The following is a 44,924-nucleotide window of genomic DNA, read 5'->3' as shown; positions in this document are numbered from 1 at the left end:
GCAATTATAACGACTTAAGGTGGTTATTGCGGCGGGGCTCACCTCTTCCCATCCCGAACAGAGTAGTTAAGCCCGCCTGCGCAGATGGTACTGCAGTTATGTGGGAGAGTATGTCGCTGCCTTTTTTTATAAAGCCCTTCATCTAACGATGAGGGGTTTTTTATACCAAAATCTAATTAAAGATTGGGTACCTTAGCTCAGATGGTAGAGCAATGGACTGAAAATCCATGTGTCCCTGGTTCGATCCCTGGAGGTACCACTTTAATGCTCGGATGGTGAAATTGGTAGACACGCTGGACTTAAAATCCAGTGAACAGCAATGTTCGTGCGGGTTCAAGTCCCGCTCTGAGTACAAAAAAACTTCATTTGCTTACGCAAATGAAGTTTTTTTATTTTAGCCTGTATCACAAGGAAAACGGGATCGGGTGCAAAAGTTGGGAATTAAGCAAAAAGATTGCGTATTCTGAATAAGAAGAACTATGCGTAATTGTCTCAATTGTATGTATAATTGTCTCAATTGTATGTATAATTATCTCAAAATGAAACACATCGTTTTCGTAATGTTAAAATAGCATCTGCATCGGAAAATGCAGTTGTGCTTTGAACAAAATTATGATACTACTTTAGCAATAGAAATTATTACTAATTTAAAAGGACAGTATTATGAAAACGATTTTAAAACTTGGACTGGTGGTATTGGTGGCGATGACCACAATGAGTACCTATGCAATTGGCGGTGATTTTTTACTTAACGTAAAAAAAGGAACCGGGAAAGAAATTAGTTTTTCAGTAAATGAAATCCAAAAAGCCAATGTAACGATCTACGATAAATCCCATAATGTAATCTATTCTGAGACTGCCACCGGCAAAGGGGGTATTTTGAAAACCTACAGCCTTGAGGAGTTTCCTGACGGGGTTTATTTCCTGGAGGTGGAAACCGATCTGAAAAAAGTGACGCACGAGATTGTGATCAGCAATGAGGTTTCTACGCTATCGAGAAAATCAGTGGCCGAAGTGTACAAAGGGGATCTGAAAATGAAAAACCAAAATGTGGCCGCGGTGAATTAATTAGGTTATTTTATAAAAAAAACAGTGCTTACTTCGAAACAAAAAAACAGCTCCTCTTTGGGGCTGTTTTTTGTTTATGGGATAATAGATACTGTTTTGAAAAAGTGAATGCATAAGGGATGGGAATGGCATCTCCAGATTTAGAAAAACAAGGCTTTTGCCATAGTTTTTGTTAATCGGGAATACAATGGATAGCCCGATACGTAGGGACATGCCATAAAATAAATCGAGATTTTAACTAGAGTTTTTGTGGGATTAAAAGTTTACCATCATTATATTTTAGCTTCTAGTTTTCTATGTAAGTAATCAGAATAGTATCCGGACAAGATTAAGGCTATTACTGTGGTTAATCCAAAAAAGGGATTAATATTAATCAGAGAATCTTCAGAACTGACTACTACAAATGAACCATATCCGAGATATCCGTATATTGATGATAAAAGGGCGAACATGGAGGCCAAGATAGATACACCTCTAATTCTAAAACGAAACGTGGCCCATAATAATATTATGATGAACAGATATTGATCATTTTGATGATCATAGGCAATTAGCAAACAAACCAATACTGTTGCTAATCCTAATAAAATAGCTTCTAAAAGGGATGTTGAAATAATTTTTATGTGATGACGGTAGAACCAGGATATTAGAAAAGGAGTTATAAGTATAGTGCCAATTAAATCACCTTTCCACAGAGTTGTCCAATTGGAAATAAAGTGGTTTGGTACACTTAGTCCCCAAAACGAAATAGCTGAAACGCATAACAGAGAACATATGCCACAATATAGAACGCTGATGGCTAAAAATAATATAACTGAAGAACCTGATTTTAAGGGATATTCACTTTTGTTTATTAAATTTATTAAGTAAGTACTAATTATTACTGCGATTGCTACGCCTGTAGCTACCGATGTTGAAGCGAGTATGGTTTCGAGCAATGCTTTGTCCAGCATTTTGCAAACATCCCAAAACGAAAACATGTTTGCGATAAATGATCCAATCCAAACTCCAACTATTGCTTTTCGTCCTATAATTAACATAGCTGCAAGTGCAAATCCTACGTCGGGGAAAATTGGAGATAGATTGTCTGGGGAAATGGTTATTCTAAAGCTCAAAAATGCAAGTACATTGAAGACAAATGCAACTAAAATAATTTTAAATAAAGGGGGTTTTAAAAAGAAAGGCGTGTAATAATCGTTTGAATTTAACTTATACATAATGAATGTTTTATTTTATTGAAATTCAGAAAACTAATAGAACAAATTTAATGTTTAATTTTTAATTGTATTTTCATTACGTACCTAAATAATTGATTTTTATATCTTAATTTTTATAAAATGCACTATCCGTTTTTTGTAATAAGTATCCCTAAATTTGTCTAGGTGCACATATATGAATTAACCCAAAAAAAATAGAGACTGTATAAAACAGTCTCTATCATATTTTTATATAGAAAATGGATTTACATTGTAATAGGAAATTCAATTCCGTTTTGGATATAAGTGCCTTTATTGTCACAATCTCCATTGCCATAATTAATTGTTCCGTTTAAAATAGTACTTTCTACTTTCAGTTTTCCTTTGGATACATAGTCACACGAGAAATTTTTAACTAAAGGCTCTAAAACAGTTAAAGTTATTTTGGTACCATTCTGTTTAATAACAGTATGAGCTCCTTCTGTCATTTCGTATGTATTGTCAGTTAAGGTAAGGGTGTCAACGCCAGCAGTTTGTTTTATTGTGTAAGAGCCGGAGTTTAGATATACATCGCCTTTAGCGTCTGTGAAAACTCCATCAGTAACTGTTCTTGTCCATTGTGGTAGAGTTGTAGTCGTGTTTTTGTATACAATTTTTCCCTCTACTTTATTACCATTTACATAATAGTTTACTCTTTCAACGGTCATGGTGCTGCCTGTTTCAGTAATGTAGTTAGAAAAAGTGATTTTCAATTTTCCTTTTCTGGTGATGTTGTTTGTAGTACATCCGGTTCCAAAATCCACATAGAATGTTTTAGGAAAAGTCGTCGCTATCGGGTCCATTGTCACAGTTGCGCAAGAACTGGTTAGAGATTTTCCTGTTTTTTTAGCAGTTAATTTGTCAAATGATACTTGAGTTCCGGTTTGAATATCCAATTCGTTTACTGCATCAATAGAAGCTGATGCTACTACTGGACTATTGTCTGTAGCAGTCAAAGAGTCTTCTTTGGTACATGAAATAAATAGAAAACAAGTAAGGGTAAATGCTACTGATAAATAAAAGTTTTTCTTCATAAAAAATAATAATTTTTAGGTTAGGTTTATTTAATTTGGGTAAGCAAATTTATTATTTTATGCGAAGTATCAATCGTTGTGACTGTTAAATATTAAAATAAATGTTAATATTTTGTTTTTTTGTAGTAAAAACAATCAGTTAATGGGATTTAAAATGACTGGAAACATTTGGTAGTTCAGCCAAATCAAGTTCCAGTTCAGTGGTGCCATCATCTACAAATGCGCCTACAGTAAAGGAACTATATGTATAAAAATTAAGTTCGGCCAATTGTTTGTCTACTTTTACTAACTTTAAAGGTGGATCACCAAATGTATTATGCAAAGCAAATAATACCAGATCGCCATTTTTTAATGGATTGTTTTTGGGATTTGTAGAAACTATCTGGAGGTTTATTTTATACAATCCTTTGGTTTCTTCAATAACAGTTGCTTTCAATTCTCGTTCATTATTTATGGGGTTCGATTTCCATTGTCCTTTTTGAGGGTCATCATTATGAGTAATTAGGCCTTTATGCAGTTTCATTTTGGCTTCATCTATCATTTTATCCAAATGTAATTCTATGTTTTCCTTTCCTTTTTTGGCTTCACTAGAATTGATTAATTTTCCAGCAACAGTTTTAATGCTGGAATTAGACATTGTAGGTGTGTTTACCTTGTCAATTAATGCTTTGGTCAATTGTTCTTTTTCATGAACCAAACTTTGAAACTCGATAATCTTTTTATCTTTTTGTTTATTCTCTTCTTTTGCTTCAAGCAGTTTTTCCTTTGTAATTTCCAATTCTCTGCGGACCAAATTGTCGTCGGTATACTTGTATTTATTTGATAAAACTAATCTCATATAATTGTATCCGATGAACAAACCTAAAAAGCCGAAATAGAAAAGGATGCCAATTGTATAGATATTCAATAATTGGCCGTTATATTTTGCAGCTATCCTTATATATTCTGCAAAGGAAATGATATATCCAGGAATCTCTTTTAAATTGATCAAAATAAGACCGACAATTATTTTAGTTAACCAGTCTGAGATTCCGATTAAGCCATTGTTGAGTGCATAATCTTTTCCTGTTTTATTGCCTCGCCTAGGCATTCCAAATAAGGTGCCCAGAAAAAAAGAACTTATAAAAGCTGAAATTCCAAGTGTTAAACCTATAAAAAGAATTTTACCACTCATTTCTGTAATCGTGATGGGAAAGCCAATAACGGGAATCATTCCCAAAAAAAAACCCATGTATAATGTGAGTAAAACTGAAGTTTCAGCTTCTTTTCCTGTATTTTTTTCTTTCTCTAATTCCGTGTCGTTATTTGTCATAAGCGTAGGTTTTAATTAGGTTCTAAATCAAATCAGTTTAAATTGGTTTGCAGAGCTTCTATTTTTAATAAAGGAATGAACTCATTTCTCAAAAAGGAGAGATGTTTTTAAAGAAAGCAACGAAGACTGTTAAATTCTAAAAAGCGAAATAAATGATTCGTTTATCTCTTTAAATCTTAAAATTAAGCAAAAAAACAACAAAAAAGAACTTTAGGTGCTTATTTTAAGGGGATTAACTCAGTTGTTTGTCAAAATAGACACTAAAACACAATGATTTTTGACAATAAAAAAACCTGCAAACTTAAGCTTGCAGGTTTGTTTCTCTTTTTTTGAAAAGGAAATAAAATTATTTGATCAAATCGAAACTTCTTTTGACAAAAGCAGTCAAAGCTTCTCCTTTTAATAAGTTTTGTGATAATTTGGCCAAATCTAAAGCTTGTTTTACTAAGCTTTCTTGAGCTGATTTGTCTTTGTTGTTTAAAATGCTGGTAGCCAAATCAGAATTGGTATTAACAACCAAATTGTACATTTCTGGCATATTTCCCATTCCGAACATTCCGCCACCACCAGTTTGACTCATTTCTTTCATTCTACGCATGAATTCTGGTTGCGTGATGATAAATGGAGCTGCTTCGCTGTCTAAAGCTTCAAGTTGCACAGTGTAGGTTTGTTTTGGGACGATAGTTTCAAGAACAGTTTTTAGGCTTTCTTTTTCTTCGTCAGATAATTTGGAAATAGCTGCGTCTTCTTTCTTGATTAGATTATCAATATGATCTGAATCGACACGAACAAAATGCAATCCGCTGTTATCGCCTTCAATTTTTTGAATTAAATGCGAGATGATTGGAGAGTCCAAAAGCAATACTTCGTATCCTTTGTCTTTCGCGATTTCGATATAAGAGTGTTGTGCTTCTTTATTTCCCGCATATAAAACAACCAGTTTTCCGTCTTTATCTGTTTGCTTTTCTTTTATTTTCTCTTTTAATTCTTCAAGAGTAAAATAAGTGTCGTCAACAGTTGGGTACAATACAAAGGCTCCCGCTTTTTCGTAGAATTTATCCTCTGAAAGCATTCCGTATTCCAAAACGATTTTGATATCATTCCATTTTTTTTCGAAATCTTCTCTGTTTTCATTGAACAAAGATTTCAATTTATCGGCAACTTTACGGGTGATATAGTTGGATATTTTCTTAACCGCGCCATCAGCCTGTAATCCTGAACGAGAAACATTTAAAGGAATATCTGGAGAATCAACAACACCACGAAGCATCATCAAGAATTCAGGTACAATTCCTTCTACATTATCTGTCACGTATACTTGATTTTGGTACAATTGGATTTTGTCTTTCTGAATTTGAAGATCACCGCTTAATTTTGGGAAATATAGAATACCTGTTAAATTGAAAGGATAATCTACATTCAAATGAATATGGAATAGTGGTTCCTCAAATTGCATTGGATACATTTCATGATAGAAATCTTTGTAATCAGCATCCGATAATTCTGTTGGTTGTTTTGTCCAAGCTGGGTTTGGATTATTAACAATGTTGTCAACTTCAATTGTTTCCGGCTTGTAATCTTCTGGAGCATCTTCCGGTTTAGGAAGTGTCTGGGTTTTTGTTCCAAATTTAATTGGAATAGGCATGAACTTATTATATTTACTCAACAAGCCTGAAATTTTAAATTCTTCCAAAAACTCTAGCGAGTCATCGGCGATGTGTAAAATAATTTCAGTACCTCTAGAAGTTTTGTCAGCTGGCTCAAGAGTAAACTCAGGGCTTCCGTCACAGGTCCAGTGCGCTGCTGGTTCGTCTTTGTATGATTTGGTAATGATTTCCACTTTTTCCGCAACCATAAAAGCAGAATAGAAACCAAGTCCAAAATGACCAATAATTCCTGAATCTTTGGCAGAATCTTTGTATTTGTCCAAGAATTCCTCAGCACCAGAAAAAGCTACCTGATTGATGTATTTTTCAACTTCATCGGCAGTCATTCCCAATCCTTGGTCAATGATGTGGAGTTTTTTACCTTCTTTGTCAATTTTAATTTCAATAATCGGAGAACCATATTCAACCTTGGCTTCACCAATACTGGTAAGGTGTTTTAGTTTTAAAGTTGCATCGGTTCCGTTTGAAATCAATTCACGCAAGAAAATTTCGTGATCACTATAAAGAAACTTCTTGATTAAGGGAAAGATGTTTTCAACCGAAACATTAATTTTACCTGTTGTCATATTTTATATTTATTAATGGTTTTACAATCGGTTAAAGTAACTTTCAAATAGAGTACCAATTGTTCTGGGAGTGACAAATTGTCGTAAGTAAATTATATAAATAAAAAAATAAATTTTAATAAATTTCATATGTATCTTTGTACTTACATTAATTTAAAATTGAAAAAAATGAGAAAAATTCTTTTAATATGTACAATGGCCATTTTGGTTTTTGCATGTAAATCTGCGTCTACTGCCGCTGCTGCACCGGAGCCAGTTTCTAACGCTCCTATGACAAAATTAGACAGGACTTCTCAGGTAGCGATAAAAGGAAATTGGCAAATTACGAATGTTAGTTATCCAGGGTCTGATTATATTAAAGTAAATTCTTTTAATCTTGCTGATTCAAAATGTTTTGTAGGAAGTACTTGGAAATTTATTTCAAACAATAATAAAGGGAATATGACTTTGAACAGCCCTAGTTGTACTGCTTTTACATCTGATATCACGTGGTATGTGAATAAAGAAGGGCAGTTTGTTCTAAAGATTTTAGACGAAGGATTGAAGTCTAAAAAAGTAAAAACCGGTTTTGTTTTAGGAGTTCGAAACCAAACAGAAACTTCATTTGAATTGATTGATAAAATAAATGTAGGTAACAAACCTACTGATGTTGTTTACCAATTTCAAAAAGTTAACTAATTTATAATATATAAAATAAGATGAAAAAAATAACGATTTTAGGATTAAGTAGTTTATTGGTGTTGAGTTTTCTTTTTACGGGTTGTGATTCTGTAAAGAATGCTAATAACACACAAAAAGGAGCAGGAATAGGTGCAGTTGCGGGTGGAGTTCTTGGAGCAATTATCGGTAACAATACTAAGCTTGGAACTGCTGCTGGTGCTGCCATCGGTGCTGCTGTAGGAGGAGGAACCGGAGCTTTGATTGGTAATAGTATGGATAAGCAAGCTAGAGAAATAGACCAAGCCTTGCCTGGAGCTGATGTTGAAAGAGTTGGGGAAGGAATTCGTCTGGTTTTGAATGAAAATGCAGTTCGTTTTGATGTGAATAAATCTACTTTGACCGCTCAAGCCAAAGCGAACTTAGACAAATTAGTGCCTGTGTTTAATTCTTATGCAGATACTAATATTGAAATTTTTGGTTATACGGACAATACTGGGAAACCAGAGTATAACTTGACACTTTCTCAAAAAAGAGCCGAATCGGTAAAAATGTATTTAATCTCAAAAGGATTGGTGGCTAGCCGTTTCAAAACTTCTGGTCATGGAATTGCAGATCCAATTGCATCAAATGACACTAAAGAAGGCCAGAGCCAAAACCGTCGTGTGGAATTTGCCATTACTGCAAATGAAAAAATGATTGAAGATGCCAAAAGTAAACAATAGAGATTAATCTCATGATGTTTAAAAAAACTGCTTTATTATGAAGCAGTTTTTTTTTGGATATAAATCAATTATAAACGAATATTATATACTCCTAGAATTTACCGTAATAAAACATTCTTTTTTTCTTTATTTAACAGTAAATTCTAAGAGTATATAGTGTATTCTTTTTGCTAAAGAAACTATATTTGTTCTCTCAAATTTTAATGTTATAGAATGCTTCAAATTCAAAATATTTCATTCGGATATACCGAAAAAATCATTATTCAGAATGTGGATTTCACAGTTGCTAAAGGACAGAATATAGCTATTCTTGGAGAAAGTGGTTGTGGAAAAAGTACCCTTTTAAAACTTATTTATGGTATGTATGACCTAAATGAAGGGCACATTTTTTATAATGAAACGGAGATTCGTGGACCTAAATATAATTTGATTCCAGGAATGCCATTTATGAAATATTTGGCGCAAGATTTTGATTTGATGCCTTATGAAACGGTAGCCGAAAATGTAGGTAAGTTTCTTTCCAATGGTTTTTTGCCCTTAAAAAAACTGCGTATTCAAGAATTACTGGAAATGGTTGAAATGACCGAATTTGCCAATGTGAAAGCCAAATTATTGAGTGGAGGACAACAGCAACGTGTAGCATTGGCTAGAGTTTTGGCTTTGGAACCAGAAGTATTGTTACTGGATGAACCTTTTAGCCACATCGATAATTTTAGAAAAAATGCTTTGCGCAGAAACCTGTTCGCCTATCTGAAGAAAAAAGGAATTACCTGTTTTATTGCAACCCACGACAGTGTTGATGCACTTTCTTTCTCTGATGAAACAATAGTTTTGCATCAAGGGAGAATTATGGAAAAAGGGCCTTCGGCAGATGTCTATAATTATCCGTTGAATAAATATGTAGCGTCACTTTTTGGCGAAGTAAATGAACTGAAATTGTCACAATTAATGCCAATAGAAGGAGAAGATGAAATTATATTATTATATCCACATCAGTTAAAAGTAGATGCAAACGGATCTATGAAAGCAGTTGTAAAGCAATCTTTTTTTAAAGGTAGCCGCTATTTGATAAAGGCTGCTTTTGATAGAAAAGCCATTTTTTTTGAACATGAAACTGCTCTAGAATACAATCAAGAAGTTACCTTGAAAATTATCTAATCGCAAGATTCAAAATTACTGTTAGATTTAAAATAGTTAGACAAAACTACAGATATCTAAAAAAAGACTATATTGTGTTCTTGTTTTTTAAAAGATATTTAAATTTGCAACCTTGATTTTAATAAAATACTAAAATATGTACCATTCAAAAATAACGGGATTGGGATATTATGTCCCAGATAATGTAGTGACTAATGATGATTTGTCTAAAATCATTGACACAAATGATGAATGGATTCAAGAAAGAACAGGAATTCAGGAAAGAAGACATATCATTCGCGGAGAAGATACAACAACTTCAATGGGTGTAAAAGCTGCAAAAATTGCTATGGAGCGTTCGGGTGTTGCTGCAGAAGATATTGATTTTGTTGTTTTTGCAACATTAAGTCCGGATTACTATTTTCCAGGACCAGGGGTTTTGGTGCAACGTGATTTAGGATTGAGAACCGTTGGAGCGTTAGATGTACGTAATCAATGTTCTGGATTTGTTTATGCTATTTCGGTTGCCGATCAATATATCAAAACGGGGATGTATAAAAATATTCTTGTAATAGGATCTGAGGTTCATTCTACGGGATTGGATATGACAACACGCGGAAGAGGAGTTTCTGTAATTTTTGGAGATGGAGCAGGAGCCGCTGTTTTGAGCAGGGAAGAAGATTTGTCTAAAGGAATTCTATCAACTCATCTACATTCTGAAGGAATTCATGCCGAAGAATTGGCTTTGACAGCTCCGGGAATGGGTGCACGTTGGGTAACTGATATTATCGCTGACAATGATCCTAACGACGAAAGTTATTTTCCTTATATGAATGGGCAATTTGTATTTAAAAATGCAGTAGTTCGTTTTGCCGAGGTAATAAACGAAGGTTTGGAAGCTAATAATTTGCAGGTCTCAGATATAGATATGTTGATTCCGCATCAAGCCAATCTAAGAATTTCACAGTTTATACAAAAGAAATTTGGATTGAATGACGATCAAGTGCATAATAATATCCAAAAGTATGGAAACACAACTGCGGCTTCTATTCCAATTGCCTTGACCGAAGCTTGGGAACAAGGAAAAATAAAATCAGGCGATACGGTGGTTTTAGCTGCTTTTGGGAGTGGATTTACTTGGGCAAGTGCTATTATTAAATGGTAATATATTTTGTTGTTGGTTCTGGAAATTGATAATTGAAGTATCGAAATAAGTTCTCAATAGCAGTCTTTTTAAACATAAGAAACCCCAGAGTTGGCATTCTCTGGGGTTTCTTCTTTTTGCAACCTAATTATTAAAACTAATCTTTAAAACCCGCCACTTCCTTGGGTTTCATTTTTATCTCTTTCTTTTCTTTGAATTGCTTTGTTTTTTCCAGTTCCAAAACGATAATTAAATCCGACATAAGCAGTTTGACTTTCCCAATGGAATTCACCAGTTTGTATTTTGGGTTTTGTGGCATCAAATGCAAAATGCATACTGTCAAATAAGTCAGTTACTCTGGCAGTTATTGTTCCGCTACCTTTAAGTACCGTTAGACTCGAACCTAAATCAACTCTCCACATCGGTTTTCTTAGGAATTGCAATCCTAAATCTTCACCGCGGTACATTCCTGTCAATTGAAAGCGCAAATTTTTATTGGCTTTGAATGTGTTGCTTATACGAGAGTTAAAAGTAGTAACATCTACTTCTATATAATCCATTTCAACGTAACCTTTTGTTTTTTTGTTATATACATCAAAACTAATGTTTGCAGTATACCATTTTGTAAAATCTAGATTTCCAGAAAGTTCTACTCCAAAAGCGTTGTTATCTCCCACATTGGCATAAGATAAAATTTGTCTTTCAGAATCGTTTGGATTCTCATAAATGGTTCTTGAAATCTCGTCATTGATTTGACGGTAAAACACTCCTGATGTTATAGAACCTATTTTGGTTTTTCGGGTATAATTTAATTCAACCGAGTTGGTGAATTGCGGAGACAATTCTGGATTACCTTCCGAGTCTATCAAAGGAGTACTCCATTCACGTATTGGATTTACTTGGTCAATACTCGGTCTGTCCACACGTTTTGAAACACTAAAATTAAAGGAATCATTTTCATTTGGGGCATAATTTAAAAAACCGGATGGATACACCGTGAATAAATTATCATTAAAAGTACCATCGGCTTCATTTACTTTTTTGAATAAAGCATCGGCGTTGTATTTTTCAAAACGAGCTCCAACTTGTGCATTCCATTTTTTCCACTGTTTTGAGATAGTGGTATAGGCAGAGTAAATATTTCTTTCGTAATTGAAATTTGAATTATAAGCACCATCCAAAAGGAAGTTGTTTTTGGTGTTTTCAATTCGGGTTTCTAATCCTGCTTCTAGTTTGATGGTTTCCGTCAAAGGATTCGTGTAATCTAAATTTAGTAAAACATTTTCTCCTTTGTTGGTGATATCATTGGTTTTAGGAGTGTTGAATACACTATTTTCTGTATTATCGTTATTGCTGTAATTGCCTTCAAATTCAAGTGTATGTCCTTCTTTCTTGAATTTTTTCTTGTAATCTAAATTATAGGTTTGCGTGTAATTGTCGTTTTTAGTGTCCAATAATTGATTGATACTTGGTTCAGTAGGGGCTGAAAAATCTACATTTACTTGAGATTTTCCATTTTCATCACTGATGTTTTGAGTTGTATAGACAGAAATGGTGTTGTAGTCATTCAAATAAAAGTCGAGCCCTACTTTGGCTAAGTGCGCTGTGTTCTCGTTCGAAAAATCAAATTTTTGAGTATTCTCAATAGCTCCATTGTCATCAAATGTTTCTACTTGTCCATGATTGTGATGTTTACCAGTAGTTAAACCATAATTGGCATACATATTCACTTTCCCATTACGGTAATTCATGTCAAAAGAGGAATTCGATTTTGGAGTTTCTCCAATGGTTACGCCAGTGTTGACGCTTCCATTAAAACCTATTTTGGCATTTTTGTTTAAAACAATATTGATAATTCCACTCATTCCTTCGGGATTGTATTTGGCCGATGGGTTGGTAATTAATTCAATTTGTTTGATGGAAGTGGATGGGATTTGTTGCAATAATTGAGCAGGATCTACCGTACTAGGTTTGCCATCTACAAAAACGCGAACATTGGAGTTTCCTCTAAGGCTTACGGCATTAGTTTGAGGATCGACGCTTACAGAGGGAATATTATTCATGATTTCGGCAGCAGTTGCTCCTGCACTCAATAGATCTTTACCCACATTGATAATTTTTCGATCTGTTTTTTGTTCAATTAAAGAATGTTCTTTGACGATATCAACCGATTGGAGTTCTGTAGCTTCTTCCTCCAAAAGAATTTCTATAGTAGAGCTTTTTTTTGCCGAACTCAATTCAAAAGTGGTGGAATATTTTTTGTAACCAATGAATTCTACTTCTAAAGTGAACTTTTTCAGCTCTAAGTTTTTTATCGAAAAAGAGCCATTTTCGTCAGCGACAATTCCAGTAATAACTTTTCCGGCATCTTTTATTACTATTGAAGCAAATTGTACAGGCTGGTTTGTTTCTTTGTTTGTTACTTTTCCCGAAATAACACCGGGGTTTTCGGCTTGTGCAATTCCTATAAAACTCAATAGGAAAAGTGTGAATAATTTAAATTTCATAATTTGTTTTTTGATTGATTATTTTGATTGATGATTGCAAGTAAGACTGTTTTGTCTTCTTTTTGTAACACGATTTCAGAAAAAAATTGAATGATTTTTAGAAAGAATATTGGGAAACTTTGATTTTTAGCAGTTTGTATTCGAATTTTTTTTTATATATTTTTTTGTTTTAAGTGTTTTAAAACGTCCTTTTTTAGTTTTTAAGGGAAGTATTATATATTAATTTGAGCATGTAGAGTGTCAATATTCCTATTGAATGGATGCTATATTTTATGACACTTCTTTTTTATAAAGACTCCCAAATAGAATGTTAATTTTCACTTTCTATATTTGGCGAATAAGCCTTATATTTGCACACTTAAAAAAATCAAGTATACATGTCATTATCCAATATTCTTACCCCATCTATAGAGAAAGCCATTCAAACTTTGTTTGATGTAACCATTGATAAAATAGAGTTTCAAGCGACCAGAAAAGAGTTTGAAGGCGATATTACTATGGTTATTTTTCCATTGCTTAAGGTGGTGAAAAGTAATCCTGTTGAATTGGGAAATAAAATTGGAAATTATCTTGTTGAAAATGTTTCGGAAGTAGCACGTTTTAATGTGGTTTCTGGATTTTTGAATATAGTAATTGCAGATTCTTATTATTTGAATTTCTTTAACGGAATCAGAAGTGCCAAAAAATTCGGATTTGTAACGCCTTCGGCAAATGACAAGGCGGTGATGGTAGAGTATTCTTCTCCAAACACCAACAAACCGTTGCACTTAGGACACGTTCGTAATAATTTATTAGGTTATTCGGTAGCCGAAATTATCAAAGCTTCGGGCAAAAAAGTATACAAAACACAAATCATCAACGATAGAGGAATCCATATTTGTAAATCCATGTTGGCTTGGCAAAAATTTGGAAATGGAGAAACTCCAGAATCTACTGGATTGAAAGGCGATAAATTGGTTGGTAACTATTATGTAGCTTTTGATAAAGCGTACAAAACAGAAATTACTGAATTAATGGAGGCCGGTAAAACAGAGGAAGAAGCAAAAAAAGCAGCCCCAATTATTCTTGAAGCTCAACAAATGCTTTTGGATTGGGAGAATGGAAAACCGGAAGTAATTGCACTTTGGAAAAGCATGAACCAATGGGTTTATGATGGTTTTGCTACTACTTATAAAAATCTAGGAGTAAATTTCGACAGTTATTACTACGAAAGCAATACCTATTTATTGGGTAAAGATGTTGTTCAAATTGGTTTAGAAAAAGGGATTTTTGAAAAAGATCCGGACGGTTCAGTTTGGATTGATTTGACAGATGAAGGTTTGGATCGTAAGATTGTATTACGTTCAGACGGGACTGCGGTTTATATGACTCAAGATATTGGAACTGCAATTCAACGTGTAAAAGATATGCCAGATGTTGGCGGAATGGTTTACACAGTTGGGAACGAACAAGATTATCACTTTAAAGTATTGTTCTTGATTCTGAAAAAATTAGGATTTGACTGGGCTTCTAATCTTTTTCACTTATCGTACGGAATGGTTGATTTACCTTCTGGAAAAATGAAAAGCCGTGAGGGAACTGTAGTAGATGCTGATGATTTGATGCAAGAGATGACCGATACAGCTCAAAAAATTGCCGAAGATTTAGGTAAATTAGATTCTTATTCGGTTGAAGAAAAATCAAAATTATACAATACGATAGGTCTTGGAGCGCTTAAATATTATATTTTGAAAGTAGATCCAAAAAAACGAATCCTTTTTAATCCGGAAGAATCGGTAGATTTTGCTGGAAACACTGGACCTTTCATTCAATATACATACGCCAGAATTCAATCAATTATTCGCAAAGCTGATTTTGATTTTGCAGTCAATGCAGGAATTGAAGAACTTCACGAAAAAGAAAAAGAATTGGTAAAACAACTTGAATTGTTTCCAGAAGTGATTCAGAATGCGGCTCACAATCACAGCCCTGCTTTGATTGCTAACTATACATACGATTTGGTTCGTGAATACAATTCTTTTTATCAAGCCGTTTCTATACTTGGTGAAACTGATTTGAACAAAAAGATATTCAGAGTGCAATTGTCCAAAAAAGTGGCAGATGTCATTGCTGATTCCTTTAGTTTATTAGGGATAAATGTACCGGAGAGAATGTAATTTTTACAAATAAAATTTAAGGAGAGGCTGTCTATATTTTTAGACAGCCTCTTTTTTATTTGTTAGGGACGGGGGAATTTTGGTTTAATTGAGAATCATTGCAATTTTAATTCATTGCTAATTCATTGTTTGTTTTAACAATTTGGCCTGTTGAACTAATTTGTATATTTTGAGTTTGATTATCTTTTTTAAGTTTCAAATGGTATGTTTTTTTTAATATTGCTCCTTTTTGTTGAGAATATTCAAACTTACTTTTTGTAATTGTCCATTCAGGATACCACATAAAGACAAAACGCATTATTTCTCTTGGTAATTCTGCATTTGCATATTTTTCATTAACCCGTACTAGTACTCCGTGTTGATTGTAAGTTGCCACCAAGAAGCCTTTTTCATTTTCTAAAGTCACTAAATACTCGTCGAAATTTCTGCACTCTTCATTATCTACATTGTACAAAATGAATTCGTTTTGAGTGTTTCTGATAACTGCATCAGGATTGTTGTCTGGAATGTATTTTGAAACATTTTTAGTGTATGAAACTAATACTTCTGGTAATACTTCCATTTTTAAAGTTTCTGCTTTTTTATCAGCTGTTTTTTGGTCTTGTGAATACGTCGCAGAAAAGAAGCTAAAGCAAAGGGCAAAGGTGATAATTGTTCTCATGATCTTGTATTTTTTTATATTGTTTTTTTAATGATTTTTATGTTTTTATTTTATAGTATAAAAGTACATTTATTTTTGAAATAGCAAAAATATTTTTTTATTAATTTTTTAAAAAAAACAAATAATTTTTGCAAATACAATAATTTTATGTGTTTATTTTAATTTTTGATTAAATTATTCTTTATTTTTTAACATTAAGACGTTATTTAAAAAGCTTCTTTTAGCAAACTGTAAAATAAACGAAAACGTTTGATAGAAATTAATGCTAAAAGCGTAAAATCCGACTTAATTATCAATCAGAAGACATGAAAAACTAGTCTTAAATTGTATAAAAGATGACATCTCAAAATATATCTTTTTATATGCTGCTTTTGCAGTAATTTTGAATTCCTTAAATTCTGCTTTTCATCACAAATTAAATTTTATCAGATACTGCCTAAAACAAAAAATCCGTCCCATTTTATTAAACGGGACGGATTTTTTTATGTGCTGTCTCTATGTCTGTTTATCAATTTGAAATAATCAGATAATTGATTTCTACTGGTTTTAGAATTTTATCTTCACTGACACAATCTACCAAAAAGCGTAATTCCTCCAGTTCTTTTCTGTTTAGCAGAATAATAAAATTAGACTGTAAAGTTGGAATCGGAATCTTCTTTTCATAAATTGAATTTTTATATTCCCTTTCCCAATAATCAATATCTATTTGGTCCAAATAATTGGCAAAACTCGTCATTTCGATGCTACTCAAATCAAAGGTCAAATTATTAAACAGCAATTGATACATGTCTCTATGTTGGCAACACAACAGAATTCCATTAGAGGTTCGGTTTAATACTTTTAGATTGCACATAAGCGTAATTCTTAATTATTTTATGAGTAAAGAAATATGATTTTTGCTGGTTCCATTAGTCAATTTTCAATTGAAAAAAGACATTGAATGTTATCGTAGCATTATTTAATTAAAAATAATTTTAGCAAAAATAATATTTTTATTTAGAATAAATAAAAATAAAATATTTGTTTGTAAAAAAGGAATTGACGGCAAATAATATGTATAATCATTTTTAGTTCGTTTTACTGTTTTTGGAGAAAGGAGGCTAGATTTATAGGGCCTCTTTTTATTGTTTTGAATTTTATTTTAAAACAATTGCTTTTTTATTTCTAATACTATTTAAACTTCAATATCAAATCATTAAATTTGCGCCTTAATTAAAGAGAAATAAAATTATGTTCGATAATTTAAGCGATAAACTAGACAAAGCCTTTCATATATTAAAAGGACACGGAAAAATCACAGAAGTAAACGTAGCCGAAACTTTGAAAGAAGTGCGTCGTGCTTTACTTGATGCCGATGTCAATTTTAAAATTGCCAAAGATTTTACAACCAAAGTAAAAGAGAAAGCAATAGGTCAAGATGTATTAACGACATTGCAACCTGGACAATTATTGGTGAAATTAGTCAAAGATGAGCTTACTGAATTGATGGGTGGAGATGTTGCGGGAATCAATCTTTCGGGCACGCCATCTGTTATATTAATGTCAGGATTGCAAGGATCTGGTAAAACTACTTTTTCTGGAAAATTGGCTAATTATCTTCAAACAAAAAAGAATAAGAAAGTGCTTTTGGTTGCCTGTGATATTTATCGTCCGGCGGCTATTCAGCAATTGTATGTTGTAGGAGATTCTATTGCTGTTGAAGTATATTCTGAGCCAGAAAATAAAAATCCAGTTGAAATTGCTCAAAATGCAATTAAGCATGCAAAAGCGAATGGATTTAATGTGGTAATTGTCGATACTGCTGGTCGTTTGGCTGTCGATAAAGAAATGATGGATGAAATTGCCAAAGTGCATAAAGCCATCCAACCACAAGAAACTTTATTTGTTGTGGATGCCATGACAGGTCAGGATGCCGTGAATACAGCAAAAGCGTTCAACGATATCTTGAATTTTGATGGGGTTATTTTAACCAAATTGGACGGGGATACTCGTGGTGGAGCTGCAATTTCTATTAAATCGGTAGTGAACAAACCAATTAAGTTTGTGGGTACTGGTGAGAAAATGGATGCGATTGATGTTTTCTATCCAAATCGTATGGCAGAACGTATCCTTGGTATGGGGGATGTTGTGTCGTTGGTGGAAAGAGCGCAAGAGCAATATGACGAAGATGAAGCTAGAAAAATCCAAAAGAAAATTGCTAAAAACGAATTTGGTTTTGATGATTTCTTGTCTCAAATTCAGCAAGTTAAAAAAATGGGTAATATGAAAGACTTGGTTGGAATGATACCAGGTGCTTCAAAAGCGATGAAAGATATCGAAATTGAAGACGATGCTTTCAAACATATTGAAGCGATTATTCATTCAATGACTCCTGTTGAAAGAAGTAAACCTGCAATAATTGATGTAAAAAGAAAAGCTAGAATTGCCAAAGGATCTGGGACAAAAGTTGAGCAAGTGAATCAATTGATGAAACAGTTTGAACAAATGAGCAAAATGATGAAGATGATGCAAGGCCCAGGAGGAAAAAACCTGATGAAGATGATGGGCGGAATGAAAGGGATGCCAGGCGGAATGCCGAGATAAAATAGAATGTTTAAGGTTTAAAGTTTCAAATAGATTGAAAATTTAGACCTTAAATTTTTTAAATTAAACAGATAATAATTATATAATTTGAGTTTCGCCTTTTAAACTTGAAACTTTAAACCTCAAACATTTAACTTTTTAAAAAATGCAAATACTAGACGGAAAAAAAACATCGCAGGATATTAAAAATGAAATTGCTGCTAAAGTAAAAACAATGAAAGACAATGGGGAAAAAGTACCTCATTTGGCTGCTGTAATTGTTGGAACTGATGGAGCAAGTTTAACTTATGTGGGAAGCAAAGTACGTTCTTGTGAACAGATTGGCTTCGAATCAACATTAGTAAGTTTACCTGCTGATATTACCGAGGAAGCATTACTTGCGAAGATTAAAGAATTAAACGAAGATGATAATTTGGATGGTTATATTGTTCAATTGCCATTGCCAAAACATATCGACGAACAAAAAATACTTATGGCTATTGATCCTGAAAAAGATGTGGATGGTTTCCATCCTGCTAATTTTGGAAAAATGGCTTTGGATATGGAAACATTTTTGCCTGCAACTCCATTTGGAATAATGGAATTGTTAGAGAGATATAAAGTAGAAACTGCAGGTAAACACACCGTAGTTATTGGACGTAGTCATATTGTGGGAAGACCAATGAGTATCTTGATGAGTCGCAAAGGTTATCCTGGGGATTCTACAGTGACACTTACTCACAGTAGAACTAAAAATATTGAAGAATACACGAAAAGTGCAGATATTATCATTACGGCTCTTGGTGTTCCAAATTACTTGAAAGCCCATATGGTGAAAGATGGAGTTGTAGTAATTGATGTAGGTATTACAAGAGTGGAAGACGCTTCACATCCAAAAGGATATGTAATCACAGGTGATGTTGATTTTGATGGAGTTAGCAAGAAATCTTCTTTCATCACTCCAGTTCCAGGAGGAGTAGGACCAATGACTATTGCAATGTTGTTGAAAAATACACTTTTAGCAAGAGAAATCAGAAGTAGAAAATAAAAGCATTATCATAAAATTTAAAAAGCCGTTTCATTTAATTGAAACGGCTTTTTAGTATTTAATAATCGCCTCTTTTCTTAAATCGAGGGTCGTCTCTTTTGATGAATTCGGTTCTTCTTTTTTGAGGTTCCGCTTTTGGTAAGCTGGCTTCTTCGGTTTTACTGGAAGGTTCAATTAGTGCATTGAGTTCTTTGATTTCGTAATCGGTTAAATCACGGTAGCGACCGACAGGAACGTCCAGAGAAATATTGATGATTCGGATGCGTTTTAGGGCAGTAACTTCGTAGCCTAAATATTCACACATTCTACGGATTTGACGATTCAATCCTTGAGTCAGAATGATCTTGAAAATGTATTTACTGATTTGTTCTACTTTACATTTGCGTGTAACCGTATCTAGAATTGGCACGCCATTTCCCATTCGTTCTATAAAACGGTCGGTTATGGGTTTGTTTACCGTTACGGTATATTCTTTTTCGTGGTTGTTTCTGGCGCGCAATATTTTGTTGACAATATCACCATCGTTGGTCATAAAAATTAAGCCTTCACTGGCTTTGTCCAAACGGCCAATTGGGAAAATACGTTTTGGATAATTGATGTAATCCACAATGTTATTATGAACCTCCAGATTGGTGGTGCATTCTATTCCTACAGGCTTGTAGAACGCAAGATAAACGGGTTTTTCATTTTTCTCACGGATTAGTTTTCCATCTATGCGCACTTCGTCATCCGGTGAAACTTTTGTCCCGAGTTCTGGTACCACTCCATTGATGGTTACCCGGCCTTCTTCAATAATTTTATCGGCCTCGCGACGGGAACAATAGCCTGTTTCTCCTATGAATTTATTGAGGCGTTTTAGATTTTCTTCCATACTGCAAAAATAGTCTTTTTTTAGATTGTTGGGTAGTTAGATTATTAGATTGTTGGCTTGTTGATTTCGGTTATTTCTATAATCTGAGAATTCGATCAAAAAACACACACACTTGCAACTTAAATATTAATTCAGAAATCTAATAATCGAACAATTTATTTTTCAAATAAAAAACGATATATTTCTTGGTACAAATCATCATCGTGCATGGAATGTCCTAAATCTTTGGTTGTGATGAAACGACCTTTTTTCCAGCCGCTTGCAATTTTTTGGCCTTCTTCATATGAGACTACAGTATCGGCGGTGTCATGGGCAATAATCCCTTCAATTTTGATATGTTTGGCAAATGCGCCACCAGAAAAATCTTCTAGTTTGAAATTAAAATTTTCCAAGTAGCGTTTTTCCAAAAGTGTGAACATTTTTCGATTTATGCTCAACATTTTGATATAATTGTCTATCAATGTTTTCAAATCGGACGGAGCACCTAGGATCACCATTTTTTCAATGCTGGTTTCTGGATGTATATATTGATGATAGATACAGGCCGCGCCACCTATGGAATGACCAATGATAATGCTTGGGTTGTATTTTTCGACAGCTTTATTGATAAACTCTGCATAACGTGGTACGTTGAATTCCTTACCACTGCTTTGTCCGTGGGCGGGAGCGTCTATAGCGATGATGGTGCTTCCGGATTTTTGTAGATAGGGCAGGGTTTTCTCCCAACGGGCCGAATTGCTTTCCCAGCCATGAACTAAAAGGATTCTGGTGTTATTTCCTTCCCAGGTATAGGTTTGAAACTGGTGTTCGTTGTGCCAGAAGGTTTCTTTGATTGTATTTTGCAGAATTTCTGGGATTTGTTCATTGGATATTTTTCCAATTCTGGGATTCGTAAAAAGTGCATAGGATAGTTGCAATGCTTTTTTTGGTTGAACCAAACTGAGTAGGTTGATGTAAAGACCAACGGATTTGACAGTTAGAAATCGGATGCTTTTTTTTAGGTTCAAAATATGGGGGTATAAAAAAAAGTCCCGATTAGATCGGGACTCAGATTTTTTAGAATTTAGAAAATAATTGTTCCATTTTCTCTCTTTCTTCTTCAGCCAGAACACTGTCGACTAAGATTCTTCCAGAGTGCTCATCGATTAAGATTTTCTTTCTAGAAGCAATTTCTACTTGTGTTTGTGGCGGAATCGTGAAGAATGATCCTGCTGATGCACCTCTTTCGATAGAAACAACTGCTAGTCCGTTACGAACACTACTTCTGATTCTTTTGTACGCTACCAATAAACGTTCTTCAATTAATGCTTCATATTCTGCCGATTTCTCAGTCAAGAAGATTTCTTCTTTTTGAGTTTCAGCCATTATAGACTCCAATTCTGATTTTTTATGTTTCAAGTGAGATGATTTAGATTCCAATCTCTCTTTTGAAGAAGAAATCACTTCTTTTTTATGCTCAATAGAAGCTTTCATTTCTTTGATTTGCTTTTCGGCCAATTGAATTTCTAATTCTTGAAATTCGATTTCTTTAGTCAAAGAGTTGAATTCGCGGTTATTACGAACGCTTTCTTGTTGTTTAGTGTATTTTTTGACAGCTTCTTTGTGTTCGTCAATTGCATTCTTTTTTTCCTTGATAAGGTTTTCGATAACTTCTAATTCCCCTTTCAATTTCTCTGAACGAGTGCTTAAACCTGCAACTTCATCTTCTAAATCCTCAACCTCTAAAGGAAGTTCTCCTCTAACGTTTCTGATTTCGTCAATTCTAGAGTCAATTAGTTGTAAATCGTAAATTGCTCTTAACTTGTCCTCAACACTTAATTCTTTCGTATTCGCCATATTCTATAAGTACTTAACTGGATTTGTATTTTCTTCCGATAAAATGATTGCAAAATTAAGGATTTTTTTTCTAAGATAATCAACAATATACTCTTTTGTATAGCGTTCACTTTCAAAATGTCCAATATCGGCCAATAAAAGTTGATTTTCGGCTTCGTAATACTGATGATATTTCAAATCAGCAGTCAAAAATACATCAGCACCGGCTTGAATGGCATTTTTTATGGCAAAACTTCCTGATCCGCCCAAGACTGCCACTTTTTTTATTTTTTTTCCTGTAAAGGCTGAATGACGAATTCCGTTGGCTCCCATTTTATCTTTTGCATACTGAAGAAAATCCTTTTCGTCCATAGCTTCTTCCAGTTCACCAATCATTCCCAGGCCAATATGATTAAAGGTGTTTTTCATATTGTAGATTTCAGTGGCGACTTCTTCGTAAATATGGTTTTCTCTTAATGCTTTTATGATTTTTGCTTCTAGATGCTTGGCATAAACAACTTCGATTTTAACCTCGGTTCCTCTGGATAGCACGCCTCTTTCACCAATGGTTGGTTCGCTTTTTTCATTACCTTGGTATGTGAAAGTTCCCTCTGAGTTGAAACTGCATTTGTCATAATTTCCAATACTTCCTGCTCCAGCTTCAAACAAAGCATTTCGAACTTTTTCGGCATTGTCTCTAATAGTATAAGTAACTAATTTTCGGATGTGATTTTGTTTTGGGATTAAGATTTGAGTGTTTATCAGTTCTAAAGTATCACAAAATATTTTGTTTACACCTTCTGGGTGGTTGTCCAATGCGGTATGGACAGCATAAATGGCAATATCATTTTTTATAGCTTTGAGAATAGCTCGTTCTACATAATTTTTTCCGGTTATTTTCTTTATGCCATTGAATAAAATAGGATGAAAACAAACAATCAGATTACATTTTTTGGCAACGGCTTCGTCAATTACATTTTCTAAAGCATCATGACAAACTAGAATGCCCGTTGCCTCAGTATTTTCATTTCCTATTATTAAGCCTACATTGTCAAAATCTTCAGCATAAGCCAATGGGGCCATTTCTTCAAGAACAGAAAGAATTTCTTTTATTGTAATCATTTTTTTTAATCTTTTCGGGGTATTTATTAATCTGTATTTTATAAATTAATAACGTCAATTATTTGAAATTAATTTGTAGAAGTTATTATTAGTTTGTTTTTAATAATTTCCGCTCAAAGATAAAATATTATATTTTCGAAAAATCAATTTCTTTCGAAAAATATTGCTCCTATTTGTTATTTTTTATGATGTTTTTTCTAAAGCTAAATTTGCTTTGTTATAAGATAATTTAGAGTTTTATAGATGGAAAAACTTACTGTATGAGAAGTAATTTAAAGCGTATTAATAAGTCTGCAAAACTTGTTTGTAAGGATCAGTTGGCTACAAAAAATTCTTCTAATCATAACAATATTGTTATGATTAGAAGAATGCATTAGTAAACGGCTTTAGCTTTTAAGTCTTTATATTCGGCTGTCATATCCAAAGCATTGTATACACTCAAAAGACTTTGTGAAATCTCTTTGTCTTTCGGGTCAATTTCAACTGCTTTTTTGAGATAAGGAATTACTCCTTTATAAATTTCTTCTTTTTTTATTTTTAAAACATTGTATTTCTTCATGTCTTTTGCAGAAGCTCCTAATTTGTCCATGTCGTCATTTATTGTTTTTAGTCCTTCGAGTTTTAAAACGGATAAATTAATGTAAGCTTTGATGTATTGTGGGTCAATGGAAATTGCTTTCAAGTAAAAAGTTTCGGCTTCGCTAGGGTTATTTGCTTTTGCGCTTAGTACTCCTAGATTGAAAACTAAATTCACATCATTTGGATTCTTTTCCAAAATAGCAGCTACCATTTTTTTGTACAAATCATAGTCTTTTGATTCCAGATACAAATCCGCTTCTGTTAGTGCCAAAGAATAGTCTTCAGGATTTTTTTTCCGTGCATCCGAAATTGCTTTTTTTGCCTTTTCTGTTTCCCCGTTTTGAACATAAATCAGGGCAATGTTTTTATAAATTTCGCCTCTTTTTGATAATCCTTTTTCGGTTCTTGGTTTTTCATGAGTGCCAGCTTTAACAAAAATGTCTCTTTCATTAGCAGTTGGGAAGCTATCTTCAACTTGAGTAGTTTTATTTGTTGCATAATAATAAGTGCCAATTCCAGAATAGTTAATTGTTTTAAGCGTTTCGTAATGTTTAAGTGCGGAAGCAAAATCTTTTCCACTTACAAAGGCTGATGCTGCATAATATAAGTTTATTGTGTCTTTCTTGTCCAGTAAATAAGCTTCGTATAGTTTATTACCACATTCGATAAATTTATCAGCTTTAGAATCTTTTATGGCACTATTCACTAATCTTCCTTTAATGCTCTTAAAAGAAAGCTGTACCTGACTGGAGTATTTGATTTTTCCCGATTCGGATTCGGCTTTGATTAATTCTTGGAAAGCTTTTGCAGCCAAAGCTAAATTTTTTCCCTCTTCAATATTTTTATCGGCTAATCCTAAGTAAGAACTTCCTTGGACAAAATAAAACAAGGTTTTGTCTTCATCATTCGAATTATAAATTTGATATTCGATACTTTTAAGAATAATAACAGCATCTTGAAGATTTCCATTATTCATTTCTTTTTCAGCTGCTTTTATTTTATCTTTTTGAGCTTGAATAGTTCCTGCAAACAATAACAATGTAATACCAATAATGTAGTTTTTTTTCATGTTGAGAAGATTGTAGGTTAAACAAATTTGAGATTTTATTGCATTTTTAATTTTGATTATGTTTATATTTTTAGCGAAATTAACATGTAATTGTTTGATTTTTAACAAAAATACAATTAAAATTTAATTTCGGATTCTTTTTTAGGAAAAAAAGATTGTTGTAAAATCGATTTGGTAATTAGCTAAAAAAAGGTATGTTAATTTGTAGTTATCTTAATCTCGGGTGTCATTTTTTATTAAAAACTGACATGGTAAAAAGCGATTCTTCTAAGTACCTTAAATAGTGTTTTAAAATTTTTATAAATAAGTATGGCTTTTATTTTTTTTGAAAATCTACTTCGAATGGCTTTCCAATTGGTTTGAGCATTTTAGACTTGTAATTACTTTCTGCATTATCATAAATGTTTTACTTTCGTAAAATGAATTTACTGCGAAAAATATTGTTTCCATTTGCCATTTTGTATGGCTTTATTACCAGTATTCGGAATTTACTTTTCGATACAGGGATTTTAAAGTCCTATTCTTTTGATTTACCTGTTATTGCAGTAGGAAATCTAAGCGTGGGTGGAACGGGAAAGACTCCTCAAATAGAATATTTGATTCGGTTACTTTCCGATAAATATAAAGTGGCAACTTTAAGTAGAGGTTATAAAAGACAATCAGAAGGATTTGTTTTAGCTAACTCAACTTCGGATGCATTAGAATTAGGTGATGAGCCATTTCAGTTTTATCAAAAATTCAAAAACATTCAGGTAGCTGTAGATGCCAATCGGAAGAATGGAATTGTACAATTGCTTTCCAATTCAGATTCTCCAGAAATTATATTGTTAGATGATGCTTTTCAGCACCGAAAGGTAAAAGCTGGATTTTATATTATGCTTACTGCTTATGGAGATTTATACTGTAATGATCTTATGTTGCCAACCGGAAATTTAAGAGAGAGTAGAAGCGGCGTACAAAGAGCCAATATCGTCATTGTTACTAAATGTCCTTCAAACCTTTCTTTGGAAGACCGAAAAAACATAAAAAAACATTTGGATCTTTCTCCAGATCAAAGTTTGTTCTTTACCTTTATAGAGTATGAAGATGTGGTTTATTCGGAAGAAAAAACGGTAAAAGTTAGCGAAGTGAGAAGTATGGACAAAATACTTTTGGCTGGAATAGCAAAACCCGAATCGTTTTTTGCCCATTTAAAGAAAGGTGATGACGAATGCCTGACTTTTCCTGATCACCATCATTTTAGCGAGAGCGAATTACAGGAAATTAAGAAAAAAGCAGGGGATAAGATTATTGTAACAACCGAAAAAGATTATGTACGTTTGAAAGGAAGTGTTTTAAGTGAACAGCTTTATTTTTTGCCAATTAAAAGTTCGTTTCTTTCAGATGGAGATAATTTTGATAAAAATATTTTGAACTATGTGGGACAAAGTGCAAGAAACCGTTAGTTATATAAAAAATAAAATAAATTTCAGCCCTGAATTTGGAGTGATTTTAGGATCCGGATTGGGTGGATTTACTGATGACATTATAATTGAGTATACATTGCCTTACCAGGAGATTCCAAATTTCCCTATTTCAACAGTTGAAGGACATAAAGGAGCATTGGTTTTTGGGACTATTGGCAGTAAAAAAATTGTTGCCATGCAAGGGCGTTTTCATTTTTACGAAGGATATTCCATGAAAGAAGTGACTTTTCCAGTTCGTGTGATGAAGTATTTAGGAGTTGAAAAGTTAATAGTTTCCAATGCTTCTGGTGGTGTAAATCCCCGCTACAAAGTTGGTTCTATCGTGATTATAAAAGATCATATCAATTTTATGCCGGAACATCCTTTGCGAGGAAAAAACGATGAACGTTTTGGGCCAAGGTTTGTGAATATGAGCCAGCCATATTCTGTCGAAATGATTTGTAAGGCCAAAGAAATTGCACAAGAGCTAAGTATTGAAGTACACGATGGAGTTTATTTAGGGTTACAAGGACCAACTTTTGAAACCCTATCCGAATATAGAATGGTTAAGATTCTGGGTGCCGATTGTGTGGGGATGTCAACGGTTCCAGAGGTAATTGTGGCACGTCATATGGACTTGGAAACGTTTGGTGTTTCTATTATCACTGATATAGGAGATGAAGCAAGCATACTGACTATTTCACATGATGAGGTTTTAGAAGCGGCCAAAAAAGCGGAGCCCCAATTGCGTAGATTGATTAAGGAATTGATTGTAAGAGGTTAAGAATTGATTATATTTAGGGCAATGATAGAGTAAAAATCTTCGGCTACAAATGGTTTTGTGATTACATCTGTCATGCCAAAAGAAAGTAGCATCTCCCTGTTCTCATTTAATGAAATGGCTGTAAGGGCAAGTATAGGAGTTTTGGTGTCAAATTCTCTAATTTGTTGTGTTGCGATTGTGCCGTTGATTCCCAACAAATGAACATCCATTAAGACCATATCGAATGCTTTGCTTTTTAGCATTTGAATGGCCTCTTCACCATTGTCTAAAATAGTGCATTTCATCGCTTTATTTGTCAACATTTTTTTCGTAATCATTTGGTTGATTTTGTTGTCTTCAACCACCAGTATTTTTTTGTCTTTAAAGATTTCCGGATTGTAATTTTTGATTACAGCTTTATTTAGCAAAGGTTTGCTGTCTACTTTGAAATTCAATTCAAAGGAGAAAGTAGATCCTTCTCCAACAACGCTTTTCAGCCTTATTCGACCGCCTAAGATACGAACCAGTTTTTTTACAATGGTTAATCCCAATCCGGTACCTCCAAATTTTCTATTGATCTCTACAGATCCTTGTGAGAAACTTTCAAAGACAGTCTTTAATTTGTCTTCGGGAATTCCAATGCCTGTATCAATAATTTGGAAAAAGATAGTAGCATTTTCATTTTGATAATTTCTTAACCGGGCAAAAACATTGACTGTTCCATTATTGGTAAATTTCAATGCATTATTGATCAAATTCATGAAAATTTGAGACAGTTTTGTGGGGTCACCTATTAGGTTTTCCGGTATGGCAGAATCTATTTTGAGAATAAACTTATTGTTGTTTACAGTGGCAATTTCTTTGAGCGAGTTTTGGATATCCCCCAATAATTGTTTGAGATTAAAATTAATATATTCTATTTCTAATTTATTGGATTCAATTTTATTTATTTCTAAGATATCATTGATAAAGTTGGTTAAGTAGTTGCCTGAAAATTTTAATGAAGACAAATAATGCATCTGTGATTTTTTTGGATGTTCTTCCAATAACAGGTGTGTAATCCCGTTGATGGCATTCAATGGCGTTCGGAGCTCGTGACTTACTGTAGATAGAAATTCAGATCTTGCTTTGGAAGCCTCTTCGGCTTTGTTCTTGGCTGCAATCAATTCATTGTTTTTTTCTTTCAATAATGAATTGGTTTGATTGCGAATGATGTTATTTTTGTAAAGAGATAAACTCAAAAGTGATAAAATTGAAATAATTGCAATGGCTAAAATACTGATGAGTTTGGAAAATTTATCGGCTTTTTCCTTTTCTTTGTTTTCTTTTTCAATTAATAATTCTTCTTTTTTTCGTTGAGATTCTTTAAAGGTTTCATAGTCGTTTGTTCCTAGTTTTTCTTCATTTGCAAGTACTATGCTTTCCTTTAGATTCAAATGTTTTTTTAAATAGGTATAGGCAGTAGATTTGTCCAGTAATTTGTCATAAACCATACTTAAGGCTAACCAAATATTAGACTTTTGATTTAGGTTTTTAGTTTCTTTATTTAATTCTAAAGCTCGGTTGAAGTAATTCAAGGCCAGATTGTACCTATTGTTTGCAGCTTCAATCGTTCCCATCTGATAAAAGGCTTCGGCTTTTGAATTTGTTAAATCAGGACTGTCTGGTTTTGCAATAATGTCGTTAAAAAGGATTGAGGCCAATGCGGTGTCGCCCCTTAATTTTGAAAGTACTCCTTTTTGTAGTCTGATTAGATCCGCTTTATCCTTTATTTTTAATTTTTTTTGAATTTCTTCGGTTTTTAGAATAGAGCTTTCGGCAAGGATGTAGTTTTTTCTCTCTACACAGGACAAGCTTATATAGTAATAGGCAAGTGCGATTTTATCATTGGGCTTTTTGGAAATACTGTTAAATAATACAATACTTTTGCTTAATAATTCGATAGCATCATTATGGAGGTTTAGATCAAAATATATTTTACCTAAGTTGAATGTTTGAGCAGCTTGTGCTTCAATATTTTTGTTTTTTTTACAATAATCGATTGATCTTTGAGTGTATAATAAAGCCTCTTTATATTTATTGTTTTTAATATTCTCGCTTGCCAATTTGGAGTAATAAGTGACGCTGTCAACTTTATTCTCTATTTGAGAATAGAGCAGTGAATGAAAAAAAACAGTAAATAATAAAAAGTGTTTCATGTTTGATGGAAATTTTTATTATTATTTAACAACAAAATCAAATCAATGATTCTAGAGGAATACCCAATTTCATTATCATACCAACCTACTACTTTTACCATTTTATCGATTACAGATGTAAGTTGTGAATCAAATATACATGAATTTTTATTACCAATTACATCTACAGAGACAATAGGGTCATCTGTATATTCTAAAATCCCTTTCAAATTGGTTTGTGATGCTAACTTAAAAGCGTTGTTTATCTCTTGAATGGTTACCCTTTGTTTTACATTAAAAGTAATATCAGTCAAAGAGCCATCGGGTACGGGTACTCGAATTCCACAGCCGCCCATTTTGCCATCCAGAGATGTGAAAATTTTAGTCAATGCTTTTGCCGCACCAGTTGTTGTTGGGACAATAGATTGACTTGCACCTCTCGCCCTACGCAAATCTTTATGGGGTTGATCGTGTAAACTTTGGTCGGTAGTGAACGAGTGTATGGTAGTGATATAGGCTTGTTCAATCCCGCAAAGTTCTTCAATCACTTTGATCATTGGAGCTGCATTATTAGTGGTGCAACTGGCATTGGATATAATGATTTCTGTCCCGTCAAGAATGGATTCATTAACTCCTAGGACCACAGTTTTTATATTGTCCACTTCAGAGGGGGCTGAAAGAATTACTCTTTTGGCACCTGCCAAAACATGGGCATTTATCTCTTCAAAAGTTTTGTATTTACCGGTAGACTCTACAACAAAATCAATATTAATGCTTTTCCAGTCCAGGTTTGGGATACTTTTTTCGTGAAAAAACAAAAAGTGTTTCCCATCAACCACAATTCCTTTTTCATCATGGTTTACTGCAACGGGTAAAACACCGTGAATGCTGTCGTATTTTACTAAATGAGCCATTGTTTTTTTATCTGCAATGTCATTTATGGCAACTACTTCTATGGTGGGATGGTTTAAAAGCAAACGAAATAAATTTCGCCCAATTCTTCCAAATCCATTAATCGCGATTCTTGTTTTCAAGCCTTTTGTTTATTTGTTTAATCGTTAAACCGTTTATTTGTTTAATTGCGATGTCGATTAAACAAATAAACGATTAAACTTTTTTATAAAATATGTTTTTGTGCTTTGTAAGAAGATCGAACCAATGGTCCACTTTCTACATGGCGGAAACCTAGCTCCAAACCGTATTTTTCATATTTTTCGAATTGATCCGGTGTTATGAATTCTTTTACAGGAAGGTGTTTTTTACTAGGTTGTAAATATTGACCAATAGTAACAATGTCAACATTGGCTGCTCGCAAATCACGCATGGTTTGAAAAACTTCTTCTTCCTGTTCACCAAGACCCAGCATAATTCCAGACTTAGTTCTGTTAATTCCTTTTTCTTTTAGGTATCTCAAAACTTCAAGACTTCGGTCATATTTGGCCTGTATTCGTACTTCGCGAGTCAGTCTTCGAACAGTTTCCACGTTATGTGAAACTACTTCTGGATTGGCTTCTACTATACGGTCAATGTTTCTTTCAATTCCTTGAAAATCAGGAATTAGAGTTTCTAAAGTTGTGTTTGGATTCATTCTGCGAATTGCTTTAACGGTTTCAATCCATATGATTGAACCACCATCCTTCAAATCGTCTCTGTCAACACTGGTAATTACAGCATGTTTTATGTTCATTATTTTTATGGAACGAGCCACTTTCTCAGGTTCATCCCAATCTACAGTTTCTGGCCTTCCAGTTTTTACACCACAAAAACCACAAGAACGCGTACATACATTTCCTAAAATCATAAATGTTGCTGTTCCTTCTCCCCAGCATTCCCCCATATTAGGGCAGCTTCCAGAAGTACAAATCGTATTGAGGCTATATTTATCTACCAAACCACGAAGTTCAGTGTATTTTTGTCCTATTGGGAGTTTTACCTTCAACCATTTTGGCTTTCCAACAGGCAATGTGTTATCTAAAACAGTTTCCATATTTCAATTTTCAGAGTACAAAGATAATGAATGTTGTTTTAGAATTAGAGTTCTCAATTTGCGAATTTTGATAAAACTTGTTTGGTTATCAAGTCAACTTTTAGATTTTTAAATTAAAAATGTTCTTGTAGATAGATTTAATTTAAGGGATTATAGTGTTAAATTTTGGATATTAAAATAAAAATGGAATTCTGTAGTTTTTAAAGTTGTAGTATATTTGTACTTTAAAACAAATAAATTAAAAGATGAATACAAAACCATTATTATTAGGAGCTTTTTCAATATTGTTTGGGTTATCTGCGGCCCAAGCACAAATTAATTTTGGAGAAAGAGCATTGGGTGCTGTTCAAAAGGGAATGACAGGATTTACTTTTACCGACGCAGATGCGGCCGCATTGTCAAAACCAGCTGTTGATAAAATGGATGCCGAAAATAAAGTGGCTGGACCAACAGATCCTTACGCTATCCGTTTGGCTAAAGTTTTTGGAAAATATACAAAAGGGGAGTTTTATACCTTGAATTATAAAGTGTATCTTACCAAAGATGTCAATGCATTTGCGACAGCAGATGGCAGTGTGCGTGTTTTTTCGGGATTGATGGATGTAATGGATGATAACGAATTAATAGCGGTAATTGGTCATGAAATTGGTCACGTTAATAATCATGATTCCAGAGATGCCATGAAAGCTTTGTATCAAAAAGAAGCTTTAATTGATGCAGCAGCTTCGCAATCTACAAAAGTAGCGGCTGTTACCGATAGTCAATTGGCTAAAATTGGTAGTGCAATGATTGATAGTAAATACAGTCGTAAACAGGAATCTGAAGCTGATTTATTTGCGTATGATTTTATGAAGAAAAATGGCTATGATGTAAATGCTGAGGAATCTGCTTTTAGAATATTGGCAAAAATGAGCGAAGGTGCTCAAGGTTCATTTATAGACCAAATGATGAGCTCACATCCTGATTCCAGTTTAAGAGCGGATGAAGCCAAGGCTAGAGCTGAAAAGGACGGTTTGTACAAACCTTATGTAAAAAAACCTGTTGTGACGACTCCTGTGAAGAAAGCAACAACAACCAAAAAGAAGACTACTAAAAAGAAAAAATAAATTTTATAGGGTCTGTAAAAAAGAGAAAGCCGAATTTTAAAGTTCGGCTTTCTCTTTTTATAATACACCAAATTAATTTGGTTGAATAGTGATCGGTAAATTATAGGAAGTTCGAACCGCCTTGCCTTCAAACATGCCTGGCGACCATTTTGTTCTTAAAGATTTTAATACACGTATCGCTTCAGCTCCAAGACCATAACCTGGGTCTTTTAAAATTTTTATATCTGTCATGCTTCCGTCTTTTTCAATAACAAAAGAAACACTCACTCGGATTGCATTTTCACTGTCTATTTCGGGTTTTTCAAAATTATTACCAACATAAGTATAGAATTTTTTGATTCCGCCCGGAAATTCTGGCATTTTATCAACCATATTGCTTGTTAGAATCGTGTTCTCAGTAATGCTGGGGCTGCTTGAGACAGCTGTGCCGGTTGAAGGGGTTGTCCCTACTCCTGAACCAGCTACTCCCGATGTGTTATCGCTAGGATTGGTTTTTAGATCGATGTTGGATGCAATATCTTTTGGGGTTGCTGCATCAGGATGAACGATTTGTGGATTTATTAGTTGTAAATCGGTATTGATGTTCTGCTTGATTGGTTTTTTAATTTCAGGCATAGGTTCTTCAACTTTTGCTTGAGGCGGTACGTAAGGAGTAAAATCCACAACTACAACTGGAGGTAAGTCTGGCACTAATGATGGAATCCGATGTTCTGGATTTAGATAATTGTAAACCATTGGTATACTAATGACCGCAGTCAAAAGTGATACTCCCATAAAGAGTGCAAAAAAGGATGTCTTTGTGTTTTCTTGGCGTAAATGATACGCACCGTATTCTTTGTTTCTGTTTTCGAATACAAGGTTAATCCAGCTAGTTTCGAAGATGTTTGATTTAGACATAATTCATGGATTTAATGGTTAAGTAATAATTAAATCATAAGCTAAAGTGGTTTTAGTTTCTAACGCAAATAACAGGAATTTTAGTATATATGGATGTGATTATTTTTTAATAAAATTGTTAAATAAGTATTCTTATAGGTAAATATATAAATATTTAATGAATATAACTATGATTATTTAACAAATTAAGCTCTATTAATGCAGATTACTTTTGAAGGTTCTAGTATAATAGTGTACTATGTTTTCCGGAGTGTTGTTTAATAAGATCTTTTGATGAAATTATCGTCTGTTTTTGATAATTTCAGAAAGTAATTTTTTGGCACGAAGCAATTTGATCTTTACATTACTTAATGGCTCGTCTATTTTATTGGCGATTTCCTGGTAACTCATTTCCTGGAAATAACGTAGCTGAATCACTTCCTGATAATGGGGTTTCAATTCTTTGATGAATTGTAATAATTGTGAAAGATTTTGTTCTGTAATTAAAACGTCTTCTGCCGATGGGGTTGTATCGGCAACATTGTAAGCCGTTTGGTCTTGCTCGTCTGTTATTTCGATAAAAAGGCTTGATTTTTTTTTGCGGATTAAATCGATATGTACATTCTTGGCAATAGAAATCAACCAGGTATTGAATTGAAATTCCGAATTGTATGTGGCTATTTTATCAAATGCTTTGGAGAATGTCTCAATGGTAATGTCTTCTGCGATGGTTTCGTTTTCAGTGCGTTTTAGCATAAAACCATAGACCTCATTCCAATAGTAATCCAATAGAAAGGTAAAGGCAACTTGATTTCCTTTTTTCGCTTTTTCTATTTGTTTGCTTATTTCCAATTCGCAGGTTTTGAGAAGATATTGGTTATAAAGATATTAATTTGAGTGAATATAAGTATAATTTCTATAATTGGATACCAATACATCACATCTTTTTCTTTTAATTTTCCAGCTGCAAATCCAGTAACAATCCAAGTAATTAAATATCGAGACCCAATAAGGCTTAATACTAATATCCATTGAAACTGAAAAGCTAGTAATACTATCGGTAATAACAGAAACAACAATTGTGAACTAAAGAAAAGTCCTAATTGTATTTTGTCAAATGTTTTGTAATATTTGGCAGTGGCAACATGTCTCCTTTTTTGAGTAAACCAATCTTTAAAAGTGGTTTTTGGAGCTGAATATGTGAAGCTTTCTGAAGAATAAGCAATTGTTGTATTGTCTGAATCTGCTGCTTGATTGATGAATAAATCGTCATCTCCAGATCGAACTTGGATATGATCGATAAAACCGTTTACATTGAAAAATTCTTCTTTTTTATACGCTAAATTACGGCCTACACCCATATAAGGTTTGCCCATTTTCGCCCATGAAAAATATTGGGTGGCAGTAAGCAAAGTTTCGTATCGGATTATCTTATTCAAAAAAGAATTAGCTATTTTTTCATAACCTCCATAGCCTAAAACGATGGTTCTTTGTTTTGTAAATTGGGAACTCATAGCTGTTATCCAATCTTTGGAAGTGGGATAGCAATCGGCATCAGTAAATAACAGATATTCTTTTTTTGCGGCTTTAATACCCAGCGTTAAAGCATATTTTTTGTTTCCCCAAAAAGCTTCGTTATTTTTTACTTTAACCAAACGAATGTTAGGGTACTGTTTTTCAAATTCTTCAAAAATATCCAAAGTGTTATCTCTCGAAGCATCATCTATCAAGACAATTTCAAAATCTGGATAATTTTGTTCAGCCAATAAAGGAATGTATTTAATAACATTTTCTTCTTCGTTTTTGGCACAAACAATTACAGAAATTGGAATGTTTTTAGGTTCAATTTCCTGCGCTTTTGCAAAAGAAAATTTTGCAAAAACTACTAGATAATAAAAAAGTTGAATGACAACTATTGCAATAAAAAAATATAAAGTAAAGGTTAGCATCATTTGTATTTTTTGGCTTTTAAAAACGATTGCAAATGTAATTAGCAATTGTCAATTATCAATGTAAAATCAGTAATTACTTTCTATTTTTAGCCATTTCTTTTGCTACAGCCATGGATTGAGGGTTTTCTGTTTTTTCTAATTCGGAAATAATATTCGAATAATTTTTGTCATCTCGGTTTTGCGACATTTTGGTTTGCGCTTGAATTTCTTCTATTTTGATTTCAAAAGATATAATTCCTCGGGTCTGCATCATCGTTTTCTTTGATAATTCTGCCACTCGAACCGGACATTTGGAATTTTGTTCATACTTGTCCACAAGTTTGGTCAGCGTATCAATTACGGCATCTCCTTCAATGATTTTTATCTTTCCATATATATGAACTGCCGAGTAATTCCAAGTGGGAACATTTTCGTGATCGTACCAAGATGAAGAAATATAGGAGTGAGGCCCTGTAAATACAGCCAGAACTTGATTGTCCGATTCAAATGCTGTCCATTGCGGGTTCTCTTTTGAGATGTGTCCCATTAAAACTTCTTCTCCTTCTTTGTTGATTTCAAGTTCCAACGGAATATGAGTTGCCCATAATTTTCCATTGGTTTGATTGATTAGAATGCCAAAAGCATTTGCTTTGAGAAAGGTTCTGATGGCTTCTTTATCTTCGTTTTTGTATAGATCAGGAATGTACATTTTTATGATTTTAAAGTGATTTTTGAAAACAAACAGCGTCTAGACGACCAATATATTTACCGTAGTTTGGTATTTTTATATAGTTTGCTTTCAAATAAAATGAACAAGCTTCTTCGTTTTTCACCCTTGTTTCCAAAACTAATTCTTCATACTCCAGCTCTTTTGCTTTTGTTTCCAAAAAAGATAAAATCGATTGTCCAATATTTTTTCTTGGATATTTGGCAAACATTCGTTTTACTTCGCCTCTTTTTTCAGAGAGAGGTCTAATTGCTCCACATCCCACAATTTCAGTATTTAATTCGGCTATCACAAATACATATTTAGGATTGTTACAGTCCCAATCAGTAAATGAGTTTTTACCGTCACTTCCAAATCGTTCATAAAGATTTTGCGATAATTCCTCTGTTATAGAAGAAGCACTAGAATCATTTGGATTTGAAATTTTTATTTCTAGCATTTTTTAGAATCTATATTATATTCACTTCAGCCTCAATGTGAATGCCAAATGTATTGAAAACAGTGTCTTGGACAGTTTTGGAAACATCCAAAATTTCCTGTCCAGTTGCGCCTCCATAATTTACGAGAACAAGTGCTTGATTTTTATGAATTCCGGCATCTCCAAAACGTTTTCCTTTTAAACCGGCTTGTTCAATCAGCCAGCCAGCAGGAATTTTGACTTCCGTTTCTGAAATATCAAAGAATCGCATTTCTGGAAAATTTTGATGGATTTTCTCAAAATCAGACTTTAAAAGGATTGGGTTTTTGAAAAAACTGCCACTGTTTCCTAATTCGGCAGGGTCCGGTAATTTGCTTTTGCGAATGGCAATCACTGCATTACTCACGTCTTTTAAACCGGGAGTTGTGATGTTATTTTTGGCTAATTCGGCGGTGATGTCACCGTAGGAAGTGTTTATTTTATGGTTTTGTTTCGTTAGTTTGAAAACAACAGAGGTTATAATGTATTGGTCTTTTACTTCGTTTTTAAAAATACTTTCTCGGTATCCAAAATTACATTCTTCTTTGTTGAAGGTTCTCATTTCTAGACTTTCGATATTTATCGCGTCGCAGGAAACAAAAGTGTCCTTGATTTCAGTACCATAAGCGCCGATGTTTTGTACTGGCGTTGTGCCAACATTGCCTGGAATGAGCGACATATTTTCGAGTCCGCCAAAGTTTTGGTCTATCGCCCAAAGCACAAATTGATGCCAATTTTCGCCCGCCTGACTTTCTACCCAAACATAATCGGCATCTTCTTTCAGTATTTTTTTTCCTTTTAAATCAATATGGATTACGAGGGCTTCGATATTTTTTGTCAAAAGCATATTGCTTCCTCCTCCAAGAACGAATTTCTTTTGGTTTTTGTTTTGTTCCAAAATGCTTTTCAATTCGGAGACACTGTGAACGGCAACAAATTGTTCGGCTTTGGCTTCAATGCCAAATGTATTGTAGTTTTTTAAAGAAAAATTATTTAAAATCTCCATAAAGAATTGAAATTAAGTGGTGTTTTGGCTTTATTCTGAATATAGAGCTCTATCGATAAAATTATTGAAAGGTTTTAACGCCAACATTTTTTCGGCCATGATGGATACGAAATCTTTTTGGGTAACCAATTTGGTATCGAAAGACTGAGTGGCAGTAAAGCTTTTCAGTTTCAGGAATTCAATGGCAGGATCTTCTTTATCGTAGCCTTTTGGTGGGTTTTTCAAAGTCGAAGTTTCGTCCCTATTCAGATTTTGATAAATAGATTTAAATTTTTTGTCATTTAAAATTTCCTGTAAATCATCATAGAAAAAGTGAATTTCTTTTCTGATTTTTTGAAGCTGGTCGGGCTGTGGGCAATACAATCCGCCGCCTACAAAGCATTTTCCATTTTCTATATGAAGATAATATCCGGAGGCTTCTGCATTTTTGGCCCCTGCGGATATCCAAACGCCTAAATTAGTTTTGTAGGGAGATTTGTCTTTGGCAAACCGAATATCCCGATTGATTCTAAACGTACAGTTTTTGACTTCCAACATTTCCAATGAAGGGTCAAGTGGTTTAAGCGTGTCGAGAAAAGAAGCCACCAATTGATGATAATCTTTCTTTACGGCTTCATAGCGTTTTTTGTTTTCAAGAAACCAATCACGATTGTTGTTGGCTTTTAAATCTTCGAGGAATTGTAAGGTATCTTTTGAGAGCATAGGCCAGATTATTGCAATTGGGTCTTTAAATCTTCTTCACTTACGAATCCTGATTTTTGCCATTTTATTACTTTATTTTCATATAATACTAAAGTAGGAAGTTCGCTGATTTTTAATTCCTGCATAATGGTTTTATTCTCGTCAGCATTCAATCGGATGATAACTACTTTGTCTCCCATTTCTTTTTGCATTTTTAGTATATAAGGCTCCATTTTTTTGCAAGGAGCACACCAAGGGGCATAAAAATTCACTAACACTTTCTTGTCTGATTTTAATAATTCGGCATATTCCTGAGGGCAAACACCAATGATTTTAGTGTCGGGTTTTGCCAATCCTGCAGCTTCCCATTTGAGCATTCCGCCGTCAAGATTGTAGATGGTTGTAAAACCCAATTCGGCTAATTTTTGGGATGCTTTGATGCTTCTTCCTCCACTTTTGCAATATACAAAAACGGGTTTTGTTTTGTCGTATTTGTCTGTTCTTAAAACAAAACTATCACTAAGCCAGTTTACATTGTCTGAGTTTTCAATATGTCCCGTTGCATATTCCTCGGGTGTGCGAACATCTAGGATTTGTGCATTTGGTGTTGTTTTTATTTTCTCTGAATATGTTGCAACATCAACGGTTTTTACAGCTGGTGAGGTTTGTGCGTTGCAGGAAAATACCAGAAAACAGATAACGAATAAATATAGGTGATTAATTTTCATCGGGGTGTAAGTATTAATATTTGTGTAAAATTAAGCATTTTTTGCTTTTTTGAATCTTTAAGTAATCTTAAATAAAAGTTACAAATTGAAAATAGTATAACTCTGAAGCGTCGATTTTACGATTGCTTCCGTGCGTTCGGGATGTGTGTCTGATATAAAAAGTTGTCCAAAGGTATCGTTGTTGACCATTTCGATGATTTTAGATACTCGATTTTCGTCTAATTTATCGAAGATATCGTCAAAAAGTAGAATAGGTTTTACACCACTTTGTTTTTTTAGGAATTCAAATTGTGCAAGTTTTAAGGCAATCAAAAATGATTTTTGCTGTCCTTGTGAACCAAATTTCTTGATTGGATAATTGTCGATTTCAAAAGAGAGGTCATCTTTATGGATACCCATGCTGGTGTATTGTAAGATTCGGTCTTTGTTGATGCTTTGCTGTAAGAGCGTCAATAAATCATTTTCGAATAAATGACTTTCATAAATTAGCTGAACGGATTCTTGCGAGCCGGTAATATTGTGATGATGAAAGTTGAAAATGGGAATGAACTCGGCGATGAACGCTTTTCTTTTTTCGAAAATGGATTGGCCAAATTCGGTTAGCTGTTCATTATATATAGATAAGGTATCATTATCATAAATATGGTTCAGTGCAAAATACTTTAATAAGGCATTGCGTTGGCTCATTACCTTTTGATATTGGATGAGTTGTTGCAGATAGTGTGGATCCAATTGAGATATCACGCTGTCCATAAATTTTCTTCGGGTTTCGCTTCCTTCCACAATTAAATCTCTGTCCGCTGGGGAAATAATAACCAAAGGGATGAAACCGATGTGGTCTGAGAATTTATCGTATGCTTTTCCGTTGCGTTTCAGTATTTTTTTTTGGCCTTTTTTGAGACTGCAGACAATTTGCTCGGTTCTTTCGTTTTTTTCGAATTCGGCGTCAATTACAAAAAACTCTTCGCCGTGTTTGATGTTTTGAACGGCAAGCGGATTGAAATAACTTTTTCCATACGACAAATGATAAATGGCATCCAATACATTGGTTTTTCCGATGCCGTTTTTGCCCACAAAACAATTGATTTTGCTGTCAAATTCGAAATTGGCTTCGGAAAAGTTTTTGTAATTGAATAAGGATATTTTTTTTAAATACATCTGAAGTTCTTGCTGGAATTGTTGACTTTGGAGCCTTTTTTTGGACGGTTTCTAAGAGGGTGCAAATTATTGAAAAATATCGATATAAAAGATGGGAAATTGTGTTTTCATTTTTTTACTACGTCCGTTCGCTCGCGTGAGGGATAGAAGCTAGCTACCGAAGTAGCGCGGATAGCCCGACAGTAGCTAGGAAAAAGGGCCCTGACGACAAAGTGAATAGCCCTTTTTTCTAGCTGGTGGCACGCCCTGATTATTCGGATATTAGGGGGTGTTTTTTCAGTGAAAATAAGGGATTAAAAATATTTTTCTAAATTTTAATATAAAATTCATTTTTTTTACGTGCATTAGAATAAAAATTTTATTTTTGCCGTTCACTAAATTAAATTTTAAATGGCTACTTACAGTAAAAGAGGATATAAAACACCAAAAGAAAAGGAAGTAAAAGACGATGCAGTTGAAAATGTATTGATTGACGAAAAAGACAGTGCTACGGCTGAGGTTTTTTCGAAATTAGACGAAACAGCTTCTAAAACAGAAGACTGGGTTGCTAAGAATCAAAAAATTATAATTGGGGTTGTAGGTGCTATTACATTGGTAACTGTTGGATATTTTGCTTATCAAAAATTTATCGCTAATCCTAAAGAAGATGATGCTGCTAACGAAATGTTTGTTGCGCAATCTAACTTTGAGAAAGCGACTAACGGTGTTGCAAGTGATTCATTGTACAAATTGGCATTGAATGGATCTGAAGGTAAATTTGGATTTGTAAAAATCGCTGATGAATATTCTGGAACAGCTGCTGGAAACTTGGCTAACTATTATGCTGGAATCGCTTACTTGAATACAGGTAAATATGATGAAGCTATTAATTATCTAGGTAAATTTAGTTCAAGTGATTTAATGTTGAGCGCTTTGGCAAAAGGAGCTATCGGAGATGCTTACTCTCAAAAAAATCAACCAAAAGAAGCTTTGGAGAACTATATTAAAGCGGTTGAAGCCAGTAAAAATGACTTCACTACTCCACGTTTCTTGATGAAAGCTGGTAAAGTTGCTTTGGCTTTAGGAAATAAAGCAGATGCTTTGAAATATTTTACAGATATTAAAGAAAATTATGAAAACGCTCCTGAAGCTGCTACAGTGGATGGTTTGATAGGTTTGTCACAAGAGTAAAAAATGATTTAGGATTGTTGGTTTATGGTTTCAAAGTTCTATCTTTATTATCTGAAATCTGAATTCTAAAATCTAAATTCTAAAATAGAAATGGCTACCGTAAATAAAAATTTATCGGATTACGATAAAAACACAGTCCCAAACGCGAAAGACTTTCGCTTTGGGATTGTTGTTTCAGAATGGAATGATACTATCACAGAAGGGCTTTATAATGGAGCGCTTGCTGCTTTATTAGAAAATGAAGTACCTCCTCATCACATTATCCGTTGGAATGTTCCCGGGAGTTTTGAGTTGATATATGGTTCAAAAAAAATGTTACAAACTCAAAATGTGGATGCTGTAATTGCCATTGGATGTGTGATTCAAGGGCAAACAAAACACTTTGATTTTGTATGCGAGGGAGTAACCCAAGGAATTAAAGATTTGAATGTTCAAACGGATATTCCGGTTATTTTTTGTGTATTGACAGATGATAATATACAACAATCGATTGACAGAAGTGGTGGTATTCATGGAAACAAAGGTACTGAAGCGGCTATAGCGGCCATAAAAATGGCTTATATTCGTCAACAAGCTTCTTTGACGCATCCAATTGATAATCAACATTTGTTGTCTTCCGGTGCTTTGCGAATTGAAAATTTGCCTTTGCAAATAGAAGAATAACAAATAGTTTTAAAATTTTAAAAAACCTATATCGTTCATGGAATGGTATAGGTTTTTTTTATGCTTTTTTTATGATTGATGGAATTTGACTGAATCTTCTTAATTTGTTATATTTGATGTTGAACGTTTTAATGCAGGAAATGAAAGTTTCGATTTTAAATAGATATTCGCTGGTTTTTTTGTTGTTTGTATTTGGATTCAGTCATGCACAAGGAACTATTGATGAAAACTTGAAAAAGGAGTTGGATGGGATTTACAAATCTGACCAAATTCTTAGAGAATATATCGATTCTGAAACTACCGATAGTAGAAAATTACAGATACTTAATGAAACAGGTTATTCAAAAGACGATTTAGCAAATGGTAAGGTGTATATGATAATGAATAATCGTGATTCCATTAATCTTATAAGGATTGAGGAAATTATCGCAAAATATGGTTATCCGGGTAAAACATTGGTTGGAGAACCTACAAATGAAGCAGCTTGGTTTGTGATTCAGCACAGCAAAAAAATAGCTGATTATTTCCCCTTGATTCAGGAAGCCGGAGCAAGCAATGAAATACCCTTTACCAAAGTTGCCATGATGCACGACAGAATGTTGATGCAAGAAGGAAAGGAACAGCTTTACGGGACTCAAGGGGCCGGTATGTATATTTTGAATCCGACATCGGGCAAGAAACAATTTTGGCATTATATTTGGCCAATCCAAAACGCAGAATCCGTAAATGAAATGAGGAAGGAAGCTGGTTTTACCACTACTGTAGAAGAGAACGCAAAAAGAATGGGAATAGTTTATAAACGATACTCCCTTGAAGAAATAAAGCAATTAACCATAAAAGAATAATAGTATTGCTATTGGTTTTAAAAGGGTTAGCTTTCGATTTAAATTTGCTTTTTTTTATGACTGCCAAAGAGGTAAAACCCAACAGAAATTCCTTAAATTTGTCCTCCTTTGATTTTTAAAAATAGTCCCCATAAATTAAAATAAGTTATTTAATGTCGAGTATAATTCAACTGCTTCCTGATCATGTTGCCAACCAAATTGCCGCTGGAGAAGTGGTGCAAAGACCTGCTTCAGTAGTAAAAGAACTATTGGAAAATGCGGTAGATGCAAAAGCAACAGACATTAAGTTGATTATTAAAGATGCCGGAAAGTCTTTGGTACAAGTTATTGATAATGGTTCGGGAATGAATGTTACAGATGCACGTATGTGTTTTGAACGTCATGCTACTTCCAAGATTCGCCAGGCCGAAGATTTATTTTCATTACATACCAAAGGATTTCGAGGAGAAGCTTTGGCTTCTATTGCGGCGATTGCCCATATGGAAATGAAAACCAAATTGGAGCAGGAAGAATTAGGAACTCACATCGTTATTGAAGGGAGTAAATTCATGTCCCAAGATGTGGCAGTTTTACCTAAAGGAACTTCATTTGCTGTCAAAAACTTATTTTTTAATATTCCAGCGAGACGTAATTTCCTGAAATCGGATACGGTTGAATATCGCCATATAATTGATGAATTTCAGCGAGTGGCTTTGGCACATCCCAAAATTCATTTTACGTTTTACCACAATGGTAGCGATATGTACAATTTGCCTCCATCTAGTTTAAGACAGCGAATTGTAAATTTTTTTGGTGGAAAAACCAATGAAAAATTAGTTCCTGTTGTTGAAGATACGGAGATGATGAATATTCAGGGTTTTGTAAGCAAACCTGAATTTGCTAAAAAAAATAGGGGGGAGCAGTTTTTCTTTGTTAATGACCGTTTCATAAAAAGCCCCTATTTGCACCATGCTGTTATGGCTGCTTATGAAGGGATTTTGAAAGATGGTTCCCAGCCCAGTTATTACTTGTATTTAACGGTGCCACCAAATACCATCGATATCAATATACATCCCACAAAAACTGAAATCAAGTTTGATAACGAAAGTGCGATGTATGCTATTCTAAGAGCTTCGATAAAACACAGTTTGGGACAGTTTAATGTGGCTCCCGTTTTGGATTTTGAAAGAGATGCCAATTTGGACACACCTTATCATTACAAAAACCTAGATGCAGAAGTGCCAACTATCCAAATAGACACAAATTTTAATCCTTTTGCAGAAGATAAACCCAATAAGCTTTTTTCAACGTATAAAAAAGTAGAACCAACAGCCAGTTGGGAGAGTTTGTATGTAGGAGTGAAACATGATACGGCAGTTGTTTCTGGGGGTAACGAATTTGCTTCAAGCAACAATGAATATACTTTTGAGAATAACGAATTTACCTTTGAAAATGAAGAGGTAACTTCATCTTTATTCGATGATGAGGAAGTGGAGCAAACGGTTCATAAAACCTATCAAATTCATAAAAAATACATAGTTTCTCCTATAAAATCCGGAATGGTAATTGTGGATCAAAGCAGAGCGCATCAACGTGTGCTGTATGAACAATTTCTAGTGAACATGACAGTTCAGCATGCCTCAAGTCAGCAATTGTTGTTTCCTATTAATTTGTTTTACTCAGCGACCGAAATGGAACTTATTGCAGAGCTTCAGCAGTCATTAGTAAATACGGGCTTTGTTTTTGAGGAGTCAAATCCCGATCATATCGTGATTTCGGGTATTCCGGTTAATATTACGGAGAGCGAAGTTGCTGCGGTTTTAGATCAGTTATTAAGTGATTTGCATAACGGAATTCCGGAGAATAGTTTCAGTCAGAATGATACTATTGCCAAATCGATGGCCAAAAGTTTGGCTGTCAAAACGGGTGCTTATTTGACTGAAAAAGAACAGGAAAATTTAGTAAATGGACTTTTCGCCTGCAAAGACCCGAATGTTTCCCCATTTCAAAAACCTACTTTCATCACCATGCGTGTGGAAGACTTAGATAAAAAATTTGCATTATGATGAATATTACACCTACAGTAAAACAGTTGTTAATTATAAATATATTGTTTTATATAGGCTCAATGATTGTTGGTGAGCCTGCCTATAAATTACTTTCAATGTATTTTTTCGAGAGTCCCGATTTTCATTTTTGGCAAATTTTCACGCATATGTTCATGCATGCACCATTGCCTAATATTATGCATATTGCTTTCAATATGTTTGCTTTGTATTCTTTTGGCTCT

The 44,924-nt window shown here is 33.9% G+C and carries 40 protein-coding genes, 2 tRNA genes and 1 rRNA gene (1 of these 43 cut by a window edge); 19 read left to right on the top strand and 24 right to left on the bottom strand.

What is annotated here, in order from left to right:
• Positions 1-15 precede the first annotated feature (15 nt).
• From rrf to DOS84_RS14075, 4 genes are all read left to right on the top strand, one after another.
• Positions 16-125: ribosomal RNA gene (gene rrf, locus DOS84_RS14090) — 5S ribosomal RNA — on the top strand.
• A gap of 61 nt (positions 126-186) precedes the next feature.
• A tRNA-Phe gene (locus DOS84_RS14085) sits at positions 187-259 on the top strand.
• 7 nt (positions 260-266) lie between these two features.
• Positions 267-352, top strand: a tRNA-Leu gene (locus DOS84_RS14080).
• A gap of 311 nt (positions 353-663) precedes the next feature.
• Positions 664-1,068 (top strand): T9SS type A sorting domain-containing protein, encoded by a 405-nt coding sequence (locus DOS84_RS14075; protein WP_111410756.1) that lies wholly within the window; start codon positions 664-666, stop codon positions 1,066-1,068.
• Positions 1,069-1,340: 272 nt separating this feature from the next.
• On the opposite strand, the gene DOS84_RS14070 is transcribed toward DOS84_RS14075, so the two are convergent.
• From DOS84_RS14070 to htpG, 4 genes are all read right to left on the bottom strand, one after another.
• On the bottom strand, positions 1,341-2,285 hold the full coding sequence (locus DOS84_RS14070; protein WP_111410755.1) for an MASE1 domain-containing protein: 945 nt from the start codon (positions 2,283-2,285) through the stop codon (positions 1,341-1,343).
• A gap of 245 nt (positions 2,286-2,530) precedes the next feature.
• The gene (locus tag DOS84_RS14065) at positions 2,531-3,337 is read right to left on the bottom strand and encodes a hypothetical protein (RefSeq protein ID WP_111410754.1); all 807 of its coding nucleotides are present in this window, start codon (positions 3,335-3,337) and stop codon (positions 2,531-2,533) included.
• 139 nt (positions 3,338-3,476) lie between these two features.
• Positions 3,477-4,649, bottom strand: a complete 1,173-nt coding sequence (locus tag DOS84_RS14060) for a pYEATS domain-containing protein (RefSeq protein WP_111410753.1) — start codon at positions 4,647-4,649, stop codon at positions 3,477-3,479.
• A gap of 346 nt (positions 4,650-4,995) precedes the next feature.
• Positions 4,996-6,882, bottom strand: coding sequence for a molecular chaperone HtpG (gene htpG, locus DOS84_RS14055; protein ID WP_111410752.1), 1,887 nt, complete (start codon positions 6,880-6,882; stop codon positions 4,996-4,998).
• 168 nt (positions 6,883-7,050) lie between these two features.
• Between htpG and DOS84_RS14050 the strand changes: the two genes are divergently transcribed.
• From DOS84_RS14050 to DOS84_RS14035, 4 genes are all read left to right on the top strand, one after another.
• Positions 7,051-7,560 carry a lipocalin family protein gene (locus tag DOS84_RS14050; RefSeq protein WP_111410751.1) on the top strand — a complete coding sequence of 170 codons (510 nt, stop codon included), beginning with the start codon at positions 7,051-7,053 and terminating at the stop codon, positions 7,558-7,560.
• A 20-nt stretch (positions 7,561-7,580) separates the two neighbouring features.
• On the top strand, positions 7,581-8,264 hold the full coding sequence (locus DOS84_RS14045; RefSeq protein ID WP_111410750.1) for a YiaD family glycine zipper/OmpA-like lipoprotein: 684 nt from the start codon (positions 7,581-7,583) through the stop codon (positions 8,262-8,264).
• 213 nt (positions 8,265-8,477) lie between these two features.
• Positions 8,478-9,422, top strand: a complete 945-nt coding sequence (locus DOS84_RS14040; RefSeq protein ID WP_111410749.1) for an ABC transporter ATP-binding protein — start codon at positions 8,478-8,480, stop codon at positions 9,420-9,422.
• A gap of 136 nt (positions 9,423-9,558) precedes the next feature.
• Positions 9,559-10,566, top strand: coding sequence for a 3-oxoacyl-ACP synthase III family protein (locus DOS84_RS14035; RefSeq protein WP_111410748.1), 1,008 nt, complete (start codon positions 9,559-9,561; stop codon positions 10,564-10,566).
• 143 nt (positions 10,567-10,709) lie between these two features.
• On the opposite strand, the gene DOS84_RS14030 is transcribed toward DOS84_RS14035, so the two are convergent.
• Positions 10,710-13,052, bottom strand: coding sequence for a TonB-dependent receptor (locus DOS84_RS14030; RefSeq protein WP_111410747.1), 2,343 nt, complete (start codon positions 13,050-13,052; stop codon positions 10,710-10,712).
• A 377-nt stretch (positions 13,053-13,429) separates the two neighbouring features.
• Between DOS84_RS14030 and argS the strand changes: the two genes are divergently transcribed.
• Complete coding sequence (gene argS / locus DOS84_RS14025; protein WP_111410746.1) at positions 13,430-15,208, top strand: arginine--tRNA ligase; 1,779 nt, start codon at positions 13,430-13,432, stop codon at positions 15,206-15,208.
• A 106-nt stretch (positions 15,209-15,314) separates the two neighbouring features.
• Here argS and DOS84_RS14020 read toward each other — a convergent pair whose 3' ends face one another.
• Together DOS84_RS14020 and DOS84_RS14015 are read right to left on the bottom strand one after the other, a co-directional pair.
• Positions 15,315-15,869: a hypothetical protein gene (locus DOS84_RS14020; protein WP_111410745.1), complete on the bottom strand. Its 555-nt coding sequence runs from the start codon at positions 15,867-15,869 to the stop codon at positions 15,315-15,317.
• 508 nt (positions 15,870-16,377) lie between these two features.
• Complete coding sequence (locus DOS84_RS14015; RefSeq protein WP_124020648.1) at positions 16,378-16,722, bottom strand: DUF6686 family protein; 345 nt, start codon at positions 16,720-16,722, stop codon at positions 16,378-16,380.
• Between the two features lie 377 nt (positions 16,723-17,099).
• On the opposite strand from DOS84_RS14015, the gene ffh reads away from it, so the two are divergent.
• A complete protein-coding gene (gene ffh, locus DOS84_RS14010) occupies positions 17,100-18,452 on the top strand; it encodes a signal recognition particle protein (RefSeq protein WP_111410743.1) in 1,353 nt (450 codons plus the stop codon).
• 145 nt (positions 18,453-18,597) lie between these two features.
• Positions 18,598-19,479, top strand: a complete 882-nt coding sequence (locus DOS84_RS14005) for a bifunctional 5,10-methylenetetrahydrofolate dehydrogenase/5,10-methenyltetrahydrofolate cyclohydrolase (RefSeq protein WP_111410742.1) — start codon at positions 18,598-18,600, stop codon at positions 19,477-19,479.
• Between the two features lie 58 nt (positions 19,480-19,537).
• Here DOS84_RS14005 and rluF read toward each other — a convergent pair whose 3' ends face one another.
• The 5 genes from rluF to DOS84_RS13980 form a co-directional block, all read right to left on the bottom strand.
• Complete coding sequence (rluF, locus tag DOS84_RS14000) at positions 19,538-20,350, bottom strand: 23S rRNA pseudouridine(2604) synthase RluF (RefSeq protein ID WP_111410741.1); 813 nt, start codon at positions 20,348-20,350, stop codon at positions 19,538-19,540.
• A gap of 155 nt (positions 20,351-20,505) precedes the next feature.
• A complete protein-coding gene (locus DOS84_RS13995; protein ID WP_111410740.1) occupies positions 20,506-21,357 on the bottom strand; it encodes an alpha/beta fold hydrolase in 852 nt (283 codons plus the stop codon).
• Positions 21,358-21,406: 49 nt separating this feature from the next.
• A complete protein-coding gene (locus DOS84_RS13990) occupies positions 21,407-22,186 on the bottom strand; it encodes a zinc ribbon domain-containing protein (protein WP_111410739.1) in 780 nt (259 codons plus the stop codon).
• A gap of 3 nt (positions 22,187-22,189) precedes the next feature.
• On the bottom strand, positions 22,190-23,284 hold the full coding sequence (locus DOS84_RS13985; protein WP_111410766.1) for a Nif3-like dinuclear metal center hexameric protein: 1,095 nt from the start codon (positions 23,282-23,284) through the stop codon (positions 22,190-22,192).
• Positions 23,285-23,660: 376 nt separating this feature from the next.
• Positions 23,661-24,935, bottom strand: coding sequence for a tetratricopeptide repeat protein (locus DOS84_RS13980; protein ID WP_111410738.1), 1,275 nt, complete (start codon positions 24,933-24,935; stop codon positions 23,661-23,663).
• A gap of 419 nt (positions 24,936-25,354) precedes the next feature.
• On the opposite strand from DOS84_RS13980, the gene lpxK reads away from it, so the two are divergent.
• Positions 25,355-26,380: a tetraacyldisaccharide 4'-kinase gene (lpxK, locus tag DOS84_RS13975; protein ID WP_111410737.1), complete on the top strand. Its 1,026-nt coding sequence runs from the start codon at positions 25,355-25,357 to the stop codon at positions 26,378-26,380.
• Positions 26,352-27,164, top strand: a complete 813-nt coding sequence (locus tag DOS84_RS13970) for a purine-nucleoside phosphorylase (protein WP_111410736.1) — start codon at positions 26,352-26,354, stop codon at positions 27,162-27,164. Before lpxK ends, DOS84_RS13970 begins: the two co-directional genes overlap by 29 nt.
• Here DOS84_RS13970 and DOS84_RS13965 read toward each other — a convergent pair.
• The 3 genes from DOS84_RS13965 to lipA form a co-directional block, all read right to left on the bottom strand.
• Entirely contained in the window at positions 27,161-29,341 is a 2,181-nt protein-coding gene (locus DOS84_RS13965; RefSeq protein ID WP_111410735.1) for a tetratricopeptide repeat-containing hybrid sensor histidine kinase/response regulator, read from the bottom strand. The genes DOS84_RS13970 and DOS84_RS13965 overlap by 4 nt on opposite strands.
• On the bottom strand, positions 29,338-30,354 hold the full coding sequence (gene gap / locus DOS84_RS13960) for a type I glyceraldehyde-3-phosphate dehydrogenase (RefSeq protein ID WP_111410734.1): 1,017 nt from the start codon (positions 30,352-30,354) through the stop codon (positions 29,338-29,340). The genes DOS84_RS13965 and gap overlap by 4 nt, the downstream gene beginning before the upstream one ends.
• 83 nt (positions 30,355-30,437) lie before the next feature.
• A complete protein-coding gene (gene lipA, locus DOS84_RS13955) occupies positions 30,438-31,307 on the bottom strand; it encodes a lipoyl synthase (RefSeq protein WP_111410733.1) in 870 nt (289 codons plus the stop codon).
• Positions 31,308-31,552: 245 nt separating this feature from the next.
• On the opposite strand from lipA, the gene DOS84_RS13950 reads away from it, so the two are divergent.
• Positions 31,553-32,413 (top strand): M48 family metalloprotease, encoded by an 861-nt coding sequence (locus DOS84_RS13950; RefSeq protein WP_111410732.1) that lies wholly within the window; start codon positions 31,553-31,555, stop codon positions 32,411-32,413.
• A gap of 72 nt (positions 32,414-32,485) precedes the next feature.
• Here DOS84_RS13950 and DOS84_RS13945 read toward each other — a convergent pair whose 3' ends face one another.
• From DOS84_RS13945 to recF, 9 genes are all read right to left on the bottom strand, one after another.
• Positions 32,486-33,310 carry an energy transducer TonB gene (locus DOS84_RS13945; RefSeq protein ID WP_111410731.1) on the bottom strand — a complete coding sequence of 275 codons (825 nt, stop codon included), beginning with the start codon at positions 33,308-33,310 and terminating at the stop codon, positions 32,486-32,488.
• A 279-nt stretch (positions 33,311-33,589) separates the two neighbouring features.
• Positions 33,590-34,141: an RNA polymerase sigma factor gene (locus DOS84_RS13940; RefSeq protein WP_111410730.1), complete on the bottom strand. Its 552-nt coding sequence runs from the start codon at positions 34,139-34,141 to the stop codon at positions 33,590-33,592.
• The gene (locus DOS84_RS13935) at positions 34,132-35,238 is read right to left on the bottom strand and encodes a glycosyltransferase (protein WP_111410729.1); all 1,107 of its coding nucleotides are present in this window, start codon (positions 35,236-35,238) and stop codon (positions 34,132-34,134) included. Before DOS84_RS13935 ends, DOS84_RS13940 begins: the two co-directional genes overlap by 10 nt.
• Positions 35,239-35,314: 76 nt before the next feature.
• Entirely contained in the window at positions 35,315-35,929 is a 615-nt protein-coding gene (locus DOS84_RS13930) for an FMN-binding negative transcriptional regulator (RefSeq protein ID WP_111410728.1), read from the bottom strand.
• A 10-nt stretch (positions 35,930-35,939) separates the two neighbouring features.
• Complete coding sequence (locus DOS84_RS13925; RefSeq protein ID WP_111410727.1) at positions 35,940-36,386, bottom strand: GNAT family N-acetyltransferase; 447 nt, start codon at positions 36,384-36,386, stop codon at positions 35,940-35,942.
• A 10-nt stretch (positions 36,387-36,396) separates the two neighbouring features.
• The gene (murB, locus tag DOS84_RS13920; RefSeq protein WP_111410726.1) at positions 36,397-37,410 is read right to left on the bottom strand and encodes a UDP-N-acetylmuramate dehydrogenase; all 1,014 of its coding nucleotides are present in this window, start codon (positions 37,408-37,410) and stop codon (positions 36,397-36,399) included.
• Positions 37,411-37,440: 30 nt separating this feature from the next.
• A complete protein-coding gene (locus DOS84_RS13915) occupies positions 37,441-38,112 on the bottom strand; it encodes a DUF2461 domain-containing protein (protein WP_111410725.1) in 672 nt (223 codons plus the stop codon).
• An 8-nt stretch (positions 38,113-38,120) separates the two neighbouring features.
• Positions 38,121-38,819, bottom strand: coding sequence for a thioredoxin domain-containing protein (locus DOS84_RS13910; RefSeq protein ID WP_111410724.1), 699 nt, complete (start codon positions 38,817-38,819; stop codon positions 38,121-38,123).
• Between the two features lie 78 nt (positions 38,820-38,897).
• Positions 38,898-39,977: a DNA replication/repair protein RecF gene (gene recF, locus DOS84_RS13905; RefSeq protein ID WP_111410723.1), complete on the bottom strand. Its 1,080-nt coding sequence runs from the start codon at positions 39,975-39,977 to the stop codon at positions 38,898-38,900.
• A gap of 390 nt (positions 39,978-40,367) precedes the next feature.
• Between recF and DOS84_RS13900 the strand changes: the two genes are divergently transcribed.
• The 5 genes from DOS84_RS13900 to DOS84_RS13880 form a co-directional block, all read left to right on the top strand.
• Positions 40,368-41,147: a tetratricopeptide repeat protein gene (locus tag DOS84_RS13900; protein ID WP_111410722.1), complete on the top strand. Its 780-nt coding sequence runs from the start codon at positions 40,368-40,370 to the stop codon at positions 41,145-41,147.
• A 90-nt stretch (positions 41,148-41,237) separates the two neighbouring features.
• Complete coding sequence (gene ribH, locus DOS84_RS13895; RefSeq protein ID WP_111410721.1) at positions 41,238-41,810, top strand: 6,7-dimethyl-8-ribityllumazine synthase; 573 nt, start codon at positions 41,238-41,240, stop codon at positions 41,808-41,810.
• A 116-nt stretch (positions 41,811-41,926) separates the two neighbouring features.
• On the top strand, positions 41,927-42,655 hold the full coding sequence (locus DOS84_RS13890; RefSeq protein ID WP_111410720.1) for a DUF6624 domain-containing protein: 729 nt from the start codon (positions 41,927-41,929) through the stop codon (positions 42,653-42,655).
• A 152-nt stretch (positions 42,656-42,807) separates the two neighbouring features.
• Positions 42,808-44,700 (top strand): DNA mismatch repair endonuclease MutL, encoded by a 1,893-nt coding sequence (gene mutL, locus DOS84_RS13885; RefSeq protein ID WP_111410719.1) that lies wholly within the window; start codon positions 42,808-42,810, stop codon positions 44,698-44,700.
• Positions 44,697-44,924 carry the 5' end (the start) of a rhomboid family intramembrane serine protease gene (locus DOS84_RS13880; protein ID WP_111410718.1) on the top strand. It continues 531 nt past the right edge of the window, so only the first 228 of its 759 coding nucleotides appear in the window; it begins with the start codon at positions 44,697-44,699; its stop codon lies off the right edge, out of view. The genes mutL and DOS84_RS13880 overlap by 4 nt, the downstream gene beginning before the upstream one ends.

The sequence above is a fragment of the Flavobacterium aquariorum genome (assembly GCF_003254745.1).
Classification (GTDB): domain Bacteria; phylum Bacteroidota; class Bacteroidia; order Flavobacteriales; family Flavobacteriaceae; genus Flavobacterium; species Flavobacterium aquariorum.
This window is presented reverse-complemented; position numbering and strand designations above follow the sequence as displayed.

Bases quoted from the DNA above. Each gene is read 5' to 3' on its own strand.
- DOS84_RS14075 (WP_111410756.1), top strand. From the start codon at position 664: ATGAAAACGATTTTAAAACTTGGACTGGTGGTATTGGTGGCGATGACC.
- DOS84_RS14070 (WP_111410755.1), bottom strand. From the start codon at position 2,285: ATGTATAAGTTAAATTCAAACGATTATTACACGCCTTTCTTTTTAAAA.
- DOS84_RS14065 (WP_111410754.1), bottom strand. From the start codon at position 3,337: ATGAAGAAAAACTTTTATTTATCAGTAGCATTTACCCTTACTTGTTTT.
- DOS84_RS14060 (WP_111410753.1), bottom strand. From the start codon at position 4,649: ATGACAAATAACGACACGGAATTAGAGAAAGAAAAAAATACAGGAAAA.
- htpG (WP_111410752.1), bottom strand. From the start codon at position 6,882: ATGACAACAGGTAAAATTAATGTTTCGGTTGAAAACATCTTTCCCTTA.
- DOS84_RS14050 (WP_111410751.1), top strand. From the start codon at position 7,051: ATGAGAAAAATTCTTTTAATATGTACAATGGCCATTTTGGTTTTTGCA.
- DOS84_RS14045 (WP_111410750.1), top strand. From the start codon at position 7,581: ATGAAAAAAATAACGATTTTAGGATTAAGTAGTTTATTGGTGTTGAGT.
- DOS84_RS14040 (WP_111410749.1), top strand. From the start codon at position 8,478: ATGCTTCAAATTCAAAATATTTCATTCGGATATACCGAAAAAATCATT.
- DOS84_RS14035 (WP_111410748.1), top strand. From the start codon at position 9,559: ATGTACCATTCAAAAATAACGGGATTGGGATATTATGTCCCAGATAAT.
- DOS84_RS14030 (WP_111410747.1), bottom strand. From the start codon at position 13,052: ATGAAATTTAAATTATTCACACTTTTCCTATTGAGTTTTATAGGAATT.
- argS (WP_111410746.1), top strand. From the start codon at position 13,430: ATGTCATTATCCAATATTCTTACCCCATCTATAGAGAAAGCCATTCAA.
- DOS84_RS14020 (WP_111410745.1), bottom strand. From the start codon at position 15,869: ATGAGAACAATTATCACCTTTGCCCTTTGCTTTAGCTTCTTTTCTGCG.
- DOS84_RS14015 (WP_124020648.1), bottom strand. From the start codon at position 16,722: ATGTGCAATCTAAAAGTATTAAACCGAACCTCTAATGGAATTCTGTTG.
- ffh (WP_111410743.1), top strand. From the start codon at position 17,100: ATGTTCGATAATTTAAGCGATAAACTAGACAAAGCCTTTCATATATTA.
- DOS84_RS14005 (WP_111410742.1), top strand. From the start codon at position 18,598: ATGCAAATACTAGACGGAAAAAAAACATCGCAGGATATTAAAAATGAA.
- rluF (WP_111410741.1), bottom strand. From the start codon at position 20,350: ATGGAAGAAAATCTAAAACGCCTCAATAAATTCATAGGAGAAACAGGC.
- DOS84_RS13990 (WP_111410739.1), bottom strand. From the start codon at position 22,186: ATGGCGAATACGAAAGAATTAAGTGTTGAGGACAAGTTAAGAGCAATT.
- DOS84_RS13980 (WP_111410738.1), bottom strand. From the start codon at position 24,935: ATGAAAAAAAACTACATTATTGGTATTACATTGTTATTGTTTGCAGGA.
- lpxK (WP_111410737.1), top strand. From the start codon at position 25,355: ATGAATTTACTGCGAAAAATATTGTTTCCATTTGCCATTTTGTATGGC.
- DOS84_RS13970 (WP_111410736.1), top strand. From the start codon at position 26,352: ATGTGGGACAAAGTGCAAGAAACCGTTAGTTATATAAAAAATAAAATA.
- DOS84_RS13965 (WP_111410735.1), bottom strand. From the start codon at position 29,341: ATGAAACACTTTTTATTATTTACTGTTTTTTTTCATTCACTGCTCTAT.
- lipA (WP_111410733.1), bottom strand. From the start codon at position 31,307: ATGGAAACTGTTTTAGATAACACATTGCCTGTTGGAAAGCCAAAATGG.
- DOS84_RS13950 (WP_111410732.1), top strand. From the start codon at position 31,553: ATGAATACAAAACCATTATTATTAGGAGCTTTTTCAATATTGTTTGGG.
- DOS84_RS13945 (WP_111410731.1), bottom strand. From the start codon at position 33,310: ATGTCTAAATCAAACATCTTCGAAACTAGCTGGATTAACCTTGTATTC.
- DOS84_RS13935 (WP_111410729.1), bottom strand. From the start codon at position 35,238: ATGCTAACCTTTACTTTATATTTTTTTATTGCAATAGTTGTCATTCAA.
- DOS84_RS13930 (WP_111410728.1), bottom strand. From the start codon at position 35,929: ATGTACATTCCTGATCTATACAAAAACGAAGATAAAGAAGCCATCAGA.
- DOS84_RS13925 (WP_111410727.1), bottom strand. From the start codon at position 36,386: ATGCTAGAAATAAAAATTTCAAATCCAAATGATTCTAGTGCTTCTTCT.
- murB (WP_111410726.1), bottom strand. From the start codon at position 37,410: ATGGAGATTTTAAATAATTTTTCTTTAAAAAACTACAATACATTTGGC.
- DOS84_RS13915 (WP_111410725.1), bottom strand. From the start codon at position 38,112: ATGCTCTCAAAAGATACCTTACAATTCCTCGAAGATTTAAAAGCCAAC.
- DOS84_RS13910 (WP_111410724.1), bottom strand. From the start codon at position 38,819: ATGAAAATTAATCACCTATATTTATTCGTTATCTGTTTTCTGGTATTT.
- recF (WP_111410723.1), bottom strand. From the start codon at position 39,977: ATGTATTTAAAAAAAATATCCTTATTCAATTACAAAAACTTTTCCGAA.
- DOS84_RS13900 (WP_111410722.1), top strand. From the start codon at position 40,368: ATGGCTACTTACAGTAAAAGAGGATATAAAACACCAAAAGAAAAGGAA.
- ribH (WP_111410721.1), top strand. From the start codon at position 41,238: ATGGCTACCGTAAATAAAAATTTATCGGATTACGATAAAAACACAGTC.
- DOS84_RS13890 (WP_111410720.1), top strand. From the start codon at position 41,927: ATGTTGAACGTTTTAATGCAGGAAATGAAAGTTTCGATTTTAAATAGA.
- mutL (WP_111410719.1), top strand. From the start codon at position 42,808: ATGTCGAGTATAATTCAACTGCTTCCTGATCATGTTGCCAACCAAATT.